This window comes from Collimonas arenae (genome assembly GCF_000786695.1).
Lineage (GTDB): Bacteria > Pseudomonadota > Gammaproteobacteria > Burkholderiales > Burkholderiaceae_D > Collimonas > Collimonas arenae_A.
In genome coordinates this window covers 3745637-3803307 of record NZ_CP009962.1, presented here as the reverse complement: position 1 = coordinate 3803307, position 57671 = coordinate 3745637, and the positions used below count along the sequence as shown (strand labels likewise).

The following is a 57671-nucleotide window of genomic DNA, read 5'->3' as shown; positions in this document are numbered from 1 at the left end:
GGAAATTTGCGGTACGGCATCTATAATAAAAATCTTCTGGAGGTTTTTATGAAGGCTGCGAAAATCGTCGAGATGTGGGGTAGAGCAAGTCGTCAGGTGCCGGTCACCAGCGACGACGACATTGTGCAGATGTTTGCCAATGAAATCTCCAAATTGTCCTATAAGCTCACGGAAGAAGAGCTATATCGGCTGATTGCTGTCGGTGCGCTGGTGTATCAGCGCGGTTTCCGCGAATTTGACGGCAACGTCATGGCCGACTTGCTGATCAGGACTTTACGCGAGGGTGGCCGAGCCTAGGGTTGCCGCAATTTCATTCTGCGTATGCAAAAAAAAGCCTGCGTCCTCATGGCCGCAGGCAGATATTTTTTGTCAAAACACTGCTTAAACCCGCAATATTTTCTCGCCGGTTTGAACAATCACGTACTTTCCTTCCGAATATTCACTCAGCGCGCGTCCGTCCGCCAGCCGATAGGTCCGGGGGCCGGGCAGGGAGCTGATGGCGCCGCCAGCGGTCGCTATTTCTATCGGGCTTCCATAGCATTCAACGTGAAACGCGTTACCCGATTCCTTGCCTTTGGCGTCGAATTTTTCTATTAAGTCCATAAATGTCTCCTTGTGCTCGAGGTTGGAATGCCTGCAGATTCGTTAGGGAATCAGTTGGGCCGGCTAGCAACAGATGCTGCGGTGCGTCGCAAAATGTCAGCGTATTCCCTAACGAACCCTGAGGTAACGATACCAGATTTTATTTGGCGGTTGTAGCTAATCCATGGTTAATCCAAGGTTAATCCATGAGGTGGCCCGGGTTTTCAGCCCCGCGCCTTGCTGCTATCCATTGCGGCGCGTACCATGAGGATCGCAGCATGAAAAAAACTTACAGAGGAAGCAGTAATGAACGACGGTTTGACAAAAGATGAATTCGACGCCTTGGGGCAAATCGGCAAGACGCCGCAGCGTGGCCGGGTCAGTGCATGTATCGCCAGAAATACCAAGCGCCTGATCGGGCTCAAATACATCGCTTACGAGAAAGACGGCACACTGGCGTTGACCGAAAAGGGGCAGCAGACCTTGTTCATCAAGAATTGCATCGAGGGCTTGCGCGCCGTGGCCAGCGATTCGAGCAGCAAGCTGACGGCCGACGTTGCCTCATTTCTCGGGAAAAAGGGTCACATCAGCGCCAGGCCAGCAGGTGACGGTTTCGACATTACCGACAAAGGGCGCGAATCGCTGGCGGATATTGACTCTTCGGCCAATTAAACGACGGTCGACGTATCAAGCTTGTGCGTTCGGTGAAAAACCTTATAAATCAAATGCTTGATTAAAATTTTTGATGGTTATCCACAGGACTGTCCACAATTTCTGTGGGTAACTTTCAACCGGAGCTGGATGTTGACCAAGCCCGGCTGAACTTTTCTCTAACCTGACTACGCCTTCCACCAGGAAAACCATGCCCATGTTGAGAATCGGCCTTCTAGGCTACGGCTTTGCCGGCGCAACCTTCCATGCGCCGCTGATCGGCCATTCTGGTCGTACCGAAGTCGGTGCAATCGCCAGCAGCCAGGCAGAAATCGCCGCCAAAGCCTGGCCGCAGGCGCGTATCGTCGCCGATCTGGATGCCTTGCTGGCGGACTCTACGATCGATTGCATCGTGATTGCGACGCCGAATGACACCCATTTTGAATTTGCCCGCCGCGCGCTCGTCGCCGGCAAGCACGTGGTGGTCGACAAACCGGTCACGCTGACTTCTGAAGAGGCCCGCATCCTGGCGCGCATGGCCAGCGATGACAAGTTGTTGCTGGCGCCATTCCATAACCGGCGCTGGGATGGCGATTTCCTCACTGTACAAGCGTTGATCGCCAGCGGCCGGCTCGGCCAGATTACTCATTTTGAATCGCATTTCGACCGCTTTCGCCCCATGGTGCGGCAGCGCTGGCGCGAGAATACGCAAAGCGGCGGCGGTTTGCTGTACGACCTTGGTCCACATCTGATCGACCAGGCTTTGCTGTTGTTCGGTGCACCGCAAACTGTCAATGCCACCGTTGCCGCCTACCGCGAAAATGCGCAGGCAGACGATTATGTCCATTTACAGCTGGGTTACCCCGACAAACAGGTAGTGCTGCATGCAAGCGCCTTGAGCGCATTGGAAGCGCCGCGCTTTGTGCTGCACGGCCGGCGCGGTAGTTATCTCAAAACTGGACTCGATACTCAGGAAGATCAGCTCAAAGCCGGTCTGCGACCGGGGCAGCCAGGCTGGGCCATTAATCCGCCGGGTCAAATCAGGGAAGTGGCTGGCGATCTCGACCTGCGGGCCGAATTGGCCACTCTGGATGGTGCTTACGTCGAGTTTTATCGTGCAGTGGCGGCGACGATCAAGGACGGAGCGCCATTTCCAGTGAAACCGGGTGCCGCCGTCAGTGTTGCAGAAATCCTTGAGTTGGCGCGCCAGAGTGCCGAAGAAGGGCGTCGTTTACCCTATGTAGCGCAGGGATGGTAACGCTATCATTGGTGTGAATAACTGTTATACGTTAAATAAATTGGCGGATGGCGGAGAGGCTCTATATAGTTGCACCTGTCTCCTCCAATACCTCCTAAGGTTTGGATTCAAGCCCGCGCCGCAAGGCCTGCGGGCTTTTTTTTGCCTGGAGTGTGGCAAATTGGCAGTATTTGGCTCGTTTTGCTTGCATTCTTGATAAAGTATGTGTAGTCTTCAATAACTGTCTGTTGCGTTCAGCTGTAAAAATGCAATACGGACCAATACAAGAGTAGATTCGTTACACGTCGGAGCCACTTTCCAGATAGGTCTGGGTTTCGGGAATCTTCTCCTGTATTGAAGAACACAAAAAACCTGCTTACCTCACACGGTCGCAGGTTTTTTTGCGTTTGCGACTACCGTATTTTTACTATATTGCAGCGCATCATATTTCATCATATAGTGAATTCGTCTCCTCCAACCCCTATGGTTTGGATTCAGCCCGCGCCGCAAGGCCAGCGGGCTTTTTTTTGCCTGTCGCAAAGGAGAGGGGGCCGTATGAGGCGACATACGGTCGTTATCCCGGACGGAAATACGGAACACTGTTTGCGTTGCTGTTCGGCCAGTAGACTTGGCTTTCGCTCACTGATGCGGTTTGGCAGTCCGGCCGCGTTGCAGCCTGGCGTTGGAGCGCGCATTGCGGTTGTACGTGGAGAGAAAACCGCGGCTTTTGAGCTCCTTGCGCAGCAGGAAAGCGGCAAGAAGGGCGGCGAAGGTAGCTGAGGCGAGGATGATTAACATTTTTGTCTGTTTTTCGAGTGATATAGAAACACAGCAAAATCCGCGCCATGTAACCATTTTTGGCAGACCCTATCCGTTGGCCCAGTTTGTTATCGCGCCATCAGCGTATCCAGCAGCCAACTGCCGGCTGGTCCGAGTCCACGGTGGCGCGACCAGACTGCATCCACCTGAATACTTTTCGGCCAGCCGCGCACCTTTAGTTCCAGCAGGCTGTTGGCGGCAAAACGCTTGGCCAGCCAATAAGGAAGCTCGGCCCAGCCGAAGCCAAGTTCCGTCATTTCCAGCAGCAACAGGTAGCTGGAGGCTGTCCAGCACTTGCCGCGCCGGCGCTGTATGGCCGCCGCGCCATCGTCGCCATAGGTGCTCAGACGCAGTTCGCGGGCGCCATGCAACATTTCAATGGTGATATGCCTGGTTTTTGCCAGAGGATGTTGCTTGCCGACATACAGGCCGATGGCGGAACGGTCGGGTACCGATTCGAAGCCGATATCCGGCGGGTAATCCGGCTGCGCCGCCACCAGTCCGAGATTGGCGCGTCCTTCCTGCACCAGCGACACCACGTCGTTGCGCTCCGCAATCATGCATTCCAGCTCCAGTTCGGGATAGCGCTGTTCAAAACTGGTGAGAATTTCTTCAAAACGGTCTGACTGATACGTATCGGACAGCACCAGGGTCAGTTGTGGCTCCAGGCCGTCAGCCAGCCGGTGGGCAGAGCGCTCGAGCCGGTCGCTGGCTTCGATAACTTGCTGTGCGTGCACCAGCATCGCCCGGCCTTGCTCGGTGAGAGTAGGGCGGCGGGTGCTGCGGTCGAATAGCGTCAGGCCGAGATCGATTTCCAGGTTGGCGATTGCCTCGCTGACGCTGGATTGCTGCTTGCCCAGCTTGCGCGCAGCCGCGGAAAACGAGCCTAGCGTAGCAGCCTCGATAAACATGAAAAGCGTTTCAAGTGAATGGCGCATAGAGGGCAAGGAATTGGTTTTATATATCGGTTTATCCGATGATAACTAGTTGGATAGTATCAGTTTAATCCCGGAGAATAGCTTCATCAGATATTTCTGAAGCAAAGGAGCAAATATGAATACCAATAAAACCTGGGGTGAGCGCATTACCCATGCCTTGATTTTCGAAGCGCTGGCGGTCGCGTTGACTGCGCCGGTATTATCTTGGGTAATGAAAATGCCGATGGCGCACGCGGGTGCGCTGACCCTGATGATTTCTCTGGTGGCGATGACCTGGAACATGATTTTCAACGCATTGTTCGACCGCCTTGAGCGGCATTGGCGAATAGCACGGACCATGGCGGTTCGGGCGGTGCATGCCATTGCATTTGAAGCCGGCCTGGTAGCGATTGTTGTGCCCCTGGTGGCATGGTGGCTGGACATGAGTTTGCTCGATGCGCTGATTCTCGACATCGGCTTGCTGATGTTCTTCCTGCCCTACACATTCCTGTTTAATCTGGGTTACGACAAGCTGCGCGAAGCATTGCTGAAGCGGCGAGCGACACTCAACGCCTAAGCATCAATGGCAGGCATGGACTGCCTGCGATTATTACATTGAGCTTTCCGGCCGGCGTTGGAATGACTCGTTGGGATTACTGGAAATAACCGCTACCGATCACCAACGGTTTGCCCTCAAGGCCGGCGCCGATCAGACGCCGGGCGACGCCTTCGATTTTGCTCTGGAACGCACGGTAGGTATCGAGCAGATCGAGCTTGGGATCTTTCGAATGCGACAGGTCGCAAAGAGTGGTTGCCGGCACCAGGCATTGATATTGTTTGAATTCGACTGTTACCGAAAACAGGATGCCGGCTTTAGTCAGAAGAGGTGCAGCAATTACGTTGTCCATCATGGTCTCCACGATAATACGGTTGCGCAGAGTCAGACGGGATCGATAAGGCAGGCTATCTGGCTGCTCCCCAATCATGGACGCAAACCGTCCGGCTGGCAAGGACAATACAAAGCCAGGATCGTGATTGGTTATGCGCTCGACGAATATCAGGTATGTGAACTAAAAAGCATACAACGCCAAGTCGTATTGCTATAGTCCTACCTGTCTCCTCCAACACCTCCTAGGTTTGGATTCAGCCCGCAAGCTTCAGCTCTGCGGGCTTTTTTTTGTCCGCAGTACTGGCATAAAAAAACCGCCGCACCAGTTCGGTGAGGCGGTTTATGTGCAATCCGTGCACACGCTAATTGCTAGTTATTTAGCATCGGTCAAAACGCCGCTGCAAAAAAATCAATGTGCCATGCAATAGCCATCCAGCTCCAGCAATAGCTGCTGCTTGACTGTGGTCGGCAAGAAGGTCGCTTCAACGGCATTCCGCGCAAGCATCACGAGCTCGGTACGGCTCAGTCGCAATGCTGCCGCTACCGCCAGATAATTGGCATTCATGTAGCCGCCAAAATATGCCGGATCATCGGAATTGACGGTGACCGCCAGACCTGCATGCAGCAAACGCGCCAGATTATGCTTGCGCATGTCGTCGACCACGCACAGCTTGAGGTTGGAAAGCGGGCATACCGTCAGCGGAATCCGCTCTGCAGCCAAACGCTTCATCAGTACCGGGTCTTCTTCGCTGCGGACGCCGTGATCGATGCGCTCGACATGCAACACATCCAATGCATCTTTGACGTACTGCGGTGGGCCTTCTTCACCGGCGTGGGCCACCAGATGAAAACCGAGTTCGCGGCAGCGCGCGAACACGCGCGCAAATTTTTCCGGCGGATTGCCGCGCTCGGCGGAATCGAGGCCGATGCCGATCCACAGGTCGCGGTATTCTGCGCGCAGCGGCAGTGCGACTTCCAGCGTGGCGAAAGCATCTTCTTCCGATAAGTGACGCAGGAACGACATGATCATGGCGCTGCTGAAGCCATGTTTTTCACGCGCTTCGCGCAAGGCGCGGGCAATACCGGCGAACACCACATCGATGCCGATGCCACGCTCGGTATGGGTTTGCGGATCGAAGAAAATTTCAGAATGACGGACGTTGTCGGCGCGGGAGCGGACGATGTAGGCCATCGTCATTTCGTAGAAATCCTGCTCGGTCTGTAACACCGCTGCGCCGGCGTAATACAAGTCGAGAAACGATTGCAGGTCGGTGAAAGCGTAAGCGGCGCGCAGTTCTTCCACCGAGGCGTATGGCAGCGCGACGTTGTTGCGTTGCGCCAGTGAAAACAGTAACTCAGGTTCCAGCGTGCCTTCGATATGCAGATGCAATTCCGCTTTCGGCAAACCTTCGATGAAGGAAATCATTTCAGCTGCGAGGGGCGGGGTAGTGCTTGTTGAATTCATGTGTGCTTCCATTGAGAATGGTGCCTGATAACGGTGCCTTAATCCGCAATTTTACAGAATTGTGCAGCAACTCCCCAATTTGACACTTTATCGCTTACTTTTCCTTAGAGGCTGTTGCAAACACACCCGGCGTTGTTACCCTTGCAGGGCGCCCCCGGGCTTGCAAGCCCGGGTCGTTCCGCAGGCAGACGACAATGTCGTCTGAAAACCCCGCTACACCCTCCTTGCCATACTACTCGTACTGTCTTCGTCGGAGCGCCTAGCCATCTGTGTTCGCAGCAGCCTCTTAGTTTGACGCGCCCAGGAATTGTTGGAGTTCCACCGTTTTCGGGTGCGCAAAAATTTCTTCCGGAGGGCCGATTTCATGGACTTTTCCTTGATGCATGAACACCACCCGATCGCAGACTTCACGGGCAAAGCGCATTTCATGCGTGACCATCAGCAAGGTCATGCCTTCTTCCGCCAAGCTGCGCACCACGGTCAATACTTCGTTCACCAGTTCGGGGTCCAGCGCCGAGGTGATTTCATCGCATAGCAAGGCTTGTGGCTGCATTGTCAGCGCCCGGGCGATGGCTACGCGCTGTTGCTGGCCGCCGGAGAGTTGATCGGGATAAGCGTCGAATTTTTCCGCCAGGCCGACCCGCGCCAGATTGTCTTGCGCCGATTTGCGCGCCGCCGCTTCGGTGGTGCCTTTGACGACCATCGGCGACAGCATGACGTTGCGGCCCACAGTCAAATGCGGAAACAGGTTGAACTGCTGGAAGATCATGCCGACCTTGAGACGCAGTGCGCGCAACTCCAGCTCGGTCTTGCCCAGGTGCGCGCCGGCGACGCTGATATTGCCTTCGTCGACACTTTCCAGACCATTGATACAACGCAGCAAGGTGCTCTTGCCGGAACCGCTTTTGCCGATGATGGCAATCACTTCACCGGCTTCTACATCCAGCCGGATACCCTTCAGCACCTGATTGTCGCCAAAGCTTTTCTTTACATTGTCAATCGCGATGAGTGCCATTGAGTTTCCTTTCCAGAGACTGACTGAATTTGGACAGCGGCCAGCACAACGCGAAATACATCAGCGCTACCACGGCATATACCGTGAATGGCTGGAATGTGGCGTTGGTGATCATGGTGCCGGCTTTCGACAGTTCGACGAAGCCGATGATCGAAGTGACCGCGGTGCCCTTGACGATTTGTACGCTGAAACCGACGGTAGGCGGAATTGCGATACGTAATGCTTGCGGCAGGATTACATGGCGCATTTGCTGCAGATAAGTCATCGCCAGCGATGACGAAGCTTCCCATTGACCACGCGGAATGGCTTCGACGCAGCCGCGCCAGATTTCCGCCAGGTAGGCGCTGCTCCAGCAGGTCAGGGCCAGGCCGGCCGCCAGCCATGCCGGAACGTCGAGACCGAACAGCGCCAGGCCGAAAAACGCCAGGAACAACTGCATCAGCAGCGGCGTACCCTGAAACAGCTCGATATACATTTTGGTAAGGCGTTGCAACCAGGTTTTCTTGGAGGTGCGCAAGAACAGGACGATCAGTCCCAGCAAACCGCCCAGCGCAAACGATGCCAGCGACAGCAGTACAGTCCAGCGCAGCGCCAGCAACAGGTTGCGCACGATATCCCATAGCGAGAACGAAATCATGCAACCCCCTTTGGCGTGCGCCGGCCAAACATCCGATTGCCGAGCAGCCGCAATAACTGGCGCAAGCCGATCGCCAACAACAAGTAGATGGCAGTAGACAGCAGGTAAGATTCGAACGAACGGAAATTGCGGCCCTGGATAAAGTTGGCGGCATACGCCAGTTCCTCGACGGCGATTTGCGAGCAGACCGCAGAACCCAGCATCACAATCACCACCTGACTCGACAAGGCGGGCCAGATTTTTTGCAAGGCAGGTGGCAAGATCACGTGACGGAAGATCTGCATCCTGGTCATCGCCAGGCTCAAGCCGGCTTCGATTTGGCCGCGGGCAACCGCAGCAATGCCAGCCCGTATGATTTCACAGCTATAGGCTCCCAGGTTGATCACCATGGCCAGTAGCGCTGCTTCCATCTCGCTGATTTGTAAACCGATCCCTGGCAATCCGAAGAAGATAAAAAATAGCTGGATCAGGAACGGCGTGTTGCGGATCAACTCAACATAGGCGCTGATGAAGGGGCGCAGCCAGCGCGGTCCCTGCGTCTTGGCCCATGCCGCGAAGATGCCGACGGCGATACCAAGCACGCCGCCGATCGCGATCAGTTCAATCGTGACCAGCACGCCCTTGATCAGCACCGCGGGATAGTCGAATGCTGCCAGGAAATCAAAGTGGTAGCTCATGTAAAGCCCTATGTCAGCTTACGCCGTGTGCTTACAGATTGGCCGGCAGCGGCAATCCCAGCCATTTCACGCTGATCGCGTTCAATTCGCCGTCTTTCTTGGTTTCAGCCAGGATCGCGTTGACCTTGTCCAGCAGCTTCTTCTCGTCCTTGTTGAGGCCGATGGAGCATGGCGAATTCTTGATCAGGAATTTCGTTTCCGGCTTTTTCGGCGGATTCTTGGCGATGATTGCTGCTGCGACGACGTTACCGGTGGCGACCAATTGCACCTGTCCAGACAAGAAGGCGCTGATGGTGCCGTTGTTGTCTTCGTAACGCTTGATGGTGGCGCTGGCAGGGGCGATCTTGCTCAGTTCCAAGTCTTCCACCGCTCCACGGGTCACGCCGACAGTCTTGCCGGCCAGATCGGTTGCACTGCTGACCTTCTGATCGGCGCCGCCGAACACGCCGTTATAGAAAGGCGCATAGGCTTCGCTGAAGTCGATGACTTTTTCACGCTCAGGGTTTTTACCCAGGCTGGAAATGATCAGGTCGACTTTCTTGGTTTGCAGATAAGGTACGCGATTGGCGCTGGTGACCGGCACCAGTTCGATCTTGACCCCCATTTTCTTGGCGATCAGCGTGGCGACGTCGATGTCCAGTCCTTGCGGCTTGAGATCGCTGGTGACCGAGCCGAACGGCGGGAAATCTTGCGGCACCGCGACCTTGAGGACGCCGCTCTTGACGATCTGGTCGAGCGCATCGGCTCTTGCGGTGCTGCTGAAGAGGGCAGTGGCAGCAACCATGGCTAACAAGATCTTGGGAAATTTCATGTTAAAACTCCTTCAGCTGGGGTGATATGGTGGGATTGCGAATGACTGCTTGTCGAAACTGTTTCTATCTGTAAGCGGCGCCAGCGCCTGTTGCAGCGGCGACAGCGGATCGCTGCGCAGCGATGCCTCTAGTCCCGCTTCAACATTGCATAAATGGTCGTGCATCAATTGTTCCGCCTGCGCCAGGTCGCCGCTTTCGAGCGCCGCGACGATACCGACGTGTTCAGCGCAGGATTGCTTGGCGTGGTGTGAAGATTGGTATTGCATGGCGGTCAGCGTGGTGCGCGTGGTGAGATCACGCAGGGTATCCGCCAACAGCGAGTTGCCGAACGATTCGCACAGGCAGACATGGAAATCGCCTAATAGAAAGCTGCGAGTGGCGACATCGTCGCCTTCCAGCGCTACCTGTTCGTGCTCTACGTGCAGGCGCAACGCCTTGATCGCTTCAGCGCTAAGCGGCCGCGCATGGCGCAGCAGGCCCAATTCGAGCACCCGCCGCGCTTCAAACGCATCTCGCGCGTCTTCCGACGTCGGTTCGATCACATACCAGCCGCGGCGGGCGCTGACGGTGACGATCCCGCGCGTCACAAGGCGCGTCAGGGCTTCTCTGATCTGCGTGCGGCTGACGCCAAACAATTCCGCCAACTGCTGCTCACCCAAACGCGTACCGGGCGCAAGTTTACGCGCCAGCATCGCTTCGGTGATCCGTTCAGCGATCTGGGTGGACGATTTGGCGGCGGCGGTCATGTTGATTACACAGCAAATCGTGTGCCAGCCAGTCAACTCCAGCTGGTACACCAAACTGATATACAAGATTGATGTATCAGTTCACCAAATTGGTATGTTGTGTCGATAATTGTCACTAAAAAGGGGAGCGGTTGCGCTTTTTGGGCACGTACGGGGTGCGGCGGGATACTGATAGAATCGCTGTCGAAAGAATATTGACATTGTGATGCACCCGATCAGGATCCAGAAAATGACCCAAGCAGCGCAGATAGTGAATGCCGATTTTTCCGATGCGCGCCATGCCAGCGCGATTGTCGAGCTCTTGAACGGCTACGCCATGGATGCAATGGGTGGCGGCCAGCCGCTAGCCGAATTCGTCAAAGACAACCTGGTTGCGACGATTTCCAAAAGAGGCAATATCCATGTGGTGCTGGCGTTTGTGGACGGCGCCCCCGCCGGTTTGGCGATCTGCATAGAAGGCTTTTCGACTTTTGCCTGTCAGCCTTTGCTGAATATCCATGACCTGGCGGTTGCCAAGGCATTTCGCGGCCAGGGAATTTCCAAGTTACTGATACAGCAGGTCGAGCAGGTGGCAAACGACCTGGGCTGCTGCAAGATCACATTGGAAGTACTGGAAGGTAATCAGCCGGCGTTGAGTTTGTACAGGGCAAGCGGATTTGCCGGCTACGCACTGGTTCCGGCGATGGGTGAAGCCATGCTGATGCAGAAGAAATTGTAAAGTATCAGTGTCTGTTCACACTTCCAAAGAAGGTGTGAACAGGCCTTAAGGCGCCAGGTCGACCGGCAGTTCCGTCTTGCCTGTCCATTGCCCGCGCAAGCGGTCTCCCGAAATCGCCAGATGCATCGTCGCTTTGTCCGTACTGCCTTGCACTGCGTCTTCGCTCAATTCAAGCGCATCGCCGCTCTGGCGTCCGCTGAGTTTGATGGGTTTGCGGTATTTGTCATAAAAATACACTCCACCCACGGAGTTGTCTGATTCCTTGTACAACACCATGGTGATGGCGATCTTGCTGCCCATCTTGCCGCGCAAGAGCTGGCCATAGACGTTGTTCTTCGGTGCTCCCGATCCTTCGCCAAGAAGCAACGCTTTTCCATAACCGGTCAAATACGGCTTCAGTTCGGCGTAGGGAATCGCCAGTGTGACGTCGCCCACATCATCGAGCGCGCGCATTGCATGGTTGCTGCACCGTCCCGCCGTCAGTTTGAATGCTTGCTCGGCGAGTTCATAGTTGAAATACCTGAACGTTGAAAGCATGGCGGCTGCGCTCGGCAAGCTCTCGGTATTGCCGACGTCGCCGAGGCAATCGGTATTGAGCGCAATGCGATCGTTCAGGTCGCTTATCGTGTTCTGACTGTCCGGCTTGTGCTCTTTCTGGGCAGCTTTCAGGTCCTTTTTAAGCGATACTAATTGCCGCCGATATTGAGACTGCCGCTCCTTGGCCATCTTTTGCGCGAGATTGCGCATGCCCGATTCGGTCAATAAGTCGTCGGCGCCAAGCGTACGGCCAGTCTTGATGTCGAAGCTATGGTAGGTGTTGTAATCTTCGCAGTAGGCGCCACAACCTTCCGCCGCAAACGCGATCGTCAGAATTCGGCCGTCGTTGCGCGAAATCGTGAATTCCTGGCTCGCCATGCCGGCGATACGGTCGCTGCCAGCTGCGCTAAAGAATTTTCCCGGTTGTATCGGCGCCATGACGCCGACTTGCCCGATAAACAGATAGTCATTGATCTTTGCCGCGACTTTCTGATCGCCCATTGTCACAAATGGCATCGTGATTGCCTGTGCATCCGGGGTCTCGTTCTTGCCTTGAAATGTCAATGACCGAACCGATACATCGGGAGTTGCGTGCGCCAGATTGGCAAGAAAAAGAGAAAGCAGCAGGAAAGTTCGCATTTTTGTCCCATATCACATGCTCACGCGTGCATGCGTGTTAAGCGGAGGGGAGCCAGTACTGCCGGCCCCTCCGGCCATACCATAATTTTTTGCCAGCGATCAGCCGGTATTACGCAAGCCGGCAGCAATGCCATTGATGCTCAAATGGATACCGCGTTTTACTCGTTCCTCTGTCGTGCGGCCAGCCGCGGTAACGCTGCGGTGACGCCTGATCAGTTCGACTTGCAAGTGATTCAGCGGATCGAGATAGGCGAAGCGATTCTTGATGGAGCGGGCCAGCAACGGATTGCCCGACAAGCGATCCTTGGCGCCGGTGATGGCCGACAGGATGCTGCTGGTCCGCTCATGTTCGTCGACGATGCGCTTGAAAATGCTGTTGCGCAGCTTGCGGTCGGTGACCAGCCCGGCGTAGCGCGAAGCCACCGCCAGGTCGGTCTTGGACAGCACCATGTCCATGTTCGACAGCAGGGTGGCGAAGAACGGCCATTCCTTGTACATCGCCCGCAAGGTCGCCAGCTTCTGGCTTTTCAGCTTGGCGTCCTTGCCTCCGTCGTTACCTTCTTCCAGCCAGCTTTCGATGGCGCTGCCGAAGCCATACCAGCCTGGCAACAGCAGACGGCACTGGCCCCAGGAAAAGCCCCATGGAATGGCCCGCAAGTCTTCGATGCGGCGCGTCGATTTGCGCGAAGCAGGGCGCGATCCGATGTTCAGTTCCGCAATCTCGGCAATCGGGGTCGCCGAGAAGAAATAGTCGGTGAAGCCCGGAGTTTCGTAGACCAGGTTGCGATACGACTGATAGGCGCGTTCCGACAAGCCATCCATCAATTCCTCGAACTCACCCAGCTTCTTCATCTGCTTGCCGTCGGCGGTATTCGGCATCAGGCTGGCTTCCAGCGTGGCGGCCACCAATAACTCCAGATTGCGGCGGCCGATTTCCGGATTGGAAAATTTGGAAGCGATAATTTCGCCCTGTTCGGTCAAACGGATCTGGCCGTTGACCGTGCCTGGGGGTTGCGCCAGGATCGCCTGGTAGCTTGGACCACCGCCGCGGCCGACGGTGCCGCCGCGGCCATGGAACAGGCGCAGCTTGACGCCGGCGCGATCGAATACCCGCACCAGCTGGATCTCGGCTTTGTACAGTTCCCAGTTCGAAGTCAGGAAGCCGCCGTCCTTGTTGGAGTCGGAATAACCCAGCATTACTTCCTGCAGCTTGCCGTGCTTGGCGATCAGACGCTCTACCGGCGGCAAGGCCATGAATTGTTCCATGATGGCAGCGGCGCGGCGCAGGTCGGGAATGGTTTCGAACAACGGAATCACCATCACTTCCAGAGCGCCTGCGTCCTTGCCGGCTTTGCTGTCTTTGGCGTCAGGGCGCAGCAGGCCGGTTTCCTGTTGCAGCAACAAGACTTCCAGCAAATCCGATACGGTTTCAGTGTGCGAGATGATGTAGTTACGGATCGAGCGAGCGCCATAGCGTTGCCGCATTTCTCCGGCTGCGCGCAGGATCGACAGTTCCGACACTGTTTCATCGGAATACGCGATATAGGGTGAATACAACAGGCGCGGCTTGGCCAGTTCGGCCAACAGCAGCGCGATCTTCTGATCTTCGTTCAGCTGGTCGTAGGCAGTTTCCACTTGTGCTTGTGCGAACAGTTCGGTCAGAACGCGTTCGTGCACATCGGAACTCTGGCGCATGTCGAGCGACGCCAGGTGAAAGCCGAAAATTTCGGAAGCGCGCTTGAGTGTCGCCAAACGCGGCTTGATCAGCGCGCTGCCGTGATGCGCACGCAAAGAGTCTTCGACGATCTGTAGTTCACCGGTAAATTCCTGCGGCGTTGCATAGTGTGCCGCGGCGCCGACTTCCTGGCGCAGGATATTGGTGGCGCCGAGTTCGCGCGCAGTCGATGCCAGGCGAGCGTAGATACCGATCAAGGCGCGGCGGTAAGGTTCGTCGGAACGGTGGTCAGAAGTATCCGGCGATTTTTCCGCCAGCGTCAGCAATTCCTGGTTGACGCTCACCATCAGGGTTGAGACCGACAGCTCGGCGCCGAGGGCGTGCACTTCTTCCAGGTAGAAATCGAAAATGGTGGTCGATTGCCGCGTCAGCGCGCGTTGCATGGTGCTGGCGTTCACATTAGGATTGCCGTCGCGGTCGCCGCCGATCCAGCTACCCATCTGCACGAACGGCGCCAGCTCGGTACTGGCTTGGCGGCCACGAGTAGGGAACTGAGTCGCGATTTCGCCTTCGATGTCGTCGTACAGCGCAGGCAACTCACGCAGGAAAGTGATGCGATAGTAAGACAACGCATTCTCGATTTCGTCGGCGACGGTCAGCTTGGTATAGCGCAGCATGCGGGTTTGCCACAAAGTGGCGATACGGCCTCGCAGCAGCTCGGTGTTGTCGCGCAATTCCTTGGCGGTCAGCGGAAGGTCACGTTCGGCCAGCAGGCGGGCGATTTCACGCTCTGCATCGAGGATACTCTTGCGCTGCACTTCGGTCGGGTGAGCGGTCAACACCGGCGAAATCAGCGCATCCTTGAGAAAGTTGCGTACGGTGGCGCCGGAGACGCCGGCATCGTCCAGCTTGCTTAACGCATGTGCGACGCTGCCGGCTTGCGGCGTCGAGCCTGCCAGCAGGTGGGCGCGGCGGCGGCGGTTGTGGTGCTGGTCTTCGGCGATATTGGCCAGATGCGAAAAATAGGAAAATGCCCGCACCACGGAATTGGTCTGGTCGCGGGTCAGTTTTTTCAATAACTTGTCGAGATCGGCGCCGGCTTGCGGGTCTGACTCGCGCCGGAAACGCACTGCTGTCTGGCGGATGGTTTCCACAACTTCAAATACGGCATCGCCCTCTTGCTCACGCAACACGTCGCCCAGCAAGCGGCCCAGCAGACGGATATCTTCCTTGAGCGGCGCATCTTTGTTGGGAGTGTATTTTTTTACCTGGACAGCAGAATTCAATTGTTTTGCCATAATAACGAGTGCAATCAGCTTTTCTGGGGTGGGAAAGGAAGGGCTTGTAATTACATATAACTTATCAAACGCCTGCTATATCTCATGCGATATAGAGAGTACAACTGAGACAGCAGAGAGCGCATGCTAAAATCCGGCGCAAAAATATGTGGTACATATTGAGTGCGCGTGCGCTTCGTTACGTGTTTGGATGAAACTCGTTGGCGATTAGATAACTCTGTCCTGGCTGCATTTGCTGCATAGCTAAAATCCGAAAGAACCTGTGTCGAAAATATCCTCTCCTTCCAAGTTAGTGATCGCATCGCGTGAAAGCCGGCTGGCCATGTGGCAAGCGGAGCACGTACGCGCCCGGTTATCTGCATTATATCCAGACTGTAATATAGAAATCCTTGGTATGACCACCCGCGGCGATCAAATTCTTGACCGTACCTTGTCCAAGGTCGGCGGCAAAGGGCTGTTCGTGAAGGAACTGGAAGTAGCGATGGTGGAAGGCCGCGCCGATCTGGCGGTGCATTCGTTGAAAGACATGCCGATGGATTTGCCATCCGGCTTTGCCCTGGCAGCGGTGTTGGAGCGTGAAGATCCGCGTGACGCCTTCGTGTCGAATGAATATGCCTCGCTGGCAGAATTGCCGGCCGGTGCTGTCGTCGGCACCAGCAGCCTGCGCCGTCAGGCCTTGATCGCAGCGCGCTTCCCGCTATTGCAGATCAAGCCTTTGCGCGGCAACCTGGATACACGGCTGGCCAAGCTGGATCGTGGCGAATATGCCGCCATCATCCTGGCTGCCGCAGGCTTGAAACGGCTCGGCCTGTCGCAACGGATCAAGGCGATGATCGAACCTGAGCAAAGCCTGCCGGCGCCAGGGCAGGGCGCGATGGCGATCGAGATTTGCGATGACCGCGCCGATTTAAAACAGATACTGGCGCCCTTGAATCATCTGCCGACAGAGCAGGCGGTGACTGCGGAGCGCACCTTGTCACGCGCTTTCGGCGGCAGTTGCCAGATTCCGCTGGCTGCGTTTGCCACTATCGATGGCAGCCAGATGCGCTTGCGCGCCATGATCGGGACGCCTGACGGTTCGCGCGTGGTGACTGCCGATGCCAGCGGCGCCGCTGACGAACCGCAAGCATTGGGCGGGAAAATCGCGCAGGATCTGGCGACGCAGGGCGCTGCTGAAATTCTTGCGCTTTGCCGGGAGGCTTAGTGCCTCGCGGATCCTTGCATCCCATTGTTATCACCCGGCCGGCGGCGCAAGCTACCGCGCTGGCGCAGCAAATTACCGTGCGCGGCCGCCTGCCGGTCATATTCCCCTTGCTGGAAATCCTGCCATTGAAGGATAGCGCACCTTTGCAAGCCGCCCTGGCAAAGCTCGACAACTATGCCCTAGTGGTGTTTGTCAGCCCGAATGCGATCGATGCTGCCCTGCGCCATATTTCCAGCTGGCCGCGGCAGGTGGCGATCGGCATTGTCGGCGAAGGCAGCCGGGCAGCCCTGGCCAGGCATGGCCTGACGGCTGACAACGTGACCATCTTCAGTCCGCCCGATCCGGCCAGGACAGATTCGGAAGGCTTGTTGCAGGCGCTTGACCTTGACGCGCTGCGCGACGCGCAAGTGCTGCTGGTGCGCGGCGAGAGCGGCCGGGATTTTTTTGCCGACACATTGCTGGCGGCAGGCATCAAGGTGCGAGCCGTCGCGGCTTACCGGCGTCAAGCGCCGCAACTGGATGCGGTCCTTGAAGCCAGGCTGGTGCAATTGTTGAATAGCCAAAACGACTGGATAGTCACCAGTTCGGAAGCGCTGCGGCATCTGATGGACTTGGTGCAGCAGGTCGAAAGCGGGACTGGTGTTGCAAAAATCCAACAGCAGCATCTCCTTGTCCCACATGCTCGCATTGCCGAAACAGCACATGCGCTTGGATTTACTGACGTTACTCTCACCGGCTCAGGCGACGAACGGCTGCTCGACGCGTTACAATTCCCGCTATGAACGAATCGACACCCACTCCAGAATTGAACCAGTCCGCTGGTCCTGCCGTCAGTGCGGCGACATCGCCGTCCTCGGGGGCGCAACCCGTGTTGCCGCCTTATACGGTAAACAATGGAAAAAGCGCAGGCCGGCTTGGCCTGGTGTATTTGGCATTGGTGGTGCTGGCGCTACTGGTGGCCGGCCAATGGTGGGTGATGCACAATGAGAACAACAAGCTGCGGCAGGAAATCGCCCGTCGCTTGCAAGTCGGCGACAGCACCAATACCGAGACCAAGGTGCTCGTGAAGTCGGTCCAGGACGGTACCAAGGAGCTGGAAGGCAAGGTCAGCGTGCTGGAAAGCAAACAGCTCGAATCGCAGAGCCAGCAACTGGCTTTGGAGCAGCTCTATAAAGATTTGTCCAAGAATGGCGACGAGCAAGCCTTGTCCGAAGTGGAAGAAGTGCTGTCGACCGCCAGCCAGCAGCTGCAACTGGCCGGCAACGTCCAGGGCGCCTTGATTGCTTTGCAAAACGCCGACAAGAATCTGTCGCGTTCCGACAAGCCGCAATTCATCATCGTCCGCCGTGCTATCGCCAGCGACATTGAAAAACTCAAGGCTTTGCCGACGCTGGACGTGACCGGCATCGCCGTACGTCTTGACAGCGTCATCGGCCAGATCGACAGCATGCCGCTGTTGTCCGATGAAAAGCCGATTTTCGGCGTCAGCCAGCCGAGCAATCAACCGCTGGTTAGCAGCAAGGCCAAGCCATCCAAGGCAGGGGCCAATGCCAATATCGCCAAATCCCAGGCAGCAACCGATGCCGCAGTGACTGATTGGAAAAACCGCGTGCATGACGCATGGCAAAGCTGGAGTTCGGAGATGTGGACTGAAATCAGCCAGCTGATACGGGTTCGCACCGTAGCGACGCCGGATGCCTTGCTGCTGTCGCCGACCCAGGCCTATTATGCCCGCGAAAACCTCAAGCTGCGTTTGTTGAATGCGCGCCTGGGTCTGTTGTCGCGCAATGAATCGGCGTTCCGTAGCGACCTGATCGCTGCGCAAGAAACCATCACCAAATATTTCGACACCCGCGCCAAGCAGACGCAGGCGGTACAGACCATGCTCAAGCAGGTCCAGGGTAGCAATCTTTCGATCACCATGCCGGCGCTGGATAGCCCAACGGCGATCCGTACTTACAAAGGCAAGCCATAGTCCTATGCGATTCTTTCTCCGGCTTGTTGCTCTATTTGCGGTTGCCATCGGCCTGGCTGTGGTGGCGCGTTACAACCCCGGTAATGTGGTGCTGTTTTTCCCGCCATACCGGATTGACCTTTCCCTGAATTTTTTCGTCGTATTACTGGCGATTCTGTTCATTCTCCTGTACGTGGTGATCCGGACCATCCGGGTAACTCAGAAATTGCCTGCGCGCGTCATCGGTTATCGTCGTGGCAAACGTGAAACCACGGCCAATAACGCCTTGCGCGATTCTCTCAAGTCATTGTTCGAAGGCCGTTTCGGCCAGGCGGAAAAAGCCGCCACGCGCGCCGCCGAACTACCGGACAACCTTGGCGTGGCGGCGCTGATCGGCGCCCGCGCCGCGCATCGCATGGGGCAACCCGAGCGGCGCGATATCTGGCTGGCCAGCATCGAAGACGACGAACCGCTGAAAACTGCGCGCCTGATCACCACCCTGGATTTGCTGGTGGACGAGCACAAATCGCAGGCTGCGTTGCAAACGGTGAGTGAGCTGAACGCCCGCGGAACGCGTCACATCCATGCCTTGCGGCTGGCGCTGAAGGCCAATCAGCAAGCCAAGAACTGGCCGGAGGTGCTGCGTCTGGTACGCACGCTGAACAAGCATGACGCCTTGCATCCGGCCTTGTCGACGCGCCTGCGTGAACTGGCCTATGACGGTTTGCTGTCGGACGATGCGCACGACGCCGAGTCGATCGTGCGTTTCTGGGCCACGGTACCGAACGAAGACCGCATCAAGCCATTCATCGCCATGCGTGGCGCTAACGCTTTTAACAAATGCGGATTGCACGCCGAAGCACGCACTATCGTTGAAAAAGCCATGACTGCGGAATGGGACCAGCGTTTGCTGTCTACCTACCGTGATGCGACTGCCGCAGAAGCTACGCCCGAATTGCTGGCGCAAATCGAACACTGCGAGCGCTGGGCCGTCAAGGCCCCGAATGACGCCGAGCTGGCGCTGACCCTTGGCAGCTTCTGCTTCAAGCAAAAACTATGGGGCAAGGCTCAGCGTCACCTGGAGCAGGCGTTGTCTGATGCGGTGGCACCCTCCACTGTACGCGAGGCCCATCTGCGGCTCGGGCAACTGCATGAAGCGATCGACCAGCAAGAGCTGGCTGCCGAACATTACCGGCAATGCGCGCTGGCGACGACGTTATAGTTAGAGGCCGTTGCAAACACACCTGGCGTTGTTGCCCTCGCAGGGCGTACCCGGGCTTGCAAGCCCGGGTCGTTCCGCAGGCAGACGACAGTGTCGTCTGAAACCCCTGCTATACCCCCCCTAGCCGTACTGTTCGTACTGTCTTCGTCGGAGCGCCTAGCCATCTTGATTTTGCAACAGCCTCTTAGAAAACGGATATGCGTGCCAGCCATGTGCGGCGCGGAGGTGGGGCAGGGTTTTATGCGGTTTTTTTGCGTAATCGACTCTGCCCCATTTTTTCTTTGCTGACATTGAATGACGCCGATTAACGCCGATTAACGCCGATTTTGTCGAAAACGCCATCGTCCCCTATACTTGTGGTCCCTCATTACCTATGAAAGAGATTCGTTGAACAACCTGTTATTGGTTATCGCAGCATTATTTCTGGTAGCACTCAACGGTTTTTTTGTTGCTGCCGAATTCGGTTTAGTCAAATTACGCCAGACCCGCATCCGCGCCATCGCCAAGACGCAAGGCATGCGCGGCCGTATCCTGGCCATCGTGCACCGCCAATTGGACGCTTACCTGTCCGCCTGCCAACTCGGTATTACACTTGCTTCTCTCGGTCTCGGCTGGATCGGTGAGCCGGCCTTTGCCAGTTTGCTACAGCCTGTATTCGGCATGCTGGGCGTCAGCTCGGCGGAACTGATACATGGCATCTCGTTTTTCTTTGCTTTCTTCCTGATTTCCTTTCTGCACATCGTTATCGGCGAATTGGCGCCTAAGACCGTCGCTATCCGCAACCCGGAAGTGATTGGCTTGTGGTGTGCGGTGCCCCTGTACGGTTTTTACTGGGCCATGTATCCCGCCATCTGGGCGCTCAACGCCAGCGCCAATTGGATTTTGCGCATGGCCGGCCTGGCCGCCGCCCATGGCCACGATTCGCAGTACTCGGCCGATGAGCTCAAACTGATCCTGCGCGGTAGCCACACAGGCGAAAAATTCAATCGCGACGAATGGAATGTGCTGGCGCAATCGCTGGATTTCAGCGAGCTGGAAGTTTCCGACCTGATGCGTCCGATCAATGAGATCACGGCCCTGCATCAAGCCGCCAATCTGCAGGAGAATTTGCAGACCATCTATCGCCACCGTTTCAGCCGCTACCCATTCTTCGACCAGAGCGGCGTCAACGTACTGGGCGTGATCCATCTCAAAGACTTGTTTATCACACAGCAGGAAGGCAAGCCTATCGACAGTTTGAACGCCTTTCTGCGGCCGGTGGAATATGTCTCGCCGCGCATGCCTGCGCTGGAATTGTTCCGCCGTTTCCGTACAGGTGCGCCGCATTTTGCCATTATTGGCAAAAAGGGGCACAAACCGGAAGGCTTTATTACGCTCGACAATATACTTGGCGCGATGGTGGGCGAGATCCGCGATGAATTCCGCCGCAATGATAATGAATGGAGCCGTCTCGATGACGGTACCTTGCTGGGCAAGGGGAGCTTGCCGATTTTCAGCCTGGAGCGGATCCTGGGCATCGACGTCGTGATCGATGGCGATGAAGACGTCGATTCGGTCGGCGGCCTGATCATGGCCAAGCTGGGCGACTTGCCGCACGAAGGCCAGAAAATAGTCTTCGACGGCTTCGATATCGTCGTCAAGAAAATGAACGGTCCGCGGATTGTGCTGGTCAAGGTCTATCCGGCGCCGCGCACGCTCGACGCCGGTTCGTCCTTGCACTAACCGTGCAGCGGGCTCAGTACCAATATTTGGCTTTCTGCGCCCACGGATCGTTGGGATGCTGACTCTTCAATAGCTGGAACGCAGCTTTCGACACCCGTTTGGCATTGCTGCTGCAAGCGCCGCGGGTGCGTTGGACCAGGAAGTACAGCGCTTTCGGTACGTCAGCATCGGCCGGATTCTGTTTGGCGTAACGCAGCAGCTTGTCGCCGAAATAATTGACGCCGCCTCCGGCCTTGGCGATTTGCGCCGCTTCCTTGCGGGCCCGCTGCTGCTCGTCGCTGTTCAGGTAGAAAGCAGTCGCTGGTGCGCTTGCGGGACGCGCGCACCAGTCGCCGAAATCCTGCCAGGCTGCAACTTCCGGTTGCAGTTCCGGGCTATTGGCCCAGATCATCAGTGCCGCGCTTTCTTTCTCTGCAGGGCCGTGCGCCTGCTGATAACGCTGCCACAGGCCGGCCGTGGTTTTCTTGCCTTGTGCGACTGCCGGGCTGATCTGATCGACGCTGGCGTAATCGCCCAGCACCAGGCCGCGCATCCAGATGCTTTCTGCCAGACGGGTTTTCCATACCTTAGGCGTGCTGCCATCCTGCGCCAGGACCAGCCATTCACTTAGCGGCAGAGCGCCGTTGAGCATGGCATAGCCGTCATTGTCGAGACCATCGCTGCTGACCTCCATCCAGCGCCGTTGCGCGGCTTCGGCTTCCGCTGCGGCATTGGCGTCGTCTGGTTTGGCGGCAGCATTCTTGCTGGCTTCAACGGCATAATTCTTGGCGTAGGTTTGTTCCTGGTCGACCGGATGACGCCATAGGGCGGCGATAAAATCGTTGCGCTTGGGCGCTACCGGCAATGCTAGCGAACGCCACAGGTTGACGCTGCTCGGCCGGGCTTTGTCGCTGCCTTTTATTTCCGGAGAAGCGACTCGCCAGACGACATCGTTTTGCTTTTGCGCGAGTTCATGACGGGTGGCGTAATAACGTGCGCTTTGATAAGCGGTAGAGTCGGGCGGCAAGCTGTCGGCAGCCTTGATCAGGTCTGGTCCCGCCTTGCCAAGCGGCGCGCTGCTTAATGCCGCGATCAGCCATTCCGGATTCTTGTCTTTTTGCCAGCGCGCTTGCGCCTGGAGGTAAGCCTCGGCGGCGGCTGCATTGCGCTTGTTGTCTTCGGCGCTGGTTTTGCCACCGGCCTGCGGCTTATCTGAAGCCGCTTGCTGTTGCATGGCCAGGATCCAGCGCGTCATCGGGTCGAGCTTGGTCAGCAAAGCGCTATCCGGGGCTTCAAAGCGATCCAGCAGGCTCAAGTAATCCGCCAGGTCCTGGGCGGTCTGGCTACTCACCGGGGTGAACGACGTGGTGCTCAGTTTCTTGCCCAATTCAATCAGGCGTTGTTCTGGATTCAGGCGCGCTTCCAGGCGGGCCAGCATGCTTTGCGCCGGCGCATACTTGGTGGCGATCACGCGCAGCTCCATGCGCGCGGTTTGCAAATTATTCGTGTAGGCGGAGGAGCCTGCGGTTTCTCCCAGCTCGGCCTGGCGGATGAGCGAGCGCGCGGCAAGATAGGGTGCAATACGTTGCCACGGCGATTTTCCGTCCTCGGCAATGGTCTGGAACTGCTTGCGTGCGGCGGTAAAATTTTGCTGGTAGAAGAGGGCGGCGGCGTTTTGATAGGCGTAGTCAGTCTTCAGCCACGCTGGCGCCGTGGCCGGCACCGGCGTCAGCGCCGTGCCAGCGGTTCCGGCACATTGGCTGAAAACGGCGTCCTGGTTTTTCACCCACAACTTCAGCCATGAACCCGTATCAAGTTTTTTGCGCGCTTCCAGCGTCTGGGTGGCGTTGTCGAACGCATCTTTGGGGCAGTTCAGATAGCTTTGGAAACTGTCTTTGGCGCCCACCGCGCGCCACGGATCAAGATTGGCGGTGGTGATGACGCTGTCAGCATATGGCTGGCGCGCCGCCAGCCAGGGCTCGACGCCGTCATGGCTGTACATGCGGTCTTGCAACAGAGCGGTACGCCAGTCAACCACGCCCAGCGCTTCCGGCGCAGTGGCCCCAATCGGCATGTTGCGCAGGCTGCGGTAGGCCATGAACAAATACACGCGCCAGTACTGGTCGCCGACAATACCCAGCGTACCGGCGGCATACCGGGGCAATTCCTGCGGAGCGACAAAATTCTCCGGTGTGAACCGGTTGTACATGTCGTCATCGCCGCCGCTGGCTTGCGCTGTCATTGGTGCCAGGAGCACGGTCAGCATCGGGATTAACAATGGCGCTAGCCGGGAAGCGAATGCGCCCGAGGCGGTGTGGCTCAATTTAATTCCTGTCAGCAGATTTTTTTTCATGGTCGCGGAATGGAAAACTGAAAAGAGAAACTGGCTGGAGAATTCCTGATTTTACGGCAGAACCGAACCAAGGCGTACTGACCAGCTCGCCATCGATGTCGCCGACCAGGCGTCGCGGTTAAACAGGTACAACCGCTGACTGCGCAGCTTGTTTGGCCATGGTTGTTCATCCAGCGATAAGCCGAGGCTGGACTGGCATTCCGGACGCGGCAGGCGGCCATCCTGATCGAGGATCTCGCGCATGCGCTTGCCGTCGGTCGCCATGCGAAACGCCATTGGCACGATCTCATCGACTGGCAGATCGGCCAGCCAGGCGTCGCCTACGCACCAGGATGCCAGGGCGGTGATCGACAGTGCAACGTTGTCCGGCAGCGCCTTGCGGCTGCGTTGGATGACGTCGGCCAGAAACGGCTTCTGGCTATGCATGACTTCGAAATCCAGTTGCACCACCTGGCTCGGGCTGCGCGTCGCGGCAGCCACTACGGCTTTGACGATCAGTTGTTTCTGGTTGTTGTTCAGGGCTGGCTTATGCGCCCCGCGCGCCATGTCAATATGGACGATGGTGACCACCGGTGCTTTCGGCTGCAAACCCTTGGCCGCATACCATTCCGGCGGCAGGCGCAGCGGTTGCTGGCGGCGCCGCACGGTGGCGCTGCCGTCGCGCAGCAGCACGGTAGTATCCAGCACTGCCACGCCAATACGCTGCGCTTGCAGCGATGTGCCCGAGGCGTCGCTTGCTTCCACAGGTTTGGATTGCCTGGCGTTATTGCCGAGCCAGGCGCTGGCGTCGTCAGGTCGCTCCCAGACCCATAGCATCAATGGCGGCAGCGCTGCCAGCGCCGCTTGTCTGGTGGCGAATGCCGGAGCAGCTACGTTTGCTTTTGCCGGGATGTTTTTTGCCAATAGGGTGTGATTGCATGTCAGCAGCAACAGGCATGACAAGCAGTATTTCAGCTGTAGCAGCCTGGCGTTCCGGGATAAATATTTAGGTAGGCTCAAAGTGAATTCTCAGATCGATATTTTGCAGCATCCATTGCATGGGCAATGCCATAAAAAAAGGCAAGAAACGTTTCTTGCCTTTTTACTCATCTCAATGGTTGCGAGCTACGGTAATTACTGCATGAACCAGCCGTGGCTGACCACGATCGATTGACCGGTCAGCGCATTGGATTCGAAGCCGCCCAGGAAAATCGCTGTTTGTGCGACATCGTGGGTGGTGGTGAATTCGCCGTCCACGGTATCTTTTAGCATCACATTCTTGACCACCTGGTCTTCAGTGATACCGAGTTCCTTGGCTTGCTCTGGAATCTGCTTTTCCACCAGCGGGGTACGGACGAAGCCCGGGCAGATCACATTGGCGCGGATCTGGTTCTTGGCGCCTTCCTTGGCGACCACCTTGGCCAGGCCGATCAGGCCGTGCTTGGCGGTGACGTACGGCGCTTTCAACGGCGAAGCTTCATGCGAATGGACCGATCCCATGTAAATGATCGAACCGCCGTTACCCTTCTTGATCATTTCGCGCATTGCGGCGCGGGTAGTCAGGTAAGCGCCGTCCAGGTGGATCGCCAGCATTTTTTTCCAGTTGTCGAGGGTGGAGTCGACGATAGGAGCGATGATCTGGATCCCGGCATTGCTGATCAGGACATCAATGCTGCCATAGGCGGCGACCGTGTCGGCGATGCCTTTGTCGACCTGCGCTTCGTCGGTGACGTTCATGGCGACCGCCATGGCGATGCCACCCGACTGCGTGATTTCATTGGCAGTGGCCGTCGCAGCATCCAGGGCCAGGTCGGCGATCACGACCTTGGCGCCGGCGCGCGCGTATTCAATGGCGATTTCCTTGCCGATGCCGCTGGCGGAACCGGTAATCAGTGCAACTTTATCTTTGAGTGACATGGCATTTCCTTCATTGTTGGCTTGGTTGTTCGGAGACTTGTCTGAAAATTTATTTGGCAAGGTAGTCGTAAGCGACGGTGCCCAAGGGCAGGGTCAGGTCGGTCAAGATGTGCACTGCGGAGATGACTTCCAGCACTGGCAAATCAGCGACAGGCGCCAGCGCGTGGGCATGCAGGTCGAGCGCGCCGGGGCCACTCCAGGCGCCTTTTACGGTGATGTCGGTCAGACTGTACTGTACCAGTTCGCAGATGCGCGGGCTGCCGTCGACATGCGGAATGATCTTGAGCAGGAAGGCAGGGGTTTCCAGCGACTTCTTGATCACATCATTGTCGAGTATTTTGTGCTTGAAGCCCATGGTGCCTGTGGCGACGCGGAAATCGCTATAGTCCAGCGTGCCCATCAGCGTGTCGGTATGCACCTTTAACTCGGGATTACCCAGTTTCTTGGGGAAGCCCCACAGTTCGCGGCCACCGGCGATCGGTGGATGATCGTTCAGGAACATGCTGTGAACATAACCGCCGGCGACGCCGTCCAGCGTCACCGGAATGACTTGCCCCGATTCGCAATAATGGCCGAAACCGGTGGAATCAGGCATCTTGATGAACTCGAATTTGACAATCGGATCAGTGAATTGCAGCGGAGCCGGAATGATTTTCTTGAGCGCTTCCGGATCAGTACGATAGGTAATGATCAGGAATTCGCGGTTGACGAAGCGATAAGGGCCGGGTGGAAAGGCAGGATTGTGGATTGGCATCGCAAAAGCATTTTTGCGGACATCGTTTTCAGTCATACATCTTCCTCGTTATGAAAAGACCTGCTGGTGTACGGCTTGTCTGTGACAGCTTAAACAAGCGAAAGGTTGCCATTACTTTCTATGTCTTGCGTCAAGCCGGTGTTTTAACCCGGACGCAAAGTGTTGGATTGCTAAAATTGCAATTAAAGATGCATCTCCCCATTAGTCAGAATACACAAACAATATGACAAGGCTATCTCAAGTCTTGCGCAATAAATATCTCATGCAGGAATTTACTTGAAGAGCAATACAGAACAGAATGCAATTATATTTAAGGTCGGCAATGCAAGAGACATACCGCAAGATGATTGCACAAAGTGCAATTTCTTGCTGATGTGCGTAAATAACTTGAGTGGTGGTAGCGTTATCAGCTAAAGTTGCGCTCTTTTTTCCGTCTTTCCGTTTCTGGTGTCGGGGAGGATGCGCAAGCGGTTCGATGGTTTGGAAAGATTTAACAGCAGGGCAACATGATCAGCGCCGGTCGCGTCATTTGGGCGACGGCGATATTCTAAAAAAAACGTAATCTAATCGGAGAGGACAAATGGCAAAACCGGCACTCTACAAATCACTCTATGTACAGGTATTGACCGCCATCGTGATCGGCGTCGTGCTTGGACATCTTTATCCGGAAACCGGGGCTGCGATGAAGCCGCTCGGCGACGGTTTCATCAAGCTGATCAAGATGATCATTGCACCGGTGATTTTCTGTACCGTGGTGATCGGGATCGCCGGCATGGAAGACATGAAGAAAGTAGGCAAGACCGGCGGCCTGGCCCTGCTGTACTTTGAAATCATGAGCACTGCGGCGCTAATTCTCGGTCTCGTCGTGGTCAATGTCTGGCATCCGGGCACCGGCATGCATATCGATCTGTCGACGCTGGATACCAAGAGTATTGCCGCCTACACAGGCCCGGGAAAGATGGAGTCGACTGTCGATTTCTTCTTCCACATCATTCCAAGCAGCATGGTTGACGCTTTCGCCAAAAATGAGATCCTGCAGGTATTGCTGATCGCGATACTGTTCGGTTTCTCGCTGCACAAATTCGGCGGCCGTGGCACGCTGGTGTTTGATTTTGTCGAAAAATTCTCGCACGTGCTGTTCGGTATGGTCGGCCTGATCATGAAGGTCGCTCCTATCGGCGCCTTCGGTGCGATGGCTTTCACCATCGGTAAGTACGGCGTCGGTTCCCTGCTGTCGCTGGGACAGTTGATGGGCGCGTTCTACCTGACCTGCCTGCTGTTCATCTTCGGTGTGCTGGGCGTGGTCGCCAAGCTGCACGGTTTCAGCGTCTGGAAGTTCGTCAAGTACATCAAGGAAGAATTGCTGATCGTACTCGGCACTTCGTCGTCGGAATCGGTATTGCCGCGCCTGATGGGCAAGCTGGAAAACCTCGGCGCCAAGAAGTCGGTTGTCGGCCTGGTGATTCCAACCGGTTATTCCTTCAATCTGGATGGCACCTCGATCTACCTGACCATGGCAGCGGTATTCATCGCCCAGGCCACCGATACCCCGATGTCGCTGATGCAGCAACTGACCTTGCTGGCTGTGCTGTTGCTGACCTCCAAGGGCGCAGCTGGCGTTACCGGCAGTGGTTTCATCGTGCTGGCGGCGACCTTGTCGGCAGTCGGTCACGTGCCTGTGGCCGGCCTGGCGCTGATCCTGGGCATTGACCGTTTCATGTCTGAAGCGCGCGCACTGACCAATACCATTGGTAACGGCGTAGCGACCCTGGTCGTGGCGAAATGGACTGGCGAGCTTGATGAGCAGCAATTGCACAGTCAGCTGGATGGTAAGGCGATTGACGCAGAGCAGGAGTTGGCCGCGCATGATGCAGCCGTTGCGCAGGCTGATCAGCGCGATCATCACTGATCTGGTTTGCCTTGAAATGAAAAAAGGAGATGCAATTGCATCTCCTTTTTTACGTTGAACTATCTTGTTTTTGCTGATTAGTTCAGCTTGACCGCATGCTCCCGCGTTTCATGGAACACCACTTGCGGCCAGCGCTCTTGCGTCAGGCGCAGGTTGACGCCCGAAGTCGCCAAATAGGCCATGTTGCCGGCAGCGTCGAAGGCGACGTTGTTGCCGGCGGAGGATTTCTCGAAATCGGCCAGGATCTTCTTGTCGTCGCAGGTAATCCAGCGCGCGCTGCTGATACTGGTGCCTTCGAATACCGCATCCACGCCATACTCGTTGAGCAGACGGCTGGCCACCACTTCAAACTGCAGCACGCCGACGCCGCCCAGCACCAGGTCGCTGCTGGTGATCGGCTTGAAGACCTGGATCGCGCCTTCTTCGCCGAGCTGCTGCAAGCCCTTGTGCAATTGCTTGATCTTGAGCGGATTGCGGATCCGCACCGAACGGAAAAAGTCCGGCGCGAAGTAGGGGATGCCGGTGAACTGCAGCAGTTCGCCTTCGGAGAAGCTGTCGCCGATCTGCATGTTGCCGTGGTTCGGCAAGCCGATGATGTCGCCGGCGTAGGCTTCTTCGACCTGCTCGCGGCTGGACGCCATGAAGGTCACGACGCTGGAGACCTTGATTTCGCGGTTGAGACGCAAATGCTTGATCTTCATGCCACGCTGGAAGTGGCCTGAACAGACGCGCAGGAAGGCAATGCGGTCCCGGTGGGCCGGGTCCATATTGGCCTGGATCTTGAATACGAAGCCGGAGAAAGCGGCTTCGGTCGGCTGCACCGTGCGCACGGTCGCATCGCGTGCGCCGGGCGGTTGCGCCCAGTCGATCAGCGCGTTGAGGATTTCGCGGATGCCGAAATTGTTGATGGCGGAACCGAAGAATACCGGGGTTTGCACGCCGGCCAGGAAAGCTTCCTGGTCGAAAGGGTGCGAAGCGCCATGCACCAGCTCGACTTCCATCCGCAACTGTTCGATTTCACGCGGGAACATTTCGTCCAGGCGCGGATTATCGATACCGGAGATCACTTCAAACGCCTGGTCGGCCTTGTCGTTGCCGGCGGCGAACAGCAGGATTTCGTCGCGTAGCAGGTGGTACACGCCACGGAAAGTCTTGCCCATGCCGATCGGCCAGGTCACCGGCGCGCACTGGATCTTCAGCACTGATTCCAGCTCGTCCAGCAATTCCAGCGGATCGCGGGTTTCGCGGTCCATCTTATTCATCAGGGTGATGATCGGCGTGTTGCGCATGCGGCAAACGTTGAGCAGCTTGATGGTCTGTGTTTCAACGCCCTTGGCGGCGTCGATCACCATCAGCGCCGAGTCGACCGCCGTCAGCACGCGATAGGTATCTTCCGAGAAGTCCTGGTGACCCGGGGTGTCGAGCAGATTGACCACGTGATCACGGTATTCGAATTGCATCACCGAGCTGGCGACTGAGATGCCGCGCTGCTTTTCGATGTCCATCCAGTCCGACGTTGCATGACGGCCGCTCTTGCGGCCCTTGACCGTCCCCGCCAGCTGGATCGCGCCGGAGAACAGCAGCAGTTTTTCAGTCAGCGTGGTTTTACCGGCATCCGGGTGGGAAATGATGCCGAATGTGCGGCGGCGCGCCACTTCGCTTGCGATTTGTTCGGTAGAGACATTAACAATGACGTCGGCGCTATCGGCCGCGCCATCGATGTTAGGCTGCTCGGAAACGGGTTCTTGCATGATACGTGGTTCAGGCGGCTTCAGCCGCCTGCCTTGAGAGTAATAGAGTCATGAACGCGCGCGTATGCGCGAAAAACGGAAAATCTGCCAGCCGCGCTTTGTCGCACAGGGATGTCGGCAGTTTCGATAACCCGCGATTATAACGTATCCGGGCTGGCTTGGCAGCGGTAGGGTGTTGCTAAATGCGCAAGCGCTGTCTGTGTTTTCCGGTCGTTTCGCCTCTGATCCGGCGAAATTTCCGCCCAATGCTGCCGGCGTTGCAAGAGTCGTGTGCGAGAGCGATTTCGGCCATCCACAACCCGCAATCGGCTTTCAAAATAGATGCAGAATATCAATTTTTGTTGCTCTCTATATATATCTGTGGCGATGATCGTCCCTTTTGCCTTTCTTGCTTTTCGTGCCTACACTTCTCGCAGGGAGGCGCCTATGGGACGGATCTTGCCGCAGATCGAGCATATTGTGGTCGTCATGTTTGAAAATCGCTCGATGGATAACATGCTTGGCTGGCTCTATGCGGATGGCAGTGCGCCAGCCGCGGTTTTACCGGGCACGGGCGCGGCGCAATTCGATGGCTTGCGCGCCGACATGTGGAATCCGGCGAATGCCGGTTATTTCAGCGGCGATCCGCCGCAAAAGATCATGGTGGCGCGCGGCGCCGTCAGCAATACCATCCCCGATCCCGATCCGGAAGAAACCTTCGACAACGTCACTTACCAGCTGTACGGCCCGCAAGGTGCGGCCGCGCTGGCGCCCTATCCGATGCAAGGTTTCGTCATCAACTATGCCACCACCGCCACCAGCGACGCCACACAGATCATGCAATGCCATGACTGCGCCCAGGTACCGGTGCTGGCGGCGCTGGCGCGCCAGTATGCGGTATCGGATGCATGGTTTGCCTCGGTGCCTAGCCAGACATGGCCGAATCGCGCCTTTGTCCACGCCGGTACGTCGAACGGGCGCGTCAACAATGGCAGCCCGCCAGATCCGTTCAAATGGGATGTGCCGACCATCTACAACGTCCTGCAGTCGATTGGCGTCAGTTGGTCGGTATATAGCGATACTCTGGTATGTCCCTCCCTTACGCGCACCATGTTTCCCAAACTGTGGGATCCGCTGCTAAATTCGCACTTTTGCGGTTTTACCGGGTTTGTCGATGCTTGCGCCAGCGATACGCTGCCGGCCTACAGTTTTATCGAGCCGAGCTTCCTGCTGGAGCCGAATGACCAGCACTCGCCGCATGACGTCCAGGCGGGGGAAACGTTCCTGCATGCAATCTGGAGCGCCGTCAGCACTTCGCCCGGCTGGAACCAAACCTTGCTGGTGATTACCAGCGACGAGCACGGCGGTTGCTATGATCACGTGCTGCCGCCAGGCAACGTCGCGGCGCCGGATGCGGCTAGCCAACCGGGCGACGAAGGTTTCTGCTTCAACCGTTTGGGCGTGCGCGTGCCGACTGTACTGGTGTCCCCGTATATCGCTGCCGGAACGGTGTTCCGCTCGGATACAGGCGTACCCTACGACCATACTTCGATCCTGGCGACATTGCGCGAATGGCTCGATATTGCTCCGGCGGACATGTTGCCAAGCAAGCGTGTTGCTGCAGCGCCGACGCTGGCTCAGGTATTGACGCTGCCGATGCCCCGCAGCGACTTGCCGGTGATTCCTGTGCCTGGAACGACTTGGGTGCAACCGACGCTGTCGGCGCCGTTGAACGATTTGCAGAAAAGTCTGGTGAGCGGCTCGGCGCGCCGCTTCGGCCTTGATCCGACGGCCACGCTGGACAATATCCAGACGCGCCAGCATGCGGTGGATTTCTTCAAGCGTCGTCCAACCAGGGTCAATTCATGATGTTGCGTTGATGTTGCGTGTTACCTGGTTAAAACTGGTCAAATCCGGCTAAAGCCATGATGGTTTGGCTGTCCTTGGCAACAAGAGGCGGTAAATACTGGCAGAGTTAGGGACTAAGTCGCTGTTTTGTCGCGCTTTTTCGACATCGCTCTGTATAATTCGATCCTCATGTCAGTATCAGAATCCAACAAACCGCCGCGATCAGCAGATCGCCCAGATCCCCAGCGCACTGCTGGCCGTCCACCCCAGCCGCGCAATGGCGGAACTACGCGTCCAGACCCGGTGCGGCCTGCGCCTGAGCGCAACCCTTTGCCGCCCATCGTATTTCCCGAAGAATTGCCGGTTTCCGGCAAGCGCGGTGAAATCTCGGCGGCGCTGAGCGCCAACCAGGTCATCATCGTCTGCGGTGAAACCGGTTCGGGTAAAACCACCCAGCTGCCTAAGATTTGCCTGGAACTGGGGCGCGGCCTCAACGGCATGATCGGCCATACCCAGCCGCGCCGGATCGCCGCCTCGTCGACCGCCAAGCGTATCGCGCAGGAACTCAATTCGCCGCTGGGCGAGCACGTCGGCTACAAGGTGCGTTTCAACGACACCCTGACCAAGGGCGCCTGGATCAAGCTGATGACCGACGGCATCCTGCTGGCCGAGACCCAGACCGATCCTCTGCTGCGGCAGTACGACACCATCATCATCGATGAAGCGCATGAGCGCAGCCTGAATATCGACTTTCTGCTGGGTTACCTGAAACAGCTGCTGCCCAAGCGGCCTGACCTGAAAGTCATCATTACCTCGGCGACCATCGATGCCGACCGTTTCGCTCGCCATTTCGGCGCGGACGACAAGCCGGCGCCGGTGATCGAGGTTTCCGGTCGTCTGTATGAGGTTGAAGTACGCTATCGTCCGGTCGACAATGCCGACCGCAGCGGCGTCAATCCTGTTGCAACTACAGCCGCAGCCAAGCCGAATGCGCCGCAAAGCGCTGCCCAGCGCGACCGTGATCAGCGCGATCTGATGGATGCCGTGGTCGATGCGGTCGACGAGCTGGCGCGTATCGGCTCCGGCGATGTGCTGGTGTTCCTGCCGGGCGAACGTGAAATCCGCGACGCCGCCGAAGCGCTGCGCAAGCATCATCCGGCCCACGTCGAAATCTTGCCTTTGTTTGCGCGCTTGTCGGCGCAAGAGCAGGAACGCGTGTTCAAGGTTTCCAATGCGCGCCGCATCGTGCTGGCCACCAACGTCGCCGAAACCTCGCTGACGGTGCCAGGCATACGCTATGTGGTGGACGCCGGCCTGGCGCGGGTGAAGCGTTACAGCTACCGCAACAAGGTCGAACAGTTGCAGATCGAACCGATCGCGCAGTCTGCCGCCAACCAGCGCGCCGGACGTTGCGGTCGCGTCGCCGCCGGCGTCTGTATCCGTCTGTATGAAGAGAAGGATTATCTGCAACGGCCGAAATTCACAGAGCCGGAGATTCTGCGCTCGTCGCTGGCTTCGGTCATTCTGCGGATGAAATCGCTGCATCTGACCGATGTCGAAACCTTCCCGTTTATCGAACCTCCTCCCGGCCGCGCTATCGCCGACGGCTACCAGCTGCTGCAAGAACTGGGGGCGGTGGATGACAACAACCTGCTGACCAAGACCGGCCGCCAGTTGGCCAAGCTGCCGCTGGATCCGCGCGTTGGCCGCATGATCCTGGCGGCGCTGGACAATGTCTGCCTGAGCGAAATGCTGATCATTGCATCGGCGCTGTCGGTGCAGGATCCGCGCGACCGCCCGATGGAAGCTCAAGGCGCAGCTGACCAGGCGCACAAGAAATTCGCCGACGAAAAATCTGAATTCCTGAGCTACCTGAAGATCTGGAAATGGTTTGAAGAAGCCATCGAGCACAAGAAAACCAATCGCCAGCTGATGGATAACTGCCGCGCCAATTTTCTCTCGCAGTTGCGTCTGCGCGAATGGCGGGATGTGCATTCGCAGCTGCTGACCATTGTGCGGGAGCAGGGCTGGCGTCTGAACGAAGCGCCGGCCACCTATGAACAATTGCATTGCGCTCTGCTGACCGGTTTGCTCGGCAATGTCGGGTTCAAGGCCGACGACGATGCGCATTACCTGGGCGCGCGCGCCATCAAGTTCTATCTGTGGCCGGGTTCGAGTTTGTCGAAGAAGGCCGGCAAATGGGTCATGGCGGCCGAGCTGGTCGATACCAGTCGCCTGTATGCGCGCTGTATCGCCCAGATCCAGCCGGAATGGCTGGAAAAGGTTGGCGCGCATTTGTTGAAAAAATCGTATGGAGAGCCGCGCTGGGAAAAGCGTAGTGCTCAAGTGTCGGCATCCGAACGCGCCACCTTGTACGGACTAGTGGTGTACAGCCAGCGCCGCATCAATTTCGGCCTGATCAATCCGACTGAAGCACGCGAGATTTTCATCCGTGATGCGCTGGTCGGCGGTGAGTTCGATACCCGCGCGCCGTTCTTTGCCCACAACCAGAAACTGATCCGCGAGATCGAGAACCTGGAGCACAAGTCGCGCCGCCTCGACGTGCTGGTAGACGACGAACTGATCGCGGCGTTCTACGACAAGCTGATCCCGGCCGATATCTGCAACGGCATCACGTTTGAAAAATGGCTCAAGGACGTCAGCGTTCAGACGCCCAAACTGTTGTTCCTGAACCGTGACGAACTGATGCGGCACGAAGCGGCGGGCATCACCACAGAATTGTTTCCGAAGGTGATGCGCGTCGCCGGTATCGAGATGGCCTTGTCGTACCACTTCGAGCCAGGCACACCGCGCGACGGTGTTACCTTGACAGTGCCGCTGTATGCGCTGAATCAGGTCTATGCCGACCGCTGCGACTGGCTCGTGGCCGGCATGTTGAAGGAAAAAGTCCATTTGCTGCTGAAATCGCTGCCGCAGAAAATCCGCCGCAATTGTGTGCCATTGCCTGATTACGCTGCCGGTTTCTGCGAACGTATCCAGGCACGTCATGTGTTCGGCCACGGCAACCTGCTGGATGCGCTGATGGCTGACATTCGCGCCGAAACCACCGTCGCCACCCGCAGCACTGACTTCAAGCTGGAAACCTTGCCTGCGCATCATTCGATGAACTTCAAGATCGTCGACGAACATGGCCGCCAGCTGGATATGGGACGCAATCTGTCGGCGTTGCAGGACGAGTTCGGCGGACAGGCGCGTGAGAGTTTCCAGAAGCTGGCTGAAAACACGGTGGTGACCAGCGATGCGCTGCCGGTAGCCGCATCACAAACCACGCAGCAAGGCAACGCCGTCAAACCTGTAGTCAAAGGAGCCGATGCTGCCGCAGCCAAGCCGGCAGGCCAGTACAGCATGCTGACCAGCTGGACCTTCGGCGAATTGCCGGAGCTGCTGGAAATCCAGCAGGGCAAGCAGACCCTGATCGGCTTCCCGGCGCTGGTCGACAAAGCTAGCCATTGCGATCTCGAAGTGTTCGATGATCCCAATGAAGCGGCGCGTATCCACCGCCTTGGCTTGCGCCGCCTGTTTGCCTTGCAGTTGAAAGAGCAGTTGAAATTTCTGGAAAAGAATATTCCCGGCTTGCAGCAGATGGGCATGCAGTTCATGGCCCTGGGATCGCAGGAGGAGTTGCGCGACCAGATCATCTCTGCCGGCCTGGAACGTGCTTGCCTGCAAGCGCCGCTGCCAAAGAACGCCGAGCAATTCGCCCAGCGCAAGGACGAAGGCAAGTCGCGGCTGGGTTTGCTGACGAATGAAATCGCCCGGCTGGCTGGCTTGATCCTGGGGGAATACCACGGCTTGCCGAAAAAACTGCAGGGCGCCAAGGGCCATGCGCAGGCGGTTGCCGATATCCAGGTGCAATTGCAACTGCTGGTGGGCAAGCGCTTCATTGCGGATAACGATTACGGCAATCTGACGCATTTTCCGCGCTACCTGAAAGCGGTGAATGTCCGGCTCGAAAAGTTACGCGCCGATCCGACGCGTGACGGCCGTTTGTTGACGGAATGGCTACAAGTGGCGTCACCATGGCAACGCGCGCAAAAAGACCGCGGCAGCAAGAATTCGGATCCGAAGATGACGGAATTCCGCTGGCTGCTGGAAGAGCTGCGCGTGTCGCTGTTTGCACAAGAGCTGAAAACGCCGATGCCGGTTTCGGCCAAGCGTTTGCAAAAAGTGTGGGAAACGATGCAGCGGTAGTTCGACTGAAGCCTGGAAGATGGGCGCTTTACAGTCCATTTGGCGTAAAATTGCGCAAAATATATACCCTAACTAAAGATTGACAGAAAACAATGACGATTAAATCCGACAAATGGATACGCCGCATGGCGCAGGAAACCGGCATGATCGAGCCCTTCGAGCCCGGTCAGGTACGCGAGGCCAATGGCCAGAAGATCGTGTCTTACGGTACCTCGTCGTACGGCTACGATATCCGTTGCGCCAACGAATTCAAGATTTTCACGAACATCAATTCGACCATCGTCGACCCGAAGAATTTCGACGAAAAATCGTTTGTCGATTTCAGTGGAGATGTCTGCATCATCCCGCCGAACTCTTTTGCGCTGGCGCGCACCATGGAATACTTCCGCATCCCGCGCAGTGTGCTGACGATCTGCCTCGGCAAATCGACTTACGCGCGTTGCGGCATCATCGTCAACGTCACGCCGTTCGAACCGGAATGGGAAGGCTACGTGACGCTGGAATTTTCCAACACCACGCCGTTGCCGGCCAAGATTTATGCAGGTGAGGGCTGCGCCCAGGTGCTGTTCTTCGAAAGCGATGAAATCTGCGAGACTTCCTACAAGGACCGCGGCGGCAAGTATCAAGGCCAGCACGGCGTAACTTTGCCGAAGGCTTGAGATGCCGAAGAACAAGCGCCCGGCGCCACGCAAATCCAGCCTGTCTCCTGAAGATAAAGACGAAGCCGTAACCCAGCAGCTGTGCGACCTGGCGATTGATCTCGCAGAACAGGATAGCGAGGAAACGGAAGGCGCTGCCGTGGGCGAAGCCTTGCAGCAGGCCGGCATCGATTTTCACAAGATCATCAAGAAGAGTCTCCAGCAAAAAAAGGATGACATTCTTTACGACGCGATCGAACGCACCAAATACGCCGATCTCGACGCCTGGCAATTCTTGAAGGGTAATGTCGAGGAAGCCTCGGAAATCTTGCTGGTACGCCGCGATGAGGGCAAAGTGCTGGAGCTGAACGCCTTTATAGTGCCGTTCTTCGCGCATGTCGGCGGCGGTCTCAAGCGAGAACAGTGCTTCCAGGATCAGGACGCTTTCGATGCGTTGTCTGCCAGCTTCAAGAAGGCGCAGCTGGAAGGCCCCGACGCCACGGTGGTGCTGGTCAGTCACGCTTACCATCTGGATGAAATAGACAGCATCCGTTACAGCCATTTGTTTGAAATGAACCGCGACGCCTTTGGCGCGATGGCGGACAAGAAACTGGTGGCGACAACGGCGATTGAGCGCAGCATCAGCGGCTGGCCGGAGAATCTGTTCGGACCTGACGACGAAGCGGTCGAGTTGCGTTTCCTGCTGGGCTTTTCCCTCAAGGCCACCGACGACGCATTCTATGCGGTGCCGGAAGACGAAGCTGGCGCCGACGCCTATTTCAATGCACGCGAAGAACGTTTCCAAAGCTGGACCGAACAAGTCGCGCCGTTGCTCAAGCGTTGCCTGGTAACGGATGGCAGCGAGATCGATCTGCATTTCCTGTATCAGGATCTGTTCCACGGCGGTAAAGAGCGCGGCATCGCCGAATATTTCATGCTGCAAATGATGTCCGAGCTGAACCGCGGTCTTGATCAGTGCGGTGTCGAGCCATTCGAGGCCAATGCCGTTGTCGGTCCGGCCGATGTGCGCGGCGAGATGGTGTTGCGCGTGAATTTGTACGGCAAGGACGGTGCGTTGCTGGCCTCGTCCGAGAAGCCGCTGGGCACCGGCGGTGACCTGCAGGTTGAAGTCGACGATACCTATGATGCGTTGCGGACTATCGGCGTTACCTCGCTGGCGGTTGCCCTCAAATTCGACGCTGATGGCCAGCCACAAGAGGTTCGTTCCTACGATGCATAAGACCGGAACGCCGATATGTGTCCGGGAAAACTATTCTGGAGAGTTGTTGCATGACTGAAGAAGACGCAAAGAAGATCGCCACCCATCGGCACTACAAAGGCGGCTTGTACCGCTACGTCGGTGTCGCCAGACATTCGGAAACACTGGAAGCCATGGTGGTCTATGAACATATATGGCCGCATGCGCCAGGATTGTGGGTCCGTCCTGCGGACATGTTCAACGGTTTGCTGGAAAACGGTGTACAGCGTTTCACGCCACTGTAAAGCTGAATAAAGCTGAAGACGTAAAAAAACCGGGACGCGTTGGCTAGCGTCCCGGTTTTGCATTTCCAGCGTCAGTTTACTGTCTGACGCAATCCACGAAGTAATCGCGCTTGCCGTTCACTTCCCGTTTCACCAATCCATGTACGTCGGTCTCAAAGCCCGGAAATTTCTCATTGAAATCGCGGGCAAATTTGAGGTAGTCGACGATCGTCTTGTTGAAACGCTCGCCCGGAATCAGCAAAGGAATGCCTGGTGGGTAAGGAGTCAACAAGATCGAAGTGACGCGGCCTTCGAGCTGGTCGATTGGTACGCGGTCGATTTCGCGGTGGGCCATTTTTGCGAACGCATCGGATGGCTTCATCGCCGGCTGCATGTCGGACAAATACATTTCCGTGGTCAGGCGCGCGACGTCATAAGACTTGTAGGTTTCATGAATCTGCTGGCACAGGTCGCGCAAGCCGAGACGCTCGTAGCGGGCGTTCTTGCCATGGTTGGCGGCGGCGAATTCAGGCAGGATGCGCCAGATCGGCTGGTTCTTGTCGTAGTCGTCCTTGAACTGTTGCAGAGCGGTCAGCAGCGTGTTCCAGCGGCCCTTGGTGATGCCGATGGTGAACATGATGAAGAACGAGTACAAGCCGCATTTCTCGACGATAACGCCGTGCTCGGCCAGGTACTTGGTGACGATCGATGCAGGAATGCCGCTCTCGCCGAACTTGCCTTCCAGTGACAGGCCGGGGGTGACGATGGTGGCCTTGATCGGGTCCAGCATGTTGAAGTTCGGCGCCAGGTTGCCGAAGCCGTGCCAGTTGTCTTCCGCGCGAATCACCCAGTCTTCGCGGCTGCCGATACCGTCTTCCGAGAAGCTGTCCGGTCCCCATACCTGGAACCACCAGTCTTTACCCCATTCCTCGTCGATTTTCTTCATGGCGCGGCGGAAGTCCAGCGCTTCCAGGATGCTTTCTTCCACCAGCGCAGTACCGCCCGGCGCTTCCATCATGGCGGCCGCAACGTCGCACGAGGCGATGATCGAATACTGCGGCGAAGTCGACGTATGCATCAGGTACGCTTCGTTGAAGGCGTCCTGATCCAGTTGCACGCTTTCCGATTCGCGCACCAGGATTTGCGAAGCCTGCGACAGGCCCGCCAGCAATTTGTGAGTTGACTGGGTTGAGAAAATCATCGATTTCTTGGCGCGTGGGCGGTCCTTGCCGATCGCGTGCATGTCTTTGTAGAAATCATGAAAAGTCGCATGCGGCAGCCACGCTTCGTCGAAATGCAGGGTCTCGATTTCGCCGTCCAGCATGTTCTTCAGCGTCTCGACGTTATAGATCACGCCGTCGTAGGTCGACTGCGTGATGGTCAGGATGCGCGGCTTCTTGTTGACTGCTTCGCGTGCAAACGGATTGGCTTCGATCTTCTTGCGGATGCTTTCCAGCGTGAATTCTTCCAGCGGAATCGGGCCGATGATACCGAGGTGATTGCGGGTCGGCATCAGGAATACCGGAATCGCGCCGGTCATGATGATCGAGTGCAGGATCGATTTGTGGCAATTGCGGTCGACCACGACGATATCGCCTGGCGCCACAGTCGAGTGCCACACCATTTTGTTGCTGGTGCTGGTGCCGTTGGTGACGAAGTAGCAATGGTCGGCGTTGAATATGCGCGCTGCGTTGCGTTCCGAATCGGCGACCGGACCGGTATGGTCGAGCAGCTGGCCGAGTTCTTCGACGGCGTTGCAGACGTCGGCGCGCAACATGTTTTCGCCAAAAAACTGGTGGAACATCTGGCCGATAGGGGATTTCAGGAAGGCCACGCCGCCTGAGTGTCCCGGGCAGTGCCACGAGTAGGAACCGTCCTGGGCGTAATGCACCAGCGCGCGGAAGAAGGGCGGCGACAGGCCGTCCAGATATGACTTGGCCTCGCGGATGATATGGCGAGCGACGAATTCCGGCGTATCTTCAAACATATGAATGAAGCCGTGCAGTTCGCGCAGGATATCGTTGGGAATATGGCGCGAGGTGCGGGTTTCGCCGTACAGGTAGATCGGGATATCAGCGTTCTTGTGGCGGATCTCTTCGACGAAGGCGCGCAGCGATTTCAGCGCGTGGTCGGTTTCTTCAAACGAACCGGCGCCAAACTCTTCGTCGTCGATCGACAGGATAAAGGCCGAGGCCCGCGATTGCTGCTGGGCGAACTGCGACAGGTCGCCGTAGCTGGTCACGCCCAATACCTCCATGCCCTCGGCCTCCATGGCATCGGCAAGTGCGCGGATGCCGAGGCCGGAAGTATTTTCGGAGCGGAAGTCTTCGTCAATGATGACGATGGGGAAGCGGAATTTCATCGAGGTCTCCAGGAGACGGTGGTTGATAACAAGGCTGCGGACAAGACCGTAAAGCGGCTATTAAAAAATTGTCCCGGTGCGCCAGAAGCGGTCACGGGGTTGCCCGGATAGGGCAATGCAGCCTATCGTTTTCAGCGACGTCAAGATCCATGGTATTCAGCCACGCCAAAAGTCCACGGATTTTAGCGTGGCCGCTGTTGGCGGCTTCGCTGAAAAAGAAAGTCGAATTTTCGCAGATATGTGTGAAATGTGTGCGAAATTGAGGATAAAGATGATGGAAAACCAGCAGAAAACAACAGATGGTATTCCGTCATCTGGCCAGGTTAGCTGTTGGCCTCGCCGCTGCCGGCTGGCCGCCGCTGGTAGACCACGAAAGCGTAGTCGAAACCGTTAGCTTCGGAGTGATGGCTTTCGCGGGAAATTTCCTGCCATTGCAGCGGATCGCGCGCCGGATAAAAGGCGTCGCAGTCGAAATTGTGCTGGATCTCGGTAACGATCTGCCGCTCGGTCAAGTCCTGGGCGGCGGCATAGATTTCGGCGCCGCCGATAATGAATGCCTCGGCATCGCCGACCAGCGCCGCTGCGGCAGCTAGCGACGATGCGCTTTCGACGCCTTCGTGACGCCAATCGGGATTGCGGGTGATGACGATGTTGCGTCTCTGCGGCAGGGGGCGGCCAATCGATTCAAAGGTTTTGCGGCCCATGATGATCGGGTGTCCCGAGGTGGTGCGTTTAAAGTGCGCCAGATCCTCTGGCAAGCGCCAGGGCAAAGTATTACGGATACCTATGCCGTTGCGGGCATCGGTGGCGACAATAATCGTGAGGCGTGTGGTCATGGGCGCTGTTGCATGAGCCCGCTATGGGCGGGTTTGTATTAAAAGCGTGATCTTACTATAAAGTCACAGGATGGAACTTTGTCGTGGATGCTTGCTCTTAAAACCCATGGCCCGTTAAAACCTGGGCTTGGGTACTTTTGCCGTTACGGCGCATGCTGGCAGTATTCTGCTGCCAATTTGGCAAGTTTCTGCCATTCAATGCTGCAAGTCTTTATTGCTACTGGCGCTGATCCGGATGCGTCATCGCCAACTCGTTGCTCGATGGATATAAAAAATGATAGAACGCTGCTAGACTACCGCTTGCTCTCGATGATGCCCGAATGGCACTCTCGGGCAGGTCAATCTCAGCAGTGTCAGATGGGAATCCAATGCATTTAAATTTGTCTCAGCGGACGCGCTCGCGTATGTCCGTTCCAGTGCGAGCGCGCATCGCCGTCTTGCCACTTACTGCAGCGCTATTGCTGCCGTGTCTCAGCGGCAACACATTCGCCTTCGATTTCGATAACGTTGCCAAACAGGCAAAAGACCTGGCCTCCAGTTCATACAGCAAGCCAGAGGGCAGTCTGCCGAAGGAAGTCGGCAATCTCGATTATGAACAATACAAGGACATCCGCTTCCGCCTGGAAAAATCGACCTGGCGCAGCCAGAAATTGCCGTTCGAGCTGGCGTTCTTTCATGAGGGCTATGCCTTCGACCAACCGGTAAAGATCAATGAGATAAACGGCCAGAGCGTGCGTGAGATCCGCTTTGATCCTAACGATTTCGACTATGGCGCGAACAAGGTCGACCCCAAGAAAATGCGCGCGCTGGGCTTTGCCGGTTTCCGCGTGCATTTCCCGCTGAATACGGCTAAATACAAAGACGAGGCGATGTCGTTTCTTGGCGCCAGCTATTTCCGCGCACTGGGCAAGGATCAGACCTACGGCATGTCGGCAAGAGGCTTGGCGATCGATACTGGCCTCAGTTCAGGGGAAGAGTTTCCGCGTTTTACCGAATTCTGGATCGAGCGTCCCAAAGCCAGCGATAAAGAGCTGACCATTTACGCGCTGCTTAACTCGCGCCGCGTCACCGGCGCCTATCGCTTCGTGCTGAAGCCGGGCGTCGATACGACGGTTGACGTCAAGGCCCAGCTCTACCTGCGCGAAAATGTCAGCAAACTAGGCCTGGCACCGTTGACCAGCATGTTCTTGCATGGCGATAACCAACGTTCGCAGGTTGATGACTACCGTCCGGAAGTCCATGATTCCGACGGCTTGTCGGTCGCTTCCGGCACAGGCGAATGGATTTGGCGGCCGCTGGTCAATCCGAAGCGCTTGCTGGTGACCTCTTATTCGCTGAGCAACCCGGCCGGTTTCGGTCTGATGCAGCGCGATCGAGATTTTGCCAGCTACCAGGATCTGGGTGCACACTATGAAAAGCGCCCGAGCGCCTGGGTCCAGCCCAAGGGCAATTGGGGTAACGGCAGGGTAGAACTGGTGCAGATTCCGACGCCGGACGAGACCAACGACAATATCGTCGCCTTCTGGGTTCCGGAAACGGCGCCCAAGGTAGGTCAGCCATTCAATCTGGAATACACTTTGTCATGGCAGAAGGATGCTGACAAGCGGCCGCCATTATCATGGGTAACGCAAACCCGGCGCGGTCTCGGCGTGCTGAAAAAGACCGATGACAACAGTATCGGCCTGGTAGTGGATTTTGAAGGTCCGGTATTTAAAAAGCTGGCTGACAAGGTGCAGCCGGAAGGCGTAGTCAGCGCTGACGATAACGGCAAGGTGCTGGACGCCAAGGTGGAGCGCAATGACGTCACCGGCGGCTGGCGCATGTCGGTGCGGGTGCGCCGTAATGAAGATAACAAGCCTGTCGAACTGCGCGGTTTCTTGCGCGCTGGCAGCACCACTTTATCTGAAACCTGGAGCTACATATTACCGCCCAACTAGACCGCCAGCCGATGCGTGCGCCGGACGCCTCAGGGGCGCCGGATTTATCCGATATGTTGCCTGAAACCAGTGAGCGCTACCTTGATCGCCTGCCTTTGTCGGCAGAGCGCCGCGCAGCTTTGTCGGCGCAATTGCGTGCTGCCGGCGATACCTCGCTGACAGCCTTGCACCATGCCCTGGCTGCAGATGGCATCGTCGCCGGCGACGATGCGTTGGCGCAAACCAATCCCGCCTACGCATCGGTAGCCGCGCGTCTGCAACTGACGTTTTCCGATACGCCGTCAGCGGTGCAAGCCTTGCCCGAGATTAGTACCGACGCCTCCGGCCGTTCACGTATCGAGATTGCGCCGCCGTTGCACCGTACGCCTATCGTCGCCCATCCTTGGGGAACATTGAATCCGCTGGTGCGCTGGATTGAAACCGCCAACAGCAAATTCGACCTGCGGCCGCGGGCCAAGCAGCGCCGCCATAAAAAAACCGTGCGCTCGACAGCGTTGCCGCAGCCAGAACCATTGCCGGTAGCCGAAGCAGATAGCCAGGACCAGCATAGAAGCAAGTCGCGCGGCAATCTGCGGCGCATCGTGCTGCTAATGTTGATGCTGGCGCAGACGGCGATGGCGACTTATTTCATGAGCGCGGTGCTGCCGTACCACGGCGACAAGCCGTTGGAACTGGTGACGCTTGGCTTGTTTGCGTTGCTGTTTTGCTGGGTTTCGGCGGGCTTCTGGACCGCCATGGCCGGCTTCCTGGTGTTGATGCGCGGTAGCGACCGTTATGTGATCTCACGCGAAGATGCTGCGCCGGGGCCGATTCCGGCCAGCGCCAGAACGGCGATCGTGATGCCGATCTGTAATGAAGACGTGACCCGGGTCTTCGCCGGCCTGCGTGCGACTTACGAATCGGTAGCCGCCAGCGGCGAACTGGACCGCTTCGATTTTTTCGTGTTGAGCGATAGCGGCGACAGCGACATCTGCAGCGCCGAGCTGGATGCCTGGGCAAGTCTGTGCCAGGCAGTGGGCGGCTTCGGGCGTATTTTTTACCGGCACCGCAGGCGTCGCGTCAAACGCAAGAGCGGCAATATCGACGATTTCTGCCGACGCTGGGGCGCCAACTATAGTTACATGATCGTGCTCGACGCCGACAGCGTCATGAGTGGTACGTGCCTGACCACACTGGTGCGCCTGATGGAAGCCAATCCAACCGCCGGCATCGTCCAGACTGCACCGCGCGCGGCCGGACGCGACACGCTATATGCGCGCATCCAGCAATTCTCGACGCGGGTCTACGGGCCTTTGTTCACCGCCGGCTTGCACTATTGGCAGTTGGGTGAATCGCATTACTGGGGGCACAACGCTATTATCCGTCTGCAGCCGTTCATGGAGCACTGCGCCTTGGCGCCGCTTCCGGGTGAGGGTGCGCTGGCCGGTGAGATCCTGTCGCATGACTTTGTCGAAGCAGCACTGATGCGGCGCGCCGGTTGGGGAGTCTGGATTGCCTACGATCTGGCGGGCAGCTACGAGGAAATGCCGCCCAACCTGCTGGATGAATTGAAGCGTGACCGTCGCTGGTGCCAGGGCAATCTGATGAACTTCCGCTTGTTCCTGGCGCGCGGCATGCATGCTGTGCACCGTGCGGTGTTCGTGACCGGCGTCATGGCCTATCTGTCTGCGCCGTTGTGGTTCTTGTCGTTACTGTTGTCGACCGTCTTGCTGGCAGTGCATACGCTGGTTGCGCCCGAATATTTTGTCACGCCAGGGCAGTTGTTTCCGGTATGGCCGGAATGGCATCCGGAACGGGCGCTGGCCTTGTTTACGGCGACTGCCACTTTGCTGTTCCTGCCGAAAGTGCTGAGCGTGGTGCTGATCTGGGCCAAGGGAGCAAGGGAGTTCGGCGGCGCCTTGCGCCTGACCTTGAGCATGATTATGGAGCTGCTGTTCTCGATGCTGCTGGCGCCGGTGCGGATGCTGTTTCATACGCGGTTTGTGGTCGGTGCATTCCTCGGCTGGACCATCAGCTGGAAGTCGCCGCCGCGCGAGGATGCCGAAACCAGCTGGGGCGAAGCCTGTCGCCGGCACGGCGGCCATACCTTGCTAGGCCTGGTGTGGGGTGGCGGCGTGTATTGGCTGGAGCCGGGATTCCTCTGGTGGCTGTTGCCGATAGTCGGTTCGTTGATGCTGTCGATTCCATTGTCGGTATTTTCCAGCCGGATCACGCTAGGCCGCAGTTTCCGTCGCGCGCGCTTGTTCGTGATTCCGGAAGAAGTCGATTTGCCGCCTGAACTGGCGGCGACCACGGCCTATAACGACAACGGTAAAGCGCTGGCCGGTTTTAACGATGTAGTGGTTGATCCGGTCATGAATGCCTTACTGTGTGCAGCAGTGACAGCGCGTCCGGAGGTGCCGCCGGCGACCCTGGCGCGGCGTGCGGCACTGCTCGAAAGCGCGCTGAAAGGCGGTCCTGATAGCCTGACGTCGCAGCAGAAAAATGCCTTGCTGGACGATCCTTTGACCTTGTCCCGGCTGCATTTCGAGATCTGGAATTCAGCACCGGCCAATCGGCGCTGGCAAGCCTTGCTTTCTCCCTGATAGGACTTGCGCAAAATCGTCCTGGCAAGACGCATCGACGAAGGCGGTACGAATGTACGGCTAAGAGATGCAACGCGGTCAGGGCGATTTTGTGTATGTTCTGCCTAAATATCTTCTTCAGACAAGGAGCACCATGTTACGACGTGATTTTTTGAAAGCGTCGGCGGCGCTTGCTGCCGCCGGCTTCCCGGCAACTTCATTGCTGGCGGCGGGAAGCGCCCCGGGCCAGCTGAAGTTCCTGGGTGCGCCGCAAGCATTTGACTACGCCTGGCTCAAAGGCCGGGCCCGACAGCTCGCCGGCCAGCCTTACCAGCCTCCCGAGAACCACATCCCTGATGAGGTCAAGACGCTCGACTGGGATCAGTACCAGGCCATCGGCTACCGCGACGATCACGCTTTGTGGGCCAAGGATCAGTTGCGCTTCCAGGCCAAGTTTTTCCACCTGGGCCTGTTTTTCAAGAGCCCGGTGCAGATCTATGAAGTGAAAGACGGCCAGGCGCAAGAGCTGGCTTACGATCCGGCCATGTTCAACTATGGCAAGAGCGGCCTGAAGGCTGAACATATGCCTAAGGATCTGGGTTTTGCCGGCTTCCGGATCAATTTCCATACCGACCTGGAACGCGATATCACGGCGTTCCTGGGGGCCAGCTATTTCCGCGCGGTCGGCGCCGAATGGCAGTATGGTTTGTCGGCGCGCGGACTGGCGATCGATTGCGGCATGGACAAGCCGGAAGAATTCCCCATGTTCACTCACTTCTGGCTGGAACGTCCGGCCAAGGATTCGGGCAAGCTGGTGGTCTACGCTTTGCTGGATTCGCCTAGCGTATCCGGCGCCTATCGCTTCGAGATACAGCCATCGGCCACCATGGTAATGGATGTCGATGCCGCGCTGTATCCGCGCAAGACGATAGAGCGGATGGGGATTGCGCCGCTGACCAGTATGTTCCAGTACGGCGAGAATGACCGCCGCGTCGGCGCCAGCGACGACTGGCGTCCGGAAATTCACGACTCCGACGGCTTGTCCATACAACGTGGCAATGGCGAATGGGTCTGGCGGCCGTTGACCAATCCCGAGCATCTGCGCTTCAACGCTTATCAGGACGAAAATCCGCGCGGTTTCGGCTTGCTGCAGCGGGATCGCAATTTCGATCACTACCAAGATGACGGTGTGTTTTACGATCGCCGTCCGAGCCTCTGGGTGGAGCCAAAATCCGGTTGGGGCAAGGGTGCCGTGCAACTGGTGGAAATACCAACCGTCGATGAAACTTTCGATAACATCGTGGCGTTCTGGAATCCGGCCGATAAGCCGCAAGCGGGGCAGGAGCGATTGTTTGCCTATCGCCTGCACTGGGGCAGCAAGATGCCGTTCTCTTCGCCGCTGGCGCAAGTAGTGGCTACGCGTACTGGCATGGGTGGCGTGATTGGCCAGAAACGAGCTTATTACTCGCGCCGCTTTGCGGTCGATTTTGCCGGCGGCGACCTCGCTTTGCTGGGAAAGGACGCCAAGGTGCGGCCGGTAATCAGCGCCTCCCGTGGTAAAATCGAGATCAGTTCAGCCCGTCCGCTGGACGCGATTCATGGCTATCGCGTAATGTTTGACCTCAAGCCGACCGACGACAGCGTCGAGCCGATCGACGTGCGTGTATATCTTGCAACCGACGGCCAGCCATTAAGCGAGACCTGGTTATATCAATGGACTCCGCCAACCCCGGCTAAGCGCTCCTTTTAAGACAGATTGCAAGGTCGACGAAAGGCGCGCAAGACACGAACAAGTGCTTCGAAGCGTTCGTCGGCTAAGTTGCTTTGCACGATAGGACCGCCGGGTCGATTCGTGCATGTCTTGCCGCGACATGTACCTTGGCGCCTGGCAGTTCTCGCCTGAGCGGATGCTACTTCAAGCCTCGTCCAGGCGCGTTCTTTCTTCTGTTTGCATCCGTAAGCGGCTGTTAAATTTGCAATATACTGTCTGGCTTGGGTGATTTTCCACCACGCCTATTTTTGGAGTGTTTCCATGTTTGGTTGGTTTGAAAGACTGTTACATCCTTATCCGGATACGGTCATGACGCCGCCGCCGCGCGGATTTTTTGCGTTCGTCTGGGCCTGTACCAAGGGTTTGCGCCCGTACATCATCGCCATGACCTTGCTGACCGCCATCACCGGCGCCTTCGAGGCTTTGCTGTTTGCCATGATGGGACGCATCGTCGATTGGCTCGGCAAAGCTGAACCGTCGACCCTGTGGACGCACCAAAGCACTAATTTGCTGTTGCTGGCGGCGATACTGCTGGCCAGCCCGATCGTGGTCGCCTTGCAAAGCATGTTCAAGCAACAGGCGCTGGCGGGTAATTTCCCGATGCTGCTGCGTTGGAAGTTTCACCGTCTGATGCTCAACCAAAGCATGCATTTCTATCAAGACGAGTTCGCCGGCCGGGTCGCCACCAAAGTCATGCAGACTTCGCTGGCAGTGCGCGACGTCTGCATGATCCTGTGCGACATCCTGGTGTTCGTGGTGATTTATTTCTTCACCATGGTGGCGGTGGTAGGCAGCTTTAGCGGCTGGATGCTGGTGCCGTTCCTGGGCTGGCTGACGCTGTATACGCTGGCGTTGCGTTATTTCGTGCCGCGCCTGAGCAAGGTCGCCAAGACCCAGGCCGATGCGCGTTCGCTAATGACCGGCCGCATTACCGATGCCTATACCAATATCGCGACGGTCAAGCTGTTTTCACACGCAGGCCGCGAAGCTGGCTATGCGCGTTCGGCGATGCAGGAATTCTTGCAAACGGTGCATGGCCAGATGCGTCTGGTGACCAGTTTTGAAATCGTCAACCACACCCTGAGCATGCTGCTGATCCTGAGCACGGCCGGCGCAGCGCTTTGGCTCTGGACTCAAGGGCAAGTCGGCATTGGCGCGGTTGCCGCGGCGACCGCCATGGCCCTGCGTTTGAACGGCATTTCGCATTGGGTGATGTGGGAGTTTGCGTCCTTGTTCGAGCAGGTCGGTACGGTACAGGACGGCATCAATACCTTGTCGCGCCCGCATGCAGTGCTGGACCAGGCTGACGCCAAGCGGCTGAAAGTCAGCCAGGGAAAACTCGATTTCGAGCAGGTCGGCTTTGCCTACGGCGGACAGCGTCCGGTGATCGACCACATGTCCTTGCATATCAGCCCTGGAGAAAAGATCGGCCTGGTTGGCCGTTCCGGCGCAGGCAAATCGACCATCGTCAATTTGCTGCTGCGTTTCTACGATGTCGAGCAGGGCCATATCCTGATCGATGGCCAGGATATTTCCCATGTCACGCAGGATAGCTTGCGGGCGCAGGTCGGCATGGTGACGCAAGATACTTCATTGCTGCATCGTTCGGTACGCGACAACCTGCTGTACGGCCGTCCTGACGCCACCGATGCCGACATGCTGGCGGCTGCGAAGCGGGCGGAAGCGCATGAGTTCATCCTGACTTTAACCGATCCCAAAGGCCGCACAGGCTACGATGCACACGTCGGCGAACGCGGCGTCAAGCTTTCCGGCGGCCAGCGCCAGCGGATTGCGATTGCCCGCGTGATGTTGAAAGACGCGCCGATCCTGCTGCTGGACGAAGCGACCAGCGCGCTAGATTCAGAAGTCGAGGCAGCCATCCAGGCCAGCTTGTACCGGCTGATGGAAGGCAAGACCGTAGTGGCGATTGCCCACCGCTTGTCAACCATTGCGGCGATGGATCGTTTGATCGTGCTTGACAAGGGCCGTATCGTCGAGCAGGGCGATCATCGCAGCCTGTTGGAGCAGGGCGGTTTGTATGCGCGTTTGTGGGCGCACCAGAGCGGTGGTTTCCTGGGTGAAGAAGCGGACGACGACGCACCCGCAGCGACCATGGGCGGCGCGCAAACGGAACTGGCTTAGGCCGGTATTAAGCCGATATTGAACTGATATCAAGCCGCTATCGCTCTCATCTTATTTGACTGAACCTGACTAACTCTGAGTTTGCACCAATGACCGTTGAATCGACCCCCGCACCAAGTTCTTTCGGGCATACCAGCCGACGTTGGCTGATCGTTGTCCTGGCTGTACTGATTGCGATCGGCGCCGGCTTCGTATTGTGGAAGAGACTCTTGCAGCACCCTCCGCCGGCGCCCAAGCCGGTGCCAGTGCGCCTGCAGACGGAAGCAGTGCGGCGTGGCGATATCGAACAGGCGGTGTTTGCCAACGGCAAATTGCAGCTGCACAAATACAGCGATGTCATGGCGCAAGTTTCGGGGCAAATCAAGGATGTGCTGGTGATGGTTGGCGACGAGGTCAAGTCGGGCAAGATGGTGGTCGAGATCACACCAACTTTGCCGTCGGCGCAAATCGAGAGCAACCGTGCCCAGCTGGCAAGACTCCAGGCCGAGCTGTCGGACCAGCGGGCTCAGCAGGATTTCGCCGAATTGCAATACAAGCGGCAGAGCCAGCTGAAAGCGGAAAATGCGACGCGCGAGGAATCCTATGAATCCAGTCGCATGAGCATGTATTCAGCGGCGGCCAAGGTGGAAGCGATCAACGCTCAGATCCGCCAGATCGAGGCGACTGTCAAAAACGACGATATAACGCGTAGCCATACCGAGGTGCTGGCGCCGATCAGTGGCACTGTCGTGTCGGTGGGCGCCCGTACCGGGCAGATGGTGAGTGCCGGCCAGCCGACGGCTCCGCTGGTGCGGATTGCCGACCTGAGCCGGTTGACGGTGCAGGCGCGGGTGGCGGAAATCGACGTGCCGCTGCTGCACAAAGGCATGACCGCCTATTTCACTACGCCTGGTTATCCAGGCAAGCGTTGGAGCGGCAAGTTGCGGCAAGTGGTGCCGGTGCCGGCCGATGGCTCGGGTGAACAGGGCAAGCAGACCTTTTATAACGTCTTGTTTGAAGTCGATAATCCGCAGCAGGAATTGATGAGCGGCATGAGCACGCAAGTACGCTTTGTGCTGGCGCAGGTGCACGATGCGGTGTTGCTGCCGGTGGCGCTGCTGGATAAGCCACAAGCTGATGGCAGCTACGTGGTCAATGTAGCCGGAGCCAGCCAGCAAGTCACTCCGCGTGTGATTAAAGTCGGTATCCGCAACCAGGAAATGGCGCAGGTCCTGTCGGGACTGAAGCCAGGCGAGTTGGTAGTGGTTCCTACTGCTGCTCCTGTTCCTGCAAAAAGCGCCGCAGCGGCGGCAGGCGCATCCGCCGCTTCCGCGTCTTCCGTTTCTTCAGCTTCTGCAGTCTCTGCCGTCAAGGGGCATTGATAGTGGCCGGTATCCAGTATGTTTTCCAGCGTTCGCGCGTCGTTGCGGCTGCTTGTTCAAGCGCCGTGCTGTTACTGTTATTGTCCGGGTGCGCCAACCGGATTGAAATGCGAGAGGCGACTCCCAGCGTCGAAATTCCACAGAGCTGGGATTTGTCGGCCAATACCGGTGAGCAAGACTGGCCGGATAGCGGCTGGTGGCAACGTTTCGGCAGCGAAGAACTGAGCCAGCTGGTCGCGCAAGGGCAGGCCAGCAATCTGGAAATCGCCGCAGCGGTATCGCGTGTGCGCCAGGCCGAAGCGCAGGCGCGGATTGCCGGTGCGCCGTTATTGCCGAATGCGGATTTTTCCACCAGTATTAACCGGGCCTTGCCATTGGCCTCCAGCGGCAGCGCCGTCACCTCCACCAGCGGCTTGGTGGAGATCGGTTATGAGGTGGATTTCTGGGGTAAGAACAGGGCCGGGCTGGTGGCTGCGGAAGCTTCCTTGCAAGCCAATCGTTATGACCGTGCGACGGTGGCGCTGACAGTCACCAGCGGCATCGTCTCGACCTATCTGCAAGTATTATCGCTGCGCGACCGGATCGAGATTGCTCAGCAAAACGTCGACAACGCCGAACGGGTGCTGAAGCTTGTGTCGGCGCAAAGCCGCGCCGGCGCTGCCTCGCCGCTGGACCTTGCGCGCCAGCGCTCGGCGGTGGCGGGCCAGCAAGCAGTGATTCCGGACCTGAAACAGCAAGAGCGCGAAGCACAGACCGCGCTGGCGATCTTGCTGGGGCGGCCGCCGCAAACCTTCACCGTCAACGAACCCGGTCTGGCCAAGATCCTGCTGCCGCAGGTAACGCCCGGCTTGCCGTCGGAGCTGCTGTCGCGCCGCCCGGATATCCGTCATGCGGAAGCCGAACTGGCTGCGGCCAACGCCAACGTTGCCGCTGCGCGTGCAGCGCTGTTTCCCAGCATTCGCCTGACCGGCTCGGCCGGCGGCCAGAGCAACGCCTTGCTGTCGCTGTTTAACGGCCCCAACATGCTGGCCAATCTGGGCGCCGGGCTGGTGGCGCCGATCTTCGATGCCGGCCGCCTCAACAGCCAGCGCGACCTGGCCATCGCCCAGAAGCAGGAACTGGTGCAGATTTATCGCTCAACCGTAATTTCGGCGCTATCGGAAGTCGACACCGCGCTAGGACAGATCCGCAGCCTGGACGAGCAGCGCAAACTGAAAGTGACGGAGATGGAGCAGGCGCGCTTTGCTTTCGAGCTGTCGGAAATTCGCTATCGGGTCGGCGCAGAGGATTTGATGACGGTGCTGGATACCCAGCGCTCCCTGTCGGAAGTGCAGAACGAATTGGGACAGATCAAGTTGAAGCGGCTGAAAGCGACGGTGTCGCTTTACAAAGCGCTGGGCGGCGGCTGGCAGGATGTACATCCCAGTCAGCCCGTAGAAGAGCCTACCGCCCATAATTAGCGGCCAGCCGGGGAGCGTGTTTACACTGCCACTGGCGCTTTGATGTGGGCTTGCGGATGGTAGTCGCTGATCTCGAAATCTTCGAAACGATAATCGAAAATCGACGCCGGATGGCGCGTGATGGTCAGCTTGGGCAGCGGGCCGGGCGTGCGCGACAATTGCAGTTCGACCTGCTCCGCATGGTTGGAATACAGGTGGCAATCGCCACCGGTCCAGATGAAATCTCCCACCTCGAGGTCGCATTGCTGCGCCATCATGTGCGTCAGCAAGGCGTAGGACGCAATATTGAAAGGCACACCCAGGAAAATGTCAGCGCTGCGCTGATACAGCTGGCAGGAAAGTTTGCCGTCGGCCACATAAAACTGGAAGAAGGCATGGCACGGCGGCAGCTTCATCTGCGGGATATCCGCAACATTCCAGGCCGAGACAATCAGCCGGCGCGAATCCGGATTGTTCTTGATCTGGTCGACCAATTGCGCGATCTGGTCGATATGTCCGCCGCTTGGCGTCGGCCACGAGCGCCACTGATAGCCATAGATCGGCCCCAGGTTACCCTCGCTGTCGGCCCATTCATCCCAGATTTTGACATCATTGTCTTTTAGATACTGGATATTGGTCGAGCCATTCAAAAACCAGATCAACTCATGGATGATCGAGCGCAGATGCAGCTTCTTAGTGGTGAGCAAGGGGAAACCGTCTTGCAGGTTGAACCGCATCTGATAGCCAAACACCGAGCGGGTGCCGGTGCCGGTACGGTCGGTTTTGACGGTGCCATGTTGTTGCACATGGCGCATGAGTTCGAGGTATTGGCGCATTTTTATCTTGATTGCTGAAACTAATTCCAAGATTGTAACGCATCTGCCATTGCCATCACTGCCACCGTTGCCGCCTTACTCCGTCTGCGCCTTCAGTATCCGGGCAATCCGCTCCTTGCTGGGCGGGTGGCTCGACAAATAAGGCGAGAAGGCCGCAGGCTGGCTATCGAGTTTTTCAAAGGTACGCGCTAGCTTGGTGAGGCTGATGCCGTTCGCCTTGAACATCGCAATTGCGTAATCATCCGCCTCCCTTTCAATATCGCGTGAATACTTGAGATCCAGTATCACGGGCGGAATACTGGCTACCAATGCAGAGACGTCGCCGAACAACAGCGTGGTGGTGACGCCGACTGCGGAAACCTGGATCAGCCGCCGCATCATATGGCGTTCATGCAGGTGGCCGAGTTCATGCGCCAGCACGCCCATCATGGCGTCGTCATCGTCTAGCAGTCTGACCAGTTCGTCGGTGACTACGATGTCGCCGGAGGGTAGGGCGAAGGCGTTCGGGCCGATCTTGCTTTTTCGGAAAATGATCTGGAATTCAGGTGCACCCTGGCGCGGCGGTTCCAGTGCACGGAAGCGGCTGATCAGAGCATCTTGCTGCGACTGCGGCAAAGTAGTGGGGCTGAAGACACGGTTGTCGAGAAAATCCAGCGTGCCGCCGCCGATTTTCCGTTCCACCGCCTCCGGCAGCGCGTTGGCAATCCAGCCTGAAGCTGCAGGCAGCAGATAAGCATAACCTAACGCCAGAATCACGATGAGCGCGGCAGTCGCTTGCAGCACGGCGCGCCAGCTTTGTTGCAGGCGAACTATCGGTGAGTCGGTATAGCCGGTGTTTGCCAGCAGCTCGGCAAAGGCGTCGAGGTCGATGATTTCGAGATAAGCGCCATCGGCAAAAGTGACCTTGCGAGACGCGCTGGAGCTCCGTTCTGATACCCGCAATGCGTCCAGCGGCGCTTGCCGCTGGACGTCGCCGGAAATGCTGGCGATGCCGGCCTCCACTTTCAATTCGACGTCGTATTTGCGAGATGTCTTGCCGTCAAAGTAAAACGCCCGCACTGCCTTCGGTTGCTGATTTTGCATTGGAACGTAGCTACCTTATAGCGACAAGTCGAAGTCCAGCAAATCAGACATGCCTTCGCCTGCGGCAGAACCATGAGGTTCTGCATCGGCAATGAAATTATCCAAAGAGCCGGCTGTCAGCAAGGTGACCGATTCAAGCCGGTATTTGAGCGCACGAATATGTGCAAAAGGCGTAAACAGGCCCAGGGTACAGACGATGGCGATCAGATTGGTGATCATGATGAAAAATACCTTGGTCCATTTCAGATTGCTCTGGAATTGATGCTCTCCAAGTTTGGTGCTGCTCCAGATGAGGTTCTGGACCATGGTCAGGCCCAGTGGAATAATCAGGAACATCCAGGCGTACATAGCAAATATCATCAGGAAAAACGGGCCGCTGAAGCCGGCCGGACCGGCATGTTTGCCTGCCGTGCCGAGCGCTACCAGGCTGCCGCCGAAGATAATGCCGAGGCCGATAAAGCCGAGCATGCCGATCACGAAGCAGATCGCGTAGATCTTGTAAAAAGCGCCAATGCTGGCGTCAAAGGAAAAATGCGTCGCGCCAAACTTGCTTTCGCTATGCAGGTACTTTTTAGTGCGCTGATGCGCAAAAGGCAAGAGCAGGCCAAGAGAAAGGCCCGATAGCACTGGCAGCAACAGATAGTTGAAGTAGGATTGGCCGGCGCTGCCTTTGAAGCCGAAGCGGATGCCGCGATAGCTGGAGTTGTACAGCTTGAATTGGTAGCTTCTCCAGACCAGCCATGGCATGGCCGCCATCAAGGGTATCAGGACCAGCAGGCCGATTTTCGGGTTGGTCCTGATGGCGACCTGGTAGCCGCCAATCAAGACCGCTGCGATGATGCGGCCTTTCAGGATCGCGATCGGGTTGCCGTGGTATTCGAAGCTGCTGCCGGCGACGCTGGTGTTGTCATAGAAATACCGGTTGCGGCGGACCTTGGCCCATGCCGAGTAAATTCCGAGAGTGACAATGGATAAAAGAATATTAACTATCCATATGCGAAAATATTCGCTGCCGCGGCCTGTGAAGGTAAATGCTTCTACCGTGGACGGCGTTGGAGATAGAGGCGTTGCTGCAAAATTGAACGACGGTGCATCAGAAGTAGCATTGCTCATTTCTGGGTTCTCCCTAACGTTATGTTTATAATTGATTATCCATCGAGCAATAATTATTCACAATCGGAGTCTGACGAGCGGTGATTGCTGTTAGAGTTGGTGTTTAGTGGCGGTTACAATTTAATGATTTTAGGCATGAACTTTTCTGATGGGTGTCTCTCGAAGGCTGGAGACCTTTGTCTCTTCCGGTCATTTTCATACCGCATCAGCGCGCTGGCCGCACTAATTGCAGGCAACACCATTCAGGAGATCACATGCTTAAATCAGACACGTTTTTCGGCGGCAAGCGAGAAACACCAACATCGAATTCACCTTTCAGCGCCAGCAGCAATCTCACTTCCGGCAGTACTTCCAACATACCAAAGGCTAGTAATCCTGTGAGCACTCCCGTCAACCACTCGTCGTCCAGCACCAATGAAGTCGGCAGCAAGTTGATTGTCGGCCCGAATATCAAGCTCAAAGGCGTCGAAATTACCGATTGCGACACCTTGGTGGTTGAAGGCCGGGTTGAAGCGACAATGAATTCACGCGTGATCCATATCGCCGAAAAAGGCGCATTCAAAGGTTCCGCTGAAATCGATCTGGCAGAAATCTACGGCGAATTCGACGGCGACCTGACGGTCCGCGAAAAGCTGGTGATTTATTCAACCGGCAAGGTTTCCGGCAAAATCCGTTATGGCAAGGTTGTCATCGAAGAAGGCGGCCAACTGACTGGCGAAGTCCAGGTCGGCACATCTTCCGGCAGCAAGCCGGCTGCCAGCGCGAGTAGCGTGACAGCCAGCGCTACAAGCAGCGCCGCAGCGACTGCGGTAGTTTAAGCGCCGTCATCTGCAGTTAGCTGCCGTCGGCCAGTCCGACATGCAGGATTTGCAACCACCCAGCCGAATGTCTCGGCTGGGTGGTTGCGTTCGCGCATATCAGCTAAAGTTGGGTTAGTTGGCCCGGTTTTTGTCTTGTGTATGCAGGCATGCGACAATAGCGGTTTTGGCTTCCTGCCAAAGCGTCACTTACCATTGTTCGCACTCGCCAATACCATGACCCATCCAGAATACATTCTTACCCTGTCTTGCCTCGATCAACGCGGCATCGTCCATCGCGTCTCGGGTTTTCTGGCCGATCACGGTTGCAATATCATCGATTCAGCCCAGTTCGGCGATGACCAGTCCAAGCTGTTTTTCATGCGCGTGCATTTTTCATCTGAAGATGCAGCGATTACTGACGAGGCTTTGAGGGCGGAGTTCTCTGCCCTGGCCGGCACCATGCAGATGAACTGGCAATTGCACGATGCCCGCAAGAAGCCGCGCATGATGTTGATGGTGTCGAAGATCGGCCATTGCCTCAATGACCTGTTGTTCCGCTACAAGAGCGGCCTGCTGCCGGTCGAAATTACCGCCATCGTCTCGAACCATACGGATTTCTATCAACTGGCAGCCAGTTACAACATCCCGTTCCATCACCTGCCTTTGGCGACCGGGGCTTCGGCAGAAGCCAAGCGGGCGCAGGAAGCGCGCGTAATGGAAATCGTCGAAGCCAACAATATCGACCTGGTGGTGCTGGCGCGCTATATGCAAATTCTGTCACCGGCCATGTGCACCGCCTTGACCGGACGTGCGATCAATATTCATCACTCATTTCTGCCGAGCTTCAAGGGCGCCAAGCCTTACTATCAAGCGCATGACCGCGGCGTCAAGCTGATCGGCGCTACAGCCCATTTCGTCACGGGTGATCTGGACGAAGGCCCGATCATCGAGCAGGACGTGGCGCGGGTGGACCATGCGATGGAACCAGAGACATTGACTGCTATCGGACGCGATGTCGAGTGCGTGGTGCTGGCGCGGGCGGTCAAGTGGTTCATCGAGCACCGGATTCTGCTCAATGGACACAAAACGGTCGTGTTCAAATAGAAAATTGAAAATGGCCTCGCATCGAGGCCATTATTTTGTTTGCAGTTTGTTTGCGGTATTTTCGGTTATCTGCAGACTTAACGCAGTGCTTCAACCATCTTTTCCA

Annotated in this window: 47 protein-coding genes (1 of these 47 cut by a window edge); 24 read left to right on the top strand and 23 right to left on the bottom strand. The window is 57.2% G+C overall.

All coding sequences use genetic code 11. The features are described from left to right. Nucleotides 1-48 precede the first annotated feature (48 nt). Nucleotides 49-297 carry a hypothetical protein gene (locus LT85_RS16650; RefSeq protein ID WP_038490892.1) on the top strand — a complete coding sequence of 83 codons (249 nt, stop codon included), beginning with the start codon at nucleotides 49-51 and terminating at the stop codon, nucleotides 295-297. Between the two features lie 84 nt (nucleotides 298-381). Here the strand turns inward: LT85_RS16650 and LT85_RS16645 are convergent, their stop codons facing one another. Then, complete coding sequence (locus LT85_RS16645; RefSeq protein WP_038490889.1) at nucleotides 382-603, bottom strand: hypothetical protein; 222 nt, start codon at nucleotides 601-603, stop codon at nucleotides 382-384. Between the two features lie 285 nt (nucleotides 604-888). Between LT85_RS16645 and LT85_RS16640 the strand changes: the two genes are divergently transcribed. Further along, on the top strand, nucleotides 889-1254 hold the full coding sequence (locus LT85_RS16640; protein ID WP_038490886.1) for a hypothetical protein: 366 nt from the start codon (nucleotides 889-891) through the stop codon (nucleotides 1252-1254). Nucleotides 1255-1444: 190 nt separating this feature from the next. Next, nucleotides 1445-2491 (top strand): oxidoreductase, encoded by a 1047-nt coding sequence (locus LT85_RS16635; RefSeq protein WP_038490883.1) that lies wholly within the window; start codon nucleotides 1445-1447, stop codon nucleotides 2489-2491. 618 nt (nucleotides 2492-3109) lie between these two features. On the opposite strand, the gene LT85_RS26680 is transcribed toward LT85_RS16635, so the two are convergent. Together LT85_RS26680 and LT85_RS16630 are read right to left on the bottom strand one after the other, a co-directional pair. Next, entirely contained in the window at nucleotides 3110-3268 is a 159-nt protein-coding gene (locus tag LT85_RS26680; RefSeq protein WP_156117558.1) for a hypothetical protein, read from the bottom strand. A gap of 89 nt (nucleotides 3269-3357) precedes the next feature. After that, nucleotides 3358-4227, bottom strand: coding sequence for a LysR family transcriptional regulator (locus LT85_RS16630; RefSeq protein ID WP_038490881.1), 870 nt, complete (start codon nucleotides 4225-4227; stop codon nucleotides 3358-3360). Nucleotides 4228-4342: 115 nt separating this feature from the next. On the opposite strand from LT85_RS16630, the gene LT85_RS16625 reads away from it, so the two are divergent. Further along, the gene (locus LT85_RS16625; protein ID WP_038490878.1) at nucleotides 4343-4783 is read left to right on the top strand and encodes a multidrug/biocide efflux PACE transporter; all 441 of its coding nucleotides are present in this window, start codon (nucleotides 4343-4345) and stop codon (nucleotides 4781-4783) included. A gap of 76 nt (nucleotides 4784-4859) precedes the next feature. Here the strand turns inward: LT85_RS16625 and LT85_RS16620 are convergent, their stop codons facing one another. From LT85_RS16620 to LT85_RS16590, 7 genes are all read right to left on the bottom strand, one after another. Next, nucleotides 4860-5117, bottom strand: a complete 258-nt coding sequence (locus LT85_RS16620; RefSeq protein WP_172656994.1) for a DUF1488 family protein — start codon at nucleotides 5115-5117, stop codon at nucleotides 4860-4862. 387 nt (nucleotides 5118-5504) lie between these two features. Next, complete coding sequence (locus tag LT85_RS16615; RefSeq protein WP_437177274.1) at nucleotides 5505-6560, bottom strand: adenosine deaminase; 1056 nt, start codon at nucleotides 6558-6560, stop codon at nucleotides 5505-5507. A gap of 286 nt (nucleotides 6561-6846) precedes the next feature. Continuing rightward, nucleotides 6847-7575, bottom strand: coding sequence for an amino acid ABC transporter ATP-binding protein (locus LT85_RS16610; protein WP_038490870.1), 729 nt, complete (start codon nucleotides 7573-7575; stop codon nucleotides 6847-6849). Further along, nucleotides 7556-8212 carry an amino acid ABC transporter permease gene (locus LT85_RS16605; protein WP_038490867.1) on the bottom strand — a complete coding sequence of 219 codons (657 nt, stop codon included), beginning with the start codon at nucleotides 8210-8212 and terminating at the stop codon, nucleotides 7556-7558. Before LT85_RS16605 ends, LT85_RS16610 begins: the two co-directional genes overlap by 20 nt. Next, nucleotides 8209-8889 (bottom strand): amino acid ABC transporter permease, encoded by a 681-nt coding sequence (locus LT85_RS16600; RefSeq protein ID WP_038490865.1) that lies wholly within the window; start codon nucleotides 8887-8889, stop codon nucleotides 8209-8211. Before LT85_RS16600 ends, LT85_RS16605 begins: the two co-directional genes overlap by 4 nt. 31 nt (nucleotides 8890-8920) lie before the next feature. Continuing rightward, complete coding sequence (locus LT85_RS16595) at nucleotides 8921-9700, bottom strand: transporter substrate-binding domain-containing protein (RefSeq protein WP_038490862.1); 780 nt, start codon at nucleotides 9698-9700, stop codon at nucleotides 8921-8923. A gap of 12 nt (nucleotides 9701-9712) precedes the next feature. Next, nucleotides 9713-10447, bottom strand: a complete 735-nt coding sequence (locus LT85_RS16590) for a GntR family transcriptional regulator (RefSeq protein ID WP_172657043.1) — start codon at nucleotides 10445-10447, stop codon at nucleotides 9713-9715. Nucleotides 10448-10676: 229 nt separating this feature from the next. Here LT85_RS16590 and LT85_RS16585 point away from each other — a divergent pair, with 229 nt between their 5' ends. Then, nucleotides 10677-11165 carry a GNAT family N-acetyltransferase gene (locus LT85_RS16585; RefSeq protein WP_038496564.1) on the top strand — a complete coding sequence of 163 codons (489 nt, stop codon included), beginning with the start codon at nucleotides 10677-10679 and terminating at the stop codon, nucleotides 11163-11165. A gap of 45 nt (nucleotides 11166-11210) precedes the next feature. On the opposite strand, the gene LT85_RS25520 is transcribed toward LT85_RS16585, so the two are convergent. Both LT85_RS25520 and ppc read right to left on the bottom strand, forming a co-directional pair. After that, nucleotides 11211-12218: a hypothetical protein gene (locus LT85_RS25520; protein WP_052135268.1), complete on the bottom strand. Its 1008-nt coding sequence runs from the start codon at nucleotides 12216-12218 to the stop codon at nucleotides 11211-11213. Nucleotides 12219-12440: 222 nt separating this feature from the next. Next, nucleotides 12441-15314 (bottom strand): phosphoenolpyruvate carboxylase, encoded by a 2874-nt coding sequence (gene ppc / locus LT85_RS16575; protein ID WP_038490859.1) that lies wholly within the window; start codon nucleotides 15312-15314, stop codon nucleotides 12441-12443. Between the two features lie 262 nt (nucleotides 15315-15576). Here ppc and hemC point away from each other — a divergent pair, with 262 nt between their 5' ends. The 5 genes from hemC (at nucleotide 15577) to LT85_RS16550 (ending at nucleotide 21416) form a co-directional block, all read left to right on the top strand. Continuing rightward, nucleotides 15577-16518 carry a hydroxymethylbilane synthase gene (hemC, locus tag LT85_RS16570; RefSeq protein ID WP_038490856.1) on the top strand — a complete coding sequence of 314 codons (942 nt, stop codon included), beginning with the start codon at nucleotides 15577-15579 and terminating at the stop codon, nucleotides 16516-16518. 14 nt (nucleotides 16519-16532) lie between these two features. Next, the gene (locus LT85_RS16565) at nucleotides 16533-17300 is read left to right on the top strand and encodes a uroporphyrinogen-III synthase (protein WP_253273565.1); all 768 of its coding nucleotides are present in this window, start codon (nucleotides 16533-16535) and stop codon (nucleotides 17298-17300) included. Next, nucleotides 17297-18493: a uroporphyrinogen-III C-methyltransferase gene (locus LT85_RS16560; protein WP_038490851.1), complete on the top strand. Its 1197-nt coding sequence runs from the start codon at nucleotides 17297-17299 to the stop codon at nucleotides 18491-18493. Before LT85_RS16565 ends, LT85_RS16560 begins: the two co-directional genes overlap by 4 nt. A 4-nt stretch (nucleotides 18494-18497) precedes the next feature. Further along, nucleotides 18498-19694, top strand: coding sequence for a heme biosynthesis protein HemY (locus tag LT85_RS16555; RefSeq protein WP_038490848.1), 1197 nt, complete (start codon nucleotides 18498-18500; stop codon nucleotides 19692-19694). A gap of 387 nt (nucleotides 19695-20081) precedes the next feature. After that, the gene (locus LT85_RS16550; RefSeq protein WP_038490845.1) at nucleotides 20082-21416 is read left to right on the top strand and encodes a hemolysin family protein; all 1335 of its coding nucleotides are present in this window, start codon (nucleotides 20082-20084) and stop codon (nucleotides 21414-21416) included. Between the two features lie 13 nt (nucleotides 21417-21429). On the opposite strand, the gene LT85_RS16545 is transcribed toward LT85_RS16550, so the two are convergent. The 4 genes from LT85_RS16545 to LT85_RS16530 all read right to left on the bottom strand — a co-directional run bounded on the left by LT85_RS16545 (nucleotide 21430) and on the right by LT85_RS16530 (nucleotide 26434). Next, nucleotides 21430-23718, bottom strand: a complete 2289-nt coding sequence (locus LT85_RS16545) for a hypothetical protein (protein ID WP_156117557.1) — start codon at nucleotides 23716-23718, stop codon at nucleotides 21430-21432. 81 nt (nucleotides 23719-23799) lie between these two features. Beyond that, nucleotides 23800-24651 carry a hypothetical protein gene (locus LT85_RS25515; protein ID WP_156117556.1) on the bottom strand — a complete coding sequence of 284 codons (852 nt, stop codon included), beginning with the start codon at nucleotides 24649-24651 and terminating at the stop codon, nucleotides 23800-23802. Between the two features lie 210 nt (nucleotides 24652-24861). Beyond that, nucleotides 24862-25644, bottom strand: coding sequence for a 3-hydroxybutyrate dehydrogenase (locus LT85_RS16535; RefSeq protein ID WP_038490840.1), 783 nt, complete (start codon nucleotides 25642-25644; stop codon nucleotides 24862-24864). A 49-nt stretch (nucleotides 25645-25693) separates the two neighbouring features. Then, nucleotides 25694-26434 carry an acetoacetate decarboxylase gene (locus LT85_RS16530; protein ID WP_038490837.1) on the bottom strand — a complete coding sequence of 247 codons (741 nt, stop codon included), beginning with the start codon at nucleotides 26432-26434 and terminating at the stop codon, nucleotides 25694-25696. A 544-nt stretch (nucleotides 26435-26978) separates the two neighbouring features. On the opposite strand from LT85_RS16530, the gene LT85_RS16525 reads away from it, so the two are divergent. Further along, nucleotides 26979-28307 carry a dicarboxylate/amino acid:cation symporter gene (locus tag LT85_RS16525; protein WP_038490834.1) on the top strand — a complete coding sequence of 443 codons (1329 nt, stop codon included), beginning with the start codon at nucleotides 26979-26981 and terminating at the stop codon, nucleotides 28305-28307. A 77-nt stretch (nucleotides 28308-28384) separates the two neighbouring features. Here the strand turns inward: LT85_RS16525 and LT85_RS16520 are convergent, their stop codons facing one another. Continuing rightward, nucleotides 28385-30058 carry a peptide chain release factor 3 gene (locus tag LT85_RS16520; RefSeq protein ID WP_038490832.1) on the bottom strand — a complete coding sequence of 558 codons (1674 nt, stop codon included), beginning with the start codon at nucleotides 30056-30058 and terminating at the stop codon, nucleotides 28385-28387. Between the two features lie 426 nt (nucleotides 30059-30484). Between LT85_RS16520 and LT85_RS16515 the strand changes: the two genes are divergently transcribed. The 5 genes from LT85_RS16515 to LT85_RS16495 all read left to right on the top strand — a co-directional run bounded on the left by LT85_RS16515 (nucleotide 30485) and on the right by LT85_RS16495 (nucleotide 38238). Beyond that, nucleotides 30485-31906, top strand: coding sequence for an alkaline phosphatase family protein (locus LT85_RS16515; RefSeq protein ID WP_038490829.1), 1422 nt, complete (start codon nucleotides 30485-30487; stop codon nucleotides 31904-31906). A gap of 168 nt (nucleotides 31907-32074) precedes the next feature. Further along, on the top strand, nucleotides 32075-36097 hold the full coding sequence (hrpA, locus tag LT85_RS16510) for an ATP-dependent RNA helicase HrpA (protein ID WP_038496556.1): 4023 nt from the start codon (nucleotides 32075-32077) through the stop codon (nucleotides 36095-36097). A gap of 92 nt (nucleotides 36098-36189) precedes the next feature. Further along, complete coding sequence (dcd, locus tag LT85_RS16505) at nucleotides 36190-36756, top strand: dCTP deaminase (protein ID WP_038490827.1); 567 nt, start codon at nucleotides 36190-36192, stop codon at nucleotides 36754-36756. Between the two features lies 1 nt (nucleotide 36757). Beyond that, nucleotides 36758-37975: a hypothetical protein gene (locus tag LT85_RS16500; RefSeq protein ID WP_038490824.1), complete on the top strand. Its 1218-nt coding sequence runs from the start codon at nucleotides 36758-36760 to the stop codon at nucleotides 37973-37975. Between the two features lie 50 nt (nucleotides 37976-38025). Further along, nucleotides 38026-38238, top strand: a complete 213-nt coding sequence (locus LT85_RS16495; protein ID WP_038490821.1) for a DUF1653 domain-containing protein — start codon at nucleotides 38026-38028, stop codon at nucleotides 38236-38238. A gap of 76 nt (nucleotides 38239-38314) precedes the next feature. Here LT85_RS16495 and LT85_RS16490 read toward each other — a convergent pair whose 3' ends face one another. Together LT85_RS16490 and LT85_RS16485 are read right to left on the bottom strand one after the other, a co-directional pair. After that, on the bottom strand, nucleotides 38315-40579 hold the full coding sequence (locus LT85_RS16490) for an arginine/lysine/ornithine decarboxylase (protein ID WP_038490817.1): 2265 nt from the start codon (nucleotides 40577-40579) through the stop codon (nucleotides 38315-38317). 323 nt (nucleotides 40580-40902) lie between these two features. Further along, nucleotides 40903-41415: a dihydrofolate reductase gene (locus LT85_RS16485; protein ID WP_038490814.1), complete on the bottom strand. Its 513-nt coding sequence runs from the start codon at nucleotides 41413-41415 to the stop codon at nucleotides 40903-40905. A gap of 404 nt (nucleotides 41416-41819) precedes the next feature. Here LT85_RS16485 and LT85_RS16480 point away from each other — a divergent pair, with 404 nt between their 5' ends. From LT85_RS16480 to LT85_RS16455, 6 genes are all read left to right on the top strand, one after another. Next, nucleotides 41820-43352, top strand: a complete 1533-nt coding sequence (locus tag LT85_RS16480) for a glucan biosynthesis protein G (RefSeq protein ID WP_052135264.1) — start codon at nucleotides 41820-41822, stop codon at nucleotides 43350-43352. 53 nt (nucleotides 43353-43405) lie between these two features. Then, the gene (gene mdoH / locus LT85_RS16475) at nucleotides 43406-45937 is read left to right on the top strand and encodes a glucans biosynthesis glucosyltransferase MdoH (RefSeq protein WP_052135546.1); all 2532 of its coding nucleotides are present in this window, start codon (nucleotides 43406-43408) and stop codon (nucleotides 45935-45937) included. 133 nt (nucleotides 45938-46070) lie between these two features. Next, entirely contained in the window at nucleotides 46071-47666 is a 1596-nt protein-coding gene (locus tag LT85_RS16470) for a glucan biosynthesis protein (RefSeq protein ID WP_038490808.1), read from the top strand. 282 nt (nucleotides 47667-47948) lie between these two features. Further along, entirely contained in the window at nucleotides 47949-49829 is a 1881-nt protein-coding gene (locus tag LT85_RS16465; RefSeq protein WP_052135263.1) for an ABC transporter ATP-binding protein, read from the top strand. Between the two features lie 89 nt (nucleotides 49830-49918). Then, the gene (locus tag LT85_RS16460) at nucleotides 49919-51190 is read left to right on the top strand and encodes an efflux RND transporter periplasmic adaptor subunit (RefSeq protein ID WP_052135262.1); all 1272 of its coding nucleotides are present in this window, start codon (nucleotides 49919-49921) and stop codon (nucleotides 51188-51190) included. Nucleotides 51191-51201: 11 nt separating this feature from the next. Continuing rightward, entirely contained in the window at nucleotides 51202-52650 is a 1449-nt protein-coding gene (locus tag LT85_RS16455) for an efflux transporter outer membrane subunit (protein WP_081992798.1), read from the top strand. A 20-nt stretch (nucleotides 52651-52670) separates the two neighbouring features. On the opposite strand, the gene thyA is transcribed toward LT85_RS16455, so the two are convergent. The 3 genes from thyA to LT85_RS16440 form a co-directional block, all read right to left on the bottom strand. Then, nucleotides 52671-53465, bottom strand: coding sequence for a thymidylate synthase (gene thyA, locus LT85_RS16450; protein WP_038490805.1), 795 nt, complete (start codon nucleotides 53463-53465; stop codon nucleotides 52671-52673). 75 nt (nucleotides 53466-53540) lie between these two features. Next, a complete protein-coding gene (locus tag LT85_RS16445; protein ID WP_038490802.1) occupies nucleotides 53541-54548 on the bottom strand; it encodes a M48 family metallopeptidase in 1008 nt (335 codons plus the stop codon). Nucleotides 54549-54563: 15 nt separating this feature from the next. Continuing rightward, entirely contained in the window at nucleotides 54564-55661 is a 1098-nt protein-coding gene (locus tag LT85_RS16440; protein WP_038490799.1) for a YjgN family protein, read from the bottom strand. Between the two features lie 254 nt (nucleotides 55662-55915). On the opposite strand from LT85_RS16440, the gene LT85_RS16435 reads away from it, so the two are divergent. Both LT85_RS16435 and purU read left to right on the top strand, forming a co-directional pair. Then, the gene (locus LT85_RS16435; protein WP_038490796.1) at nucleotides 55916-56479 is read left to right on the top strand and encodes a bactofilin family protein; all 564 of its coding nucleotides are present in this window, start codon (nucleotides 55916-55918) and stop codon (nucleotides 56477-56479) included. 216 nt (nucleotides 56480-56695) lie between these two features. After that, the gene (gene purU, locus LT85_RS16430; RefSeq protein WP_038496543.1) at nucleotides 56696-57565 is read left to right on the top strand and encodes a formyltetrahydrofolate deformylase; all 870 of its coding nucleotides are present in this window, start codon (nucleotides 56696-56698) and stop codon (nucleotides 57563-57565) included. A 77-nt stretch (nucleotides 57566-57642) separates the two neighbouring features. On the opposite strand, the gene tal is transcribed toward purU, so the two are convergent. Next, a protein-coding gene (gene tal, locus LT85_RS16425; protein WP_038490793.1) for a transaldolase crosses the window boundary here: on the bottom strand, nucleotides 57643-57671 show its end. Its footprint extends 907 nt past the window's final position; the window shows 29 of its 936 coding nt (coding positions 908-936); its start codon lies beyond the right edge, outside the window; its stop codon occupies nucleotides 57643-57645.

What these genes read in the sequence shown, in the direction of transcription:
- LT85_RS16635 (WP_038490883.1), top strand. Translation starts at nt 1,445, where the DNA reads ATGCCCATGTTGAGAATCGGCCTTCTAGGCTACGGCTTTGCCGGCGCA.
- LT85_RS16435 (WP_038490796.1), top strand. Translation starts at nt 55,916, where the DNA reads ATGCTTAAATCAGACACGTTTTTCGGCGGCAAGCGAGAAACACCAACA.
- LT85_RS16460 (WP_052135262.1), top strand. Translation starts at nt 49,919, where the DNA reads ATGACCGTTGAATCGACCCCCGCACCAAGTTCTTTCGGGCATACCAGC.
- LT85_RS16615 (WP_437177274.1), bottom strand. Translation starts at nt 6,560, where the DNA reads ATGAATTCAACAAGCACTACCCCGCCCCTCGCAGCTGAAATGATTTCC.
- LT85_RS16445 (WP_038490802.1), bottom strand. Translation starts at nt 54,548, where the DNA reads ATGCAAAATCAGCAACCGAAGGCAGTGCGGGCGTTTTACTTTGACGGC.
- LT85_RS16515 (WP_038490829.1), top strand. Translation starts at nt 30,485, where the DNA reads ATGGGACGGATCTTGCCGCAGATCGAGCATATTGTGGTCGTCATGTTT.
- mdoH (WP_052135546.1), top strand. Translation starts at nt 43,406, where the DNA reads ATGTTGCCTGAAACCAGTGAGCGCTACCTTGATCGCCTGCCTTTGTCG.
- LT85_RS16650 (WP_038490892.1), top strand. Translation starts at nt 49, where the DNA reads ATGAAGGCTGCGAAAATCGTCGAGATGTGGGGTAGAGCAAGTCGTCAG.
- LT85_RS16645 (WP_038490889.1), bottom strand. Translation starts at nt 603, where the DNA reads ATGGACTTAATAGAAAAATTCGACGCCAAAGGCAAGGAATCGGGTAAC.
- hrpA (WP_038496556.1), top strand. Translation starts at nt 32,075, where the DNA reads ATGTCAGTATCAGAATCCAACAAACCGCCGCGATCAGCAGATCGCCCA.
- LT85_RS16625 (WP_038490878.1), top strand. Translation starts at nt 4,343, where the DNA reads ATGAATACCAATAAAACCTGGGGTGAGCGCATTACCCATGCCTTGATT.
- LT85_RS16560 (WP_038490851.1), top strand. Translation starts at nt 17,297, where the DNA reads ATGAACGAATCGACACCCACTCCAGAATTGAACCAGTCCGCTGGTCCT.
- LT85_RS16525 (WP_038490834.1), top strand. Translation starts at nt 26,979, where the DNA reads ATGGCAAAACCGGCACTCTACAAATCACTCTATGTACAGGTATTGACC.
- LT85_RS16495 (WP_038490821.1), top strand. Translation starts at nt 38,026, where the DNA reads ATGACTGAAGAAGACGCAAAGAAGATCGCCACCCATCGGCACTACAAA.
- LT85_RS16500 (WP_038490824.1), top strand. Translation starts at nt 36,758, where the DNA reads ATGCCGAAGAACAAGCGCCCGGCGCCACGCAAATCCAGCCTGTCTCCT.
- LT85_RS16520 (WP_038490832.1), bottom strand. Translation starts at nt 30,058, where the DNA reads ATGCAAGAACCCGTTTCCGAGCAGCCTAACATCGATGGCGCGGCCGAT.
- LT85_RS16640 (WP_038490886.1), top strand. Translation starts at nt 889, where the DNA reads ATGAACGACGGTTTGACAAAAGATGAATTCGACGCCTTGGGGCAAATC.
- LT85_RS16485 (WP_038490814.1), bottom strand. Translation starts at nt 41,415, where the DNA reads ATGACCACACGCCTCACGATTATTGTCGCCACCGATGCCCGCAACGGC.
- dcd (WP_038490827.1), top strand. Translation starts at nt 36,190, where the DNA reads ATGACGATTAAATCCGACAAATGGATACGCCGCATGGCGCAGGAAACC.
- LT85_RS16600 (WP_038490865.1), bottom strand. Translation starts at nt 8,889, where the DNA reads ATGAGCTACCACTTTGATTTCCTGGCAGCATTCGACTATCCCGCGGTG.
- LT85_RS16595 (WP_038490862.1), bottom strand. Translation starts at nt 9,700, where the DNA reads ATGAAATTTCCCAAGATCTTGTTAGCCATGGTTGCTGCCACTGCCCTC.
- LT85_RS16535 (WP_038490840.1), bottom strand. Translation starts at nt 25,644, where the DNA reads ATGTCACTCAAAGATAAAGTTGCACTGATTACCGGTTCCGCCAGCGGC.
- LT85_RS16620 (WP_172656994.1), bottom strand. Translation starts at nt 5,117, where the DNA reads ATGATGGACAACGTAATTGCTGCACCTCTTCTGACTAAAGCCGGCATC.
- LT85_RS16590 (WP_172657043.1), bottom strand. Translation starts at nt 10,447, where the DNA reads ATGACCGCCGCCGCCAAATCGTCCACCCAGATCGCTGAACGGATCACC.
- LT85_RS16605 (WP_038490867.1), bottom strand. Translation starts at nt 8,212, where the DNA reads ATGATTTCGTTCTCGCTATGGGATATCGTGCGCAACCTGTTGCTGGCG.
- LT85_RS16530 (WP_038490837.1), bottom strand. Translation starts at nt 26,434, where the DNA reads ATGACTGAAAACGATGTCCGCAAAAATGCTTTTGCGATGCCAATCCAC.
- LT85_RS16585 (WP_038496564.1), top strand. Translation starts at nt 10,677, where the DNA reads ATGACCCAAGCAGCGCAGATAGTGAATGCCGATTTTTCCGATGCGCGC.
- LT85_RS16470 (WP_038490808.1), top strand. Translation starts at nt 46,071, where the DNA reads ATGTTACGACGTGATTTTTTGAAAGCGTCGGCGGCGCTTGCTGCCGCC.
- ppc (WP_038490859.1), bottom strand. Translation starts at nt 15,314, where the DNA reads ATGGCAAAACAATTGAATTCTGCTGTCCAGGTAAAAAAATACACTCCC.
- LT85_RS16555 (WP_038490848.1), top strand. Translation starts at nt 18,498, where the DNA reads ATGCGATTCTTTCTCCGGCTTGTTGCTCTATTTGCGGTTGCCATCGGC.
- LT85_RS16630 (WP_038490881.1), bottom strand. Translation starts at nt 4,227, where the DNA reads ATGCGCCATTCACTTGAAACGCTTTTCATGTTTATCGAGGCTGCTACG.
- LT85_RS16480 (WP_052135264.1), top strand. Translation starts at nt 41,820, where the DNA reads ATGTCCGTTCCAGTGCGAGCGCGCATCGCCGTCTTGCCACTTACTGCA.
- LT85_RS16440 (WP_038490799.1), bottom strand. Translation starts at nt 55,661, where the DNA reads ATGAGCAATGCTACTTCTGATGCACCGTCGTTCAATTTTGCAGCAACG.
- LT85_RS16465 (WP_052135263.1), top strand. Translation starts at nt 47,949, where the DNA reads ATGTTTGGTTGGTTTGAAAGACTGTTACATCCTTATCCGGATACGGTC.
- purU (WP_038496543.1), top strand. Translation starts at nt 56,696, where the DNA reads ATGACCCATCCAGAATACATTCTTACCCTGTCTTGCCTCGATCAACGC.
- LT85_RS25520 (WP_052135268.1), bottom strand. Translation starts at nt 12,218, where the DNA reads ATGCCATTTGTGACAATGGGCGATCAGAAAGTCGCGGCAAAGATCAAT.
- LT85_RS16610 (WP_038490870.1), bottom strand. Translation starts at nt 7,575, where the DNA reads ATGGCACTCATCGCGATTGACAATGTAAAGAAAAGCTTTGGCGACAAT.
- LT85_RS16490 (WP_038490817.1), bottom strand. Translation starts at nt 40,579, where the DNA reads ATGAAATTCCGCTTCCCCATCGTCATCATTGACGAAGACTTCCGCTCC.
- LT85_RS26680 (WP_156117558.1), bottom strand. Translation starts at nt 3,268, where the DNA reads ATGTTAATCATCCTCGCCTCAGCTACCTTCGCCGCCCTTCTTGCCGCT.
- thyA (WP_038490805.1), bottom strand. Translation starts at nt 53,465, where the DNA reads ATGCGCCAATACCTCGAACTCATGCGCCATGTGCAACAACATGGCACC.